Here is a 54,428-nt window from a genome sequence, read left to right as displayed (position 1 = left end):
CAATGACCTCAAAGCAAAAACAGGAACCAACTTCAGCCTCAATAAGGCTGTGGCGAAGGCGGACGCGTAATGGCCTTCACCGAAGTTCCGGGCGCGAGCCTCTACTGGAAACGCGATGGGCGCGACAATGCGCCCGCACTGGTGCTGCTCAATTCGATCGGCACTGACATGGATTTGTGGGATCCGGTTCTGCCTCTTCTGCGTGACAGCTTTGCATTGCTGCGCATTGACACACGCGGCCACGGCGCCTCTCGCGCGGAACCGGGCGACTGGTCATTGTCTCTTCTTGCCGCTGATGTTTTAGCGGTTACCGAAGCCGCTGGTTTTGAGCGATTTTCGCTGGCCGGTGTCTCCCTCGGAGGCATGATCGGCATGGAGCTGGCGTTGCAACAGCCCCGCCGACTTGAGCAACTGGCGCTTATCTGCACTTCGGCAACGATGGATCCCGCGGCGTGGAACGACCGCGTTGTCATAGTGCGATCCGAGGGCATGGCAGCGATCGCAGACCTTGCCATGGGACGCTTCCTCTCCGAAGCTTTCGGGACGGCTAATCCGGGCGTCTACGAAACCGTGCGCCGGCACCTCTTGGCCATGGATGCCGAAGGATATGCCGGTTGCGGTGCGGCCATCCGAGATATGAATCTTGCCGATCGCCTTGGTGCAATCGCCTGCCCGACGGTGATCGTCACTGGCACGCGCGATACCTCAACCCCATTTGAAGGCCATGGAGAGCATCTGGTCGCGCGCATTCCCGGTGCTGTTCACTGCCCGCTCGGCACTGCCCATCTTGCCCCACTCGAAGCTCCCGAAGCGCTGGCTGGCGTACTCACGTCCCTTCTTAAAGACTGATCTGGCGGGAGACATCCGAACTGCATGAAGGGGATCGGCCAGGCACCCTGATCCAATCCCCTTCATGCGGATTAAAACCCCGTCGGCACCTTGAAGCCGCCAATCTCCTGCTCCACAAGCGAAGCAAAACGAATGGGGGTACGATCCTCCATAGCAGGTCCGATAAGCTGCACGCCTACCGGCATGCCGTCCACAAAACGGCCGGTGGGAGCAACGGTGGCCGGCAGATCAGCGACAGTGGCGACTGATGGCCATTGAATGTTGTCCATGTAAGGCCGTGCAGTTCCATTCACGATCATCTCACGGTGCTCATAAGCAAGGATGGGATCAGGAATTTCATTACCCCGGGTGTCATGCGGATAAGCGACGGTCGGGAAGGCCGGGCAGATCAACAAGTCATAGTCGTTGAAGAATGCGGCCCAAGACCGCATCAGCGCCCGGCGGCGATCCGTCAGATGCACATATTCGTAGTGCCGCATCTGCATTGCCCGCAATACATAGGCGGGATAGCCCTTATCTTCAGGCGAAAGAGCGGCAGCCTGCCGAAGATGTTGCTCCATTGCTTCCAGAGGCTGAGTGGCGGCCAGCAGCTGGAATAACGTGAGCAGGTAGATCTCAAAGGACTCCTGCCAATTCACCTGGGGACGAGCCGTTTCGACTTTCACTCCCAATTGGCGAATATCGTTAACCCATTCTTCGAGCGCGGCCAGATACCGTCGGTCTGCTCCATAGGCGTCATCATCAAGCCAGACGGCTACCCGGAAAGAAGACAGCTTTTCATGTCTCGCGGGCGGCATCGCCGCAGACCATAGACCGGCAAAGCGATCTTCGGGACCGACCAGGATGTCCATCGCAAGTTCCAGATCAGCCGCGCTCCTCGCGAGTGGACCGGCGACACCGAGATCCACCGGTATGTCCTGACCGGGGGCTGGCGGCACATGGCCCTGCAATGACACGATGCCCCAACTCGCCTTGTGGCCATAGACGCCGCAGCAATGCGCCGGGACACGCACGGAACCGCCGATGTCACTGCCCAACTCAAGCGAAGTGAAGCCCGCCGCGACCGCCGCCGCCGAGCCGCCCGAAGAGCCGCCGGGTGTACGCGTCACGTCCCATGGATTGACGGTGCGTCCATAAAGCGGATTGTCTGATTGCCAATCGAAGGCGCCCGGTGGGAGATTCGATTTACCATAAATGACGGCCCCAGCCCTCTTCAACCTGGCGACCACTTCCGCGTCACGCGCGGCCTTGTTGTCTGCAAAAACCGGCAGGCCGCACGTGGTGGGAAGATTCGCAATGCCGAAACATTCCTTCACCGTCATGGGCAGGCCCAAAAGCGGCTTGTCATCCGTGCGCGTCTCATTGTCGGCCACGCGCGCCGCTGCGTAAGCAGCGTCCAAATCGCGAACGACGATAGCATTGATCTTATCATTATACCGATTCAGCTGCTCCAGATGTAGATCAAGCAGCTCAACCGCGCCAATTCTTCCCGATCTTAGTAGAGAAATCCAATCCTTGGCGGAGCGATGGACAAGGTTTGCAACGTTATCACTACCATTTCCCATGATAAAATTCCTCTACTTTAATTACTTCTCTAATTTTTATAACATTCATAGGAAATACCAAATTTTTCAGAAATACAACGAATTTGACTTTCTCGACCACCATCATCTACCGCCGGCGGTTGACACAATAGCTCGCCAGGCAAATCCCATGCAAATTTCCATGTTCATAGACTGCTTGGTCGGATAATTATTGGCAAGCGAAAAATTGAAAACCGCCGTCCTTCGGCTTGAGGGCATCTCAGGCTCCCAGATGCGCAGCCAACCCTTTCACCCCGTGCACGAAGGCGCGTGACAAGCCTGCTTCATCGATGAAGGTCAGCGCGCGATTCTCAACCAGAATCCGTCCATCGACCGCCACCAAATCAACATCGCTGCTGCCGCCCATAATCAGGAAGGTATCCAGTGGCCGCCGCATCCCATCAAAGCGCCAATCGTCGAGCCGGACGGTAAAGAAATCAGCCTTCATACCCGGCGCGAGCATTCCCAGGTCCGATGCCCAATTCAGCGAACTAGCGGGCATACGCGTTGCCATCGACAGGGTCTTCATCGGTGTAAGCAGTGAGCGATCACCGGCCAATTCATTGCATTGAAGCCAACCCATCCGCATGGCTTCGGGCATATGCCCCATCGGTCTGATATCGCCATCCGAGCTGAAAGTGACTGGAGCTTGGGCTTTCAAGAAGTCCAGGATCAAACCGGTGGAAATGATCGGCGCCTCGCCGCTGGCTCCATATTTTTGCGGCGAATAGGTGAGATGTACGCCGGCTTGAATGAGCCAATCAAACTCGTCCGGATTGGCATACGCGGTATGTACGGAGATCAGGCGGCCCGACAAGAGGCCGAGCCGGTGCATGCGTTCTATCGCCCGTACGCCGAAGCACCGTTGCGTTTCTTTCGCTTCATTGCCGAAGCCGGCAAGATGGGAACCCCACGGCACATCAAAACGGCGAGCAAGCCCCTCGACCCCGATCAGCAGTTCGTCGCTGGCGGTAAGCTGCCAAAGCGCGCTTGGCATAGCGCGCAATCTCCCGGACTCGTGCTGCCCGTAACGAGACAGCATCGCCTCCATCTCGGCAAGCAGATTGTCAGTATCCCGCGACCGCACGAAGCCGGTCTCATTCGCTGAACCATCGACCCCATACTGGGTTACGACCCCCCGTATACCCGTGGCCAATATAGCTCGCGCCAGCTCGTCCGGCCGATTGGCCGACCCGAAATCGGCAACGCAGGTGGTGCCTGATCGCAATTGCACCGCGTAAGATCTGAGAGCGAAAAGATAAGCCAGTTCCGGTGGCAAGCCCTCCAGGAGATCGAACAATTGAAGGAAATGCCCGGACGCAGCGCAGACGTCCGCTCCGTCGGACATGCCTCCCGAGGTGGTGTCGCTGTCGTCCGGGTTCTCATTGACTGTCCCCAGCGCCATCAGGGCGCTGCTTTCATGCCAATGGTTGTTCACCAAGCCGGGCAGGATCATGCTGTTAGTGGCGTCGATGCGCCGCGTCAGACCTGCGGCGGGAGGCAGCCCGGCGTTGTAGGCATCGACTTGATCGCGGGAGCCGACCGCAACGATGCGGTCTTGCACGACCAGCAACGATCCGTCGGTTATGACCGGCTGTTCAGGATCGGCTGTGTACAGAAACGCCCCGTCGATTCGCAGGCGCTCGTAGCGATCCGGCAAAGGCGCAACGAGGGAATCAATTGTAAGTGAGGTCATCAGATCGCACTCGAAATCTGACGCATGCGCGTCGTGAGCGTTCATCGGGGCGACGGCACGCAATCCGACCAGGCGAATGAATCATGCCGATCTTCTTGCGGCCCGTCCTCCGAAGGAGCCAAAGTCGTTTCCGTCCTTTTTACAGTGCGGACCATTGGGATGGAATCGATCGGGTCACGCGGGCATGCAGGCCCGTGGCAACGACGCGCAGCGCGCCGGCGAGTACCGCCGGCCGGGCCACGGCTTCCAGGTGGATCCCCGGAAACTCTGCCCACTCCGCGCCGATTTCATTGGCGATGACAGCCGCAGAACGGGCGAAATAGCAGCCACGGTCAGCAGAACCGGCAGCCATGACGATGGGAAATGCTACGGACTTGAGCGCAGCGAGATCGGGCTGATATGCGGCGATGCTTTTCCACTCGGTCTCGAAGAGGAAGTCGATATTGCCGCCGAAGCGCTCCTCAAGAGGAGCCGGCCAGTGATAAGTGCCTTCTCCGGGAAATGAGGACGCGAACTTCATCCCGGCCGCATAAGGGCCTTCCTGAAGATACGTCGTGTAGATCGATTCCAGATAAGCCAGTTGATCGTCGACATCGGGAAGGACTCTTACGGCCGGTGGCTCATGCGCGATCAAAGCTTCGACGGCGTGCGGATGCCGCGCTGCCACGTCAAGGGCGATCAGGGCGCCCAGGCTGCTGCCATAGACCAGCGCCCGCCCACCGGCCAGGCCATCGATGATCGCCTTGCCATCGTCTGCCTGCTCTTCGAACTGCATCGGCTTATCGGTCCGACCGGTGCTTCGGGAATTGCCGCGCCGATCATAAGTGATGACGGTAAAGGCATCCGCCAACTCCTCCGCGGCGCCCTCATAAAAGCCAGCGTCACCGCCCGCTCCGACCACCATCACCAAAGGGGGACCGCTTCCCCGCACTTCATAGTAAAGTTCAGCACCTTCGACTTTCAGGAAACCCGTCCGCATAATTCTCTCCACCTGCATTGTCGTCAACGTGGCAGGCTAAACCGCTGCTGCGGGGTGAGGTATCCAATCTTGGCAAATATTCAGGCAGCGGCGCGGCACCGCCGCAACGTTTCGGAGGGCAACTCTTCGAACATCTGCTTATATTCGCAACTGAAACGGCTGGGATGCCAGAATCCCCAGCGATCAATCACATCCTTGACCTGCAAGGATCTTTCCGTCCTGACCAAGTCGCGACGGGCTCGATTGAGGCGCAGAATCCGCAAGAAGGCAACGGGATTTAGGCCAAGCACGTCCTGAAAGCTATATTGCAGCGCACGACGGGAAACACCCAATTCCCGGCAGATTTCGCTGATCTGCAAAGGCTCGTCGATACGATCGAGAATGTATTCACGCGTCCGTCGCACAATTTGATACCGATTGGATAAATGGTGATCCCTTTCCGCCTCAACGTCGATAAGGATCGGCACCAGTATATCGAGTACTGAGAACGCGAGCGCCTGCCGCCCCTCGCCTTCCCCAGTTGCGAACGGATCGTCGTAATAGCTCGTCATCAATGCCTTTATCATCCGCCCCGCGCGCCGGGTCGCTTCGCTATTACCGACGAAGTGAACACCGTCATCCATCCAGCCCGGCGCCACCAACCCTTCCGCGCTTTCCAGATACCCATCCAACAAATCGCGAGCGATCGTCATGCCGACCATGTCCATCGGCGGTGAGACGACTTCGAACGGCTGAGCGCCGCACACCGCCACCAATCCTTCATCCAATCGTTTGCCGTTCAGCTTTCCTTCGCCCCGCAGATTGGACAGGAAGACAAAAATATGCCTTTCGCGCTCGCCGCAGCCTGACATGCTCAGCCTGGTTTCAAAGCTGCTGCTGCGAAGCAGAAGGCCCGGCAGGTTAATGTCTCGGCACTCTCCCTGCCCGGCCGCTGGCGTTAGTTGCGTATATTCCATCGCCCATCCGGGAGGCGGGGGGACCAATCCGGAATGACTGAGCCTCTCTACACGATCTAATTCCGACGATGTGCGGTCGGTCCACATCGCCCGCCTCCTTTCAGCCTCAACATTTGCCAAAAACGGATAACGCATCGCCCAATCATATCTTATGCACATACCGGTCGGCAAGTGCCCGAAAGAGGCCGCTCGTCAGACATTGAGAAATTATGCCGCACCGCCTTTTTGAACCGTGATTCACGGAGTGCACGCGGTCGCAAATCGAGCAAAATTCCTTGTGGGGAGGAAAAATGATTACAGACATAGTTGACGCCGCTAAAGAAATAACTTTTCGATCAACGGCAAAAAACGGCGTTTCCATATTCGCAATTACTGCATTTATCTTATTTTTTCCGAGCGAAGAAGCTTTAGCTCAAGACGCCGCAGCGCAACCAGCGACAGAAGTCAGTCCATCTTCCGGCATGGCTGATATCGTGGTCGTTGCGCAAAAGCGCGCAGAGAACGTGCAGGATGTTCCCATCGCCATCACCGCGGTGACAGCTGAGCAACTTGGCGCCGCCGGCGTAGCCAATACTTCGGACCTGACGATGGTGGCGCCCAGTCTCAACGTGGGCTCGAACGCCGGCTATTTCCTGCCGCGCCTGCGCGGGGTCGGTAACCCGACTTTCGGTCCGGGCATCGAAAATGCTGTCGCCACATTTGTTGACGGCGTTTATGTCGCCGCGGTTCCGGGAACGCTGCTTTCGCTCAACAGCATCGAGCGTGTCGAAATCCTGAAAGGCCCTCAGGGAACCCTGTTCGGACGCAACGCGACCGGCGGTGTTATCAACATCATCTCCAAAGAGCCCAAGGCCGGCTTCAGCGGCAATGGCGACGTATCCTATGCCAATTATAACACTTGGACAGGCAACTTTTACGTCACCGGCGGATCTGACGTTTTCGCCGCCGATCTTGCCGTGCGCGCCTCGACGCAGGGCGATGGTTACGGCAGAATGCTGCCAAGCGGCGGGCAAGTAAACAAGTTGGATTCCGACGTTGCTGCCCGGGCGAGCTTCGTCTTCAAACCAGGCGACACCACTACCATCCATTTCGCGGCCGATTATGCCGACCGTCGCGGCGATCTTCCTACGTTTCGGCAAGTTGCTGACGAACTGCCGTTGTTTGGGCCTCCCCCTTCCGGAGGTCCTTGGGACACGAACAACAGCTTTCGATCCCGGCTGAACCTCAAAAACTCCTATGGCCTGACATTCCGGGTCAATCAGGAACTGGGCAACATCGATTTCGTGAGCATCACGGGCTATCGTAAAGTCAAATTCGACATCAATTTCGATTACGACCTAACTCCTACTCCGGCCCTGGATTTAACGGCCAATCTCAACGACAAGTCATTCAGCCAAGAATTTCAATTTATTTCGAATAATCACAGCCCTCTTCGCTGGGTCGCCGGCCTTTATTATTTCTGGGACAAATCGGGATGGTTTTCCGAAATCGTCCAACAAGGCCCTGCGATTCAGCCGCCTTTCTTCACCACCAACGTCATCACCAATTCATTTCAGAAAACACGGTCAGTCGCGGCATTTGGCCAGGCCACGTATGATTTCGGGCAGGGAACCAGCCTGACGCTGGGCCTTCGCTACACGAAGGATCGTCGATCGGTTAAAGGCGATACATCGGCCATCGTGGTAGGAGGTATTCCTATTGGCGTGATCCAGGCGGGCGATGCCAGCAAGACATTCAGCAAGCTGACCTGGCGCATGTCGCTCGATCACCAGTTTTCGCGCGATATCATGGCTTACGCCTCATACAATCGAGGGTTCAAGAGTGGCGGTTTCAACGCAACTTTATTGACCGATCCGCCATATGACCCGGAAGTGCTCGATGCCTATGAAGTCGGTTTGAAGAGCGAACTGTTCGATCGGCACCTTCGGATGAATCTGGCTGCGTTCTATTACGATTATTCCAACATTCAGGTTCGCTATTTCCCGCCGAGCGGGCAGATCGGCGTCAAGAACGGGGCTGCGGCTAAGATATACGGTCTGGAACTGGATGCTACGGCGCTTCTTACCAATCGCTTCCGGATCACTGGCGGTTTGACCTGGCTTGATCCTCATTTCGGCGCTTTCCCCAATGCCGATTCCTTCGTGCCGACCGGCACTGGCGGCAATGCGCAAATCAAAGTCGATGCGACTGGCAATCAAATCCCTTTCGCCAGCAAGTTCACCGCGACTTTGGGCGGTCAATATCGCGCACCGTTCCTGGGTGGCGAAGTGACGGCAGACGTCAATGCGCTCTACAATGACGGCTTCTTCACGGAAGTCGATGATCGGCGTAGGCAGGGCGATTACCTGCTGTTGAACGCCGGCCTCAGTTGGGTTGCGCATAATGAAGCCTATTCCGTCAGCATATGGGGTAAGAATCTCACAAACGAGGCCGTGCTTCTCGGCCTGGATGGTGCGGTTCACGGCACCGCGGCATCTTACCAGCCGCCGCGGACCTATGGCGTCACCCTCGGTTTCAAATTTTGATTTGTACCGTGGCAGCAACCGGGCCTCTTGCGTCGATTGTGATCGACGAAACCAAGCGATGGCTGATGTAGCGGCTGTTATGGACTGATAAGGCCGAATGGATTCGAAGGCTTGGACGAAGAACCGTCGCAAGCCTTATCCATCTGCCGTATGCGATGCGGATATTGCACGCTCGACACTGTAAAGTGGCGAGCGCGCCGGTTATCGCGGCACCAAGTGCAAGACGAAGTTGAGCATTCACGGAGACAATCCTGGCCATCACCGACGAAGTGAAATAGCTCGAACAAGTCATTGCGCGAACGCTGATCGGGTCACCGTTGGGTTTCGTAGTCAGCTTTCGTCGATGCCCCCGTCAGCATCATCCATAGCGACTGGGCACTTCAGGCAAACCCAGGTTGCCGCGCAGCGTGTTTGCCACGTAATCTTCACGGAAAAGTCCGCGCTTCCTCAGGATCGGCAACACATGTTCAATCACATCCGACAGGCTGTCGTTATTACCGACGTTCAGAATAAACCCGTCAGCCGCACCGTCGGTGAACCAGCGTTCGAACTCATCGGCCACCTTTTCTGGACTGCCTATGAAGCCGGTTCGCGGAATAGCCTGATCCATTGCTACCTGTCGTAATGTCATGCCGTTGTGCGCGGCTTTCTCCTTGATCTGGTTGGTTCGGCTCTGCCAGCCGCTGGCGCCGGCTTCACCCAGATCGGGAAACGGGGCGTCGGGATCATACTGCGAGAAGTCATGGCCCAGGAACAGGTCCTTTAGCGTTACCAACGCCTCATCGAGGTGGACGAGTTGCTTAAGCTCTACGAAGCGCCTCTCTGCCTCTTCAACGGTCGACCCGATGATCGGGGCGACGCCAGGCATCATCACGATCGCGTCTGGCGATCGGCCCGCCTCTTCAACCGCAGCCTTGGTCGCACGATACTGCTTTGAAGCGATCTCGAACGATCGCGCACCGCCGAAGATCACTTCCGCATTGCGCGCAGCGAATGCGATTCCCGCGGGCGACGCGCCCGCCTGCGCTATTACGGGATGCCCCTGCGGCGGCCGCTCGATGCAAAGCGGACCCGCGACGGAGAAGTACTTGCCCACGTGGTCGAGCGGATGAAGCTTGGCCGGATCAAAGAACCGCCGGCTTTCGCGATCGCGCACGAACGCCCCTGCCTCCCAGCTATCCCACAAACCACGGACGACCTCGAGATACTCGGCCGCGCGGGCATAGCGTTCGTCGTGATCGAGCAGCGTGTCCTGGCTGAAGTTCCTGGCTGCGTCCGGATGCGCGGTCGTCACGATGTTCCAACCCGCGCGGCCTCCGCTCAAATGGTCGAGCGAGGCAAGCTGGCGCGCGACGTTGTAAGGTTCACTGAAGGTCGTGCTGATCGACGAGATCAGGCCAATGCGAGAAGTCACGGATGAAAGCGCCGACAACAGCGTCACCGGCTCGAAGCGGTTGAGCAGGCCCGGCCAGGAGGTGGGGTTACAATAAGGCGCGTCGCCCACAAAGACGAAGTCAAGACACGCCGCCTCAGCCTCCTGCACGATCCGTCGCTGATAATCGAGGTTGATGTCGCCATCGAGCTTGGCGCGCGGGTCGAGCCAGCTCGACTGTGTTTGTCCAGTCGCGTAGACTACGGTGCCAAGCCTCAGACCCGAATGTCGCGCCATCTCGTTCTCCGATCTTATTGTTGATGCACGCAACCGTCGTCACGCGCGGGTTGACTGAAAACGCTCTTGTCCGGTTCGGCCTCCGATGGACAGACGCTGGTCTTGGACGCCGACGCCCTTCGCGCTGGCGGCACCGGATAGGGGTATGCCTTCAGCAGGGCGAACAGCACGATCGACACCAGCAAACATGCCTCCAGCACCGCCAGTGCCGAAATATATGAGCGGCTGGCGTCAAACAGCGCCCCGATAACGATTGGCGCGGGCGCGCTGAACAGCAACAGGACCGGCATGAGCGATCCGTAGATCTTGCTGAAGTTGCGGACCCCGAAATACCGCGTGATGAAGTATGAAGTCATGCTGATCTGGCCACCGATGCCCACGCCGTACAGGAAGACGCTGGCGATCACCGGCACCGTGCCGCGACTGGAGAAGAGCAAACCAAGGCCCAGCGCCGAGGACGCGGCGAAGGGGACAATGACCCTTGGCGTATCGAACCGATCAAGCAGGAGACCAGTGGCCATCTGCGCGAGAACCCCTCCCAACGCGACAACCGAGACGCCGAACGTGGCCGTTGCGGCGTCGATTCCCCGTTCGGACATGATGCCGATAGCGTGCGTGCCGAAGCCGAAATACACGAACATGCCAGTGATCTGCGTACCTAGAACCAACCAATAGGATTTGCTTCTCACTGCATTAAGAATGCCGATCGGCGGTGCTCCGTCCGGATGCACCTCATTGCTGATCGTGCCTTCATCTGTCCGGGAAACCGGCCGCTCGCGAAAAAAGAGGAGCAGCACTGGGAACGCGATGAACAATTCGCCCAGTCCGAACCCGAGATAAGCGCTGCGCCAACCGAAACGTTCGAGGAGAAGCCGCGCAAGAGGGGGGACGATGACCGAGCCGAGCAACGATCCCGCGCCGAGAGCAGTCAGCGCGATTCCGCGCCGCCGAAAAAACCAGGTGGAGATGAGCTTGCTGTAAGCAACCGCACCCGGAGTAGCCATGCCCAGCAGGAAATGCACCGCATAGAAAAGGGGCAACGACGGCCCGATCAGCGACAAGCTGCTGAGCAGCAGGCCCGACGTTATTGCCAATGGCAGCACCACACGGCGCGCTCCCACCCGGTCCACCACGGGGCCGAACAGTGGTGCGCCGACGCCGACACCGATGAACAGCGCGGTTACCGCCGCACCGATTTCCGCGTGAGACCACCCGTAATCGCCGGCAATCACCCCGATGAAGATGGTGATGGCAGTATTTGCCACGATCAGGCCGGCGAGCGTCGAAGCGACCAGCGCAGCAAAGATCACGGCCACCGAACGCCGCGAAAACTCGGAAGGCGAGACGGGTTTTCGGCGCAGCGAGAAGCCATCAGCTTCAGCTGCGCCGTTGACGGGAGCCGTCACCGGAAGTGGGCCGAGACGCGCGCGTAATAACGCCCGCCGTCGGCTTCGTAAGGACGGAATGCAGGATAACGGAAGCCCAGGAAGGATAGACCACCCTTGTAGCTGTCGGGATAATTGTTGAAGATGTTCTCCGCGCCGAGCGTCACTCGGACTTCTTCGGTCACGGCGTAGGAGACGGACGCGTCAAAGAAGGTTTCCGGTCCGAATCTCTGGTTAAACTGGGGCGGGAAGAACGGCAGCGCATCCGTAAAGGCGGCGTAGTAGCGCCCTCGCACCGACAGCCCCACCCGGCCGATCTGATAATCGGCCCCGACATTCGCAGTATGATGCGGCAAGCGATGCTCAATGTCCTGCACGAGGTTCCCGTCCACGATCTTGGGATCCCCGCCACTCACCCGTGACTGGTTGTAATTGTAGGCAGCGGTGAGCGATAGCTGCCCATTGCCCGCGCGCGTCGAATAGACGGCCACGACGTCGAGACCATTAGTACGGGTGTCATATCCATTGATAAAGAAACGGAACGTCGAAAGCTGCGCCGCTTGGCTGACTCCCTGAGCGATAAGCACAGCTCGCTGTTCCGGCGTAAGGGTTAACACCGAGGTAAGGCCCAGCCGATTACGAATGTTGATATGGTAGTAATCGGCCGACAGCGTCAGCCCTTCGATGGGCATCAAGACGAAACCCGCGCTGTAGTTGGTCGCCCGTTCCGGAACCAGGGGCTTTCCGCCGGCGAGACGGGCGATCGGGTTAGTCGATGGGATGAGGCCGTTGGTCAGGATAACCTGAGGGGCCGGAGGTGGATTGTTGGGGTCCGGGTTCTGAGTGGTGTTGGTCAGGTTCTGCTGACCGATCGTTGGGGCGTGGAACCCCGTGCTGACGGCGGCGCGCAGATTGAGCCACGGCGTCAGCTTGTAACGGCTGGAGAACTTATAGTTCCAGGTGGAGCCAAAATCGTCGAAGTTCTCGAACCTCAGCGCGCCGCCCAGGTTGAATCGCTTGTCTAGATCGATATCAATGTCAACGTAAGCTGCGCGGCTATCGCGTTTCCAGGATCCTGCCTGATCGGGAGTCGGCGATGGAAAGCCGTTGGCGCCCGGCGGCAAGTCGCTGAGCGGACCGACCGCATATGCCGCGACGTCGCCCACATTGATCTGATAGCGCTCACGCCGCCACTCACCCCCGAAGGAGATGCTGATCGGCCGATAAAGCCCGACTTCCGCAAGCCAGGTGAAGTCGGCATTGGCGGCATACTCTGTCTGGATCTGGCTGCCCGTGTTGAAAGACGTCGGCGATTGCGGACCGAGCGACGCATTGATCGAGTTCGACAGGCTGTAGCCTATTCTGTTGCGGCCATACCGGCCACTGACATCCCAGCGCAAATTGTTGGTAATCTCACCCCGCAACCCGGCGACGATGCTGGTATCCTTGGAATCGGAGCCGAAACGCGGGCTGAACCCGTTGGGATAGACGCTGGTGAGGTTCCAGGTCGGGAAAATGAACGGCGGATTGTCCTGGAAAAACGACCGGGCGTAAACCGCATTACCCGTGTCCCGATTGAGGAAAGGCGCGCGACTCTTCGTCCAGTTGTAATTGCCGAACGCATAAGCTTCCACCCCGTCCGACAGCGCGTACTTGGTGTTCACGAATATTTTCCAGCTCTGCACGAAAGGCTGGCCTATCTTGGTGACGGCAGTGCCGCGATCCGTCTCGCCCTGTGACGAGAACTCGCCCGCAACGCTCAGAACTCCGCGATCACCAAGGGCGAGACCCGCCCTTCCCGCCGCAAGATAACCTTCGCCATCGCCTTTGTAATACTGACCTGCCTGCGCATCCAAGTCGAACCCAACCCGATCTTCAAGAATCAGATTGATGACGCCCGCTATGGCGTCCGACCCATATTGCGCTGAAGCGCCGTCACGCAGCACCTCTATCCGCGAGAGCGCAATCTGCGGGATTTGCGCAAGGTCGACCGCTTGCTCTCCACGCTGCGGCGTGCTGATGAACGCTGAACGATGCCGACGCTTGCCGTTGACCAGAACGAGCGTCTGATCCGGCGAAAGACCGCGCAGCGTCGCCGGGCGAACGAAGGAGGCCCCGTCGAACGTCGGCAACCGCTGCACATTGAAAGAGGGAATGAGGCGCGCAAGCTTGTCGTTGAGGTCAGGCGACGGCGTAGATGACGCCAAGTCGTGCGCGCTGACCACGTCAACCGGAACGCTGGATTCCGTCGCGGTACGCTCAGTCCGGCGAGTGCCGGTCACAATGATAAGATCGCTCTGATCCGCCCCTTCGGGCGCGGTCGTTTCAGCGGCAAGGGCCGCATCCCCCGCTGTCAACAGCGCCGTGGTGCCAATCGTTGCAAGAAGGCGGACAATTGTCTTCCGGAAGGAAATCGAGCCTCGATTCATGTGCAGATAATTCATGCTTCCCCCTGTTTTTTACGTTTGGGTCAGGCAACCTCGCGACACTGGAGGGCCCCGAGCACGGCGTGCCCCCCTGCATTATCCGGGGCGTGCCGATGAACAACAAACTTATGGTGTGCCTTGCATGACCTAAACTTTTTGCCGAGCGGGGCAGTGTGTTCACGAGCCTCGCCACGAATTTTCGTTTTCAACCAATCAGAAGTGCTCCTCCCACCGCGGCGCCGAACACAAGCAGCGTAGCGAAGAAAATGATGATAAGCGGCCGCGGCCCCGCTGCGACAAGTCGGGTAATCGGGGCTCGAATGCCCGTCGCCGTCACCGCCGCCGCTAGCAGGGCGACCGCGATGACATTCGCACTGTCTGAGGCGCGGGCCGGTATCCAGCCCAGCGAGTTGACGCCTGCCACCGCAAAGAACCCCGCGACGAACCAGGGCACCGTGGGGCCCCGCGCTCCGGTAGAGCCGCGGGGCAGCGAGGCGGCGACAATTGCCAGCACAGGCGCGAGCAGCGCGACGCGGGTAAGTTTTACGATTGCCGCTATCTCGCCAGCCCTCGGCGAATAAGAATATCCCGCACCCACCGCCTGGGCGACGTCGTGTATTGAGGCGCCGAGAAGGAAACCAGCCTGCAGGTCCGTGAAGTTCAGCGCGTGGGCAACCAGCGGATAGATCGCCATCGCTCCCGCACTCATGGCCGAGATGCCGACCAGCACCAGCGTCAGTTGCCCGTCGTTCGCGCGCCGAGCGCCCAGCGTTGTCGCGAGCGCCATTGCCGCACTGGCTCCGCAAATGCCCACCGCTGCCCCGGCCAACGCGCCGAAAGCGATTGTTTCTCCAAGGACACGAGCCGCGATGATCCCGGCGGAGATGGCAAGCGCGACGACGCCGAGGATCGCCACCATGGCGACCGGGCCTAGGGCAATCATCTGATCGATGTGCACGCGCGCACCGATCAGCACGATGCCAAACCGAAGCAGGGAGCTTGACGCGAAATCGACGCCTGGGGCGGATTTCCGGTCGGCCCCAAGGAAGTTGAGGGAAAGTCCGACCAGCAAAGCCATAAGTGTGAGAGGCGCGCCGTAACGATCAGACAGGAAACCCGCCGCAAGCGTGCCCAACGTAACCACGGTCAAACCCGGCGCGAGATGGCGCCACGTCAAACGAGCGGATGGCTCGATGTCACAGAACAGGTCAGCGCCGCGGATGGTCGACACCTTGCAAGAGGCGGCCCGTTCCATCTCGTCAGCGCAGTTTGCCATGCGGATCAGCCCCGCCGTGCCGGCGGGGCGGCTCGGCCCGAGGAAGAAACCGTGCGATTTGCAACCATGCGGTCGTGGAGACGCATGACGGTCTTGCTGGCCGTCCGAACGAAGAGGCTGGGGATGACTGCATGGACGAGGCAAGCTGCCCCGGCGACCAACATCGTACCCGCAAACCCGCTCGCCTTGCGCAAATGCTCGAAATAGGTCTCGCCCACGCTTCGGGGATGGTCTCGGAACAGGCGATCGAACATCCGGCTCTCCTTCTGGGGAGGAATGCTAGATTAGGATTCGCGAAAATGGCTTCTTTTATTTTAGCTCTAGTAGCGAATATGTAGGATACATATCCCCATATTACCCATTTTTGGAGAATATAATGCTGGACACCACGGATCGACGGATCCTTGCGCTGCTGCAGGAGGATGCCACCATCGCGATCGCGGATATCGCCGAACGCGTGGGTCTTTCAGCCACTCCCTGCTGGAAGCGGATTAAACGTCTGGAGCAAGCCGGAATCATTGATCGCCGCGTTGCGATCCTGAATCGCGCCCGGCTGGGGCTTGGGGTGACAGTGATCGTCGCAGTGCGGACGGCCCGCCACAGCGAGGATTGGTTGCAGACCTTCGCGGAAGGTGTAGCCAGAATACCCGAGGTGCTAGAGTTCTACAGGATGAGCGGAGAGATCGACTATCTCCTGAAAATCGTGGCGCACGACATTGCAGATTACGATCGCATTTATCGCAAGCTAACGAAGGTGGCCGATCTGCGCGATGTCAGCTCATCCTTCGCGATGCAGGAGATCAAGTCCACGACATCGCTTCCTCTCTTCGAGTGACGGAGTAACCGGACAGCATGGCATGGCTCTTCTCTTGCGATCGGTGAAAAGCTTCGGATAACTATTGTGCCCGTCGAGAGTTGGTCGATCTGCATGGGCCGATCGCGCTAGGCCAAGGAAGGTCAAATCGATGAATCTGCCCATTCAGCAGATCGCCAAACCCTTGCCATCCGCCTTCATTGAAGGGCTTGAGCAGATTTTTGCGGAGCGAGCTATCCTGGCGCTTCCTGCCCGAAAGCACCACGGAGCAAGCGAAAGCCACTATCCTAATCTGCCGCCCGACGCAGTCGTTTTCCCTTTTTCGACGGAAGAAGTCATCGAACTGGTGAAGCTCTGCAATCGCTTAGACGTACCGTTGATCCCCTATGGCGCAGGCACTTGCATGGAAGGGCAAACCACGGCTCTCTTTGGCGGCGTCTGTGTCGATATGTCTCGGATGGACAAGGTGATCGCCGTCAACCACGAGGATTTTGACTGCGTCGTCCAAGCCGGCGTCCGGCGCGAACAACTCAACGACCATTTGCGAGACAAGGGCCTTTTCTTTCCAGTCGACCCCGGCGCCAATGCGACGATAGGCGGGATGGCATCAACGCGGGCCTCGGGCACAAATGCTGTCCGCTACGGGACGATGCGCGAGGCGATCCTGTCTCTGCGCGTCGTCACTCCTGATGGAAGAGACATCAGAACCGCACGGCGCGCGCGCAAATCGGCCGCAGGCTACGATTTGACGCACCTGTTTATCGGGGCGGAAGGAACGCTAGGCATCATCACCGAGATCGCGCTACGTCTACATCCTATCCCGGAAGCGATTTCCGCAGCCACGTGCGGGTTTGGAACCCTGGAAGGCGCAGTTGCTACTGTGGTGCAGGCGATACAAGTGGGAGTGCCTTTGGCCCGCGTGGAATTGCTGGACGAAGTTCAGATACGAGCAGTCAATTTGCGTTCAAAGCTAGCGGAGGCAGAGCTTCCTACTCTTTTCTTCGAATTTCATGGCAGCATCAGTGGTGTCCAGGAACAGATTACACTGGTCGAGGAACTGGCGATGGCAAATGGAGGGCACGCCTTTCGCTGGGCACTGAGGCCCGAGGAGCGATCGAAACTGTGGCGCGCCAGGCATGAGGCATATTACGCTGCGGTCAATCTCAGGAGCGGATGCGTCGGCTGGACGACAGACGTCTGCGTACCCATCAGCCGCCTTGCCGAATGCATATTGGAAACCAAGGCGGATTTGCGTGCATCCACCCTACCTGCTCCCATTGTAGGCCATGTGGGCGATGGCAACTTCCACGTGATTTTCGTGCTGGACCCCAACAGCGAGACCGAGCGGGCAGAAGCGGAACGCCTCAACGCGAACATCATAGAACGCGCCTTGTCGATGGAGGGAACCTGCACTGGGGAGCACGGGATCGGGATCGGAAAGCAGGAATGGCTGGTCAAGGAATTGGGCGAAACAGTCGAGCTGATGAAAGTTCTCAAGACCTCCCTCGATCCCAAAAACCTCTTTAACCCCGGAAAGATTTTTCAGTAAGTGCCGGTGATCGGCGGCCGTTCTTAGTCCGTGTCCACATCGAGGTGTTCCTCCAGATGAAGGAGTATTTTCTCAAGGATATGCAGCGCGGTTTGTCGTTCCTCGGCGGTAAGCGCGGAGTGGGGGACGACGGAGGAATCGGCCAGAGCGGTAAGGGCGTTGTCCGCAGCGGCAAAGCCCTTGTCAGTCAGGCGGATGAGGGAGCCGCCGCTTTTCTCCGGCCCCGGCTGGCGATCGACGTAGCCGGCAAGAACAAGCCGATCGACTTGCTTGGTGATCGCGCCGGAGGTGACGAGCAGCGAACGGAACAACTCGGTCGGGCGCAACGCATAAGGTGACCCGGCACGGCGAAGCGCGAAAAGCACCCGCATTTCCGCGCTGCTGATGCCAAAGTCCTTGCGACAATGCTTGTCATGCACGGCATCAATGATCCGCCCCACGCGCTGCGCATAAAGCAAATATAGATAATCCACCTGATCCAGGTCCGGTCGTTCACGCCTCAGCGACGCGGCAATGTGGCCGGCATGTATCTTGGAATAGGCCACTTTCGGCCGAGGCATCGATAACCCTTTCCAACAACGACGATCACCCTGCTTGAAGGAAGACGAACAGACAGGTCAAGACCTATCGCAATCTGCCGCAGCGTCGGCCAGCGGAAGATCAAAAGGCGCCCCATTTAGACGCAGATGTCGAATAACCGCTTCCCTGGCCTCTGAGAGAACCGCAACTATCTTGCCCCTCTTGAGCTGGACGATATCGATCAGGGCCGGCTTTCGCTCCCTGGCAGGAACGTTGGCCCATTTGTTTCCATGGAAACTTTATATTGCGATCCCGTCTTCTTGATCCTATCAGGAAGACCTCCAATGGCGGCATTTCATCTACAACCGGATTTTGACCCCCATATAATATTGATAGGCCGAGGATGACCGAACCACTGTTTCCTGCCCGTATTGTCGCGATCGAACTCGCGGCTGAGGATATCCTCTCATTCACGCTGCATCCGTTGGACGCTGCATTGCCGGACGGGATCGATCCGGGGAGCCATATCGACGTTCATCTGCCCAACGGCATGATGCGCAGCTATTCCCTGTCGAACGGGTACGATCAAAGACTGGGCTTCCGGCTGACCGTGGCTCGCGATGCCAACAGTCGCGGCGGCTCCACTTACATGCATGACAAGCTGCGCGTCGGCCAGATCATCGACATCAGCAAACCGCGCAATAATTTCAAACTGGCGGAAGATGCCGCGATGTCGGTGTTCTTCGCTGGAGGGATCGGTGTCACCCCATTTCTCCCCATGATAGCCAGGCTCAATCAGGTCGGCAAACCGTGGCGCCTCTATTACTGCACGCGAAATGAGGAACGCGCCGCACTGGTGAATGAGATCAGGCAATTGGAAGCGGACGGCGTCGGCCAGTTCATTTCACACTACGACGACCGGGACGGTCTTTTCGATCTGAAGGGAACGCTTGCCGCGCTGAGCGGCGATACCCACGTCTATTGCTGTGGCCCGAAAGGCATGCTGGACGCATTTCGCGCGGGCGCACAAGTCAGCGGCCTCGGCAGCGATCGTGTTCATTTCGAATATTTCAACGCCGATGTGGAGAGCGCAACCGAAGGCGGTTTTGTCGTGGTTCTCAACCAGTCAGGAGCCGAAATCAGGATCAATCCTGGCCAGACTATTTTGCAAGCGCTCACCGAGCATGGCGTCAATGTGCCCTTTTCCTGTGAAGAGGGCATCTGCGGCGCCTGTGAAACGCGGGTTATCGAAGGCGTTCCGGATCACCGGGATATGATCCTCAGCGATGAGGAAAAGCGGCAGAGCAAGACCATGATGGTGTGCTGCTCGGGCTCCAAGTCAGACCGGCTGGTGCTCGATCTATAATCGCTGTTCGATCGCCAGGGCCCCAATGGACCCGGGCGCCTGCACACCCGCGACTCTTTCGCTCGCCAGAACGCCTCATTCCAAATGCACGTCTAGTTCGCGCTCATTAGCGTGTGGACCAGGAACGTCATTCGATCGGCCATCAGATCGGGACGGCTGAGCGGGTCACTGACGCCGTGACCGCCTTCCTGATCTTCAAGGTAGTAAACGGCAGCCCCCGCTTCTTCCAGCTTGGCGGCCAGTTTGCGGGCATGACCGGGACCAACCCGATTATCAGATGTGGCCACTGAAAGCATGAAGGGCGGGTATTTCTTGCCCTTCACCACGTTCTGATACGGCGAATAGTGGGTAATAGCGGCCAGCATTTCCGGATCCTTGGCATCACCGTACTCGTTGGTCCAGGCCGCGCCCATACCCATGTACGAAAGACGGACAAGATCAGTAAGCGGAACGTCGCTGACAATGGCGCCATAGATATCCGGTCGGCGAGTGCCCATCACGGCGGAAAGCAGCCCACCGTTGGACATTCCGAACACACCGATGCGATCGGGCGTGGTGAAGCCGCTGGCGATGATCGCCTCCGTGACGGCGGCGAAATCGTCATAACTGTTCTCGCGCTTTTCACGGATAGCGGCCAGATGCCAGGCTTCGCCGCGTTCACCGCCGCCACGGATCAGCGGCACCGCGAGCGCGCCTCCGCGATTGAGCCAGATTACGAGCGATTTGCCGCCCACGCCATGGTCGAGATACTCTGGCGTCGTGCTAATACCGAAGGCGCCGTAGCCGGTCATCAGCATGGGGGTGGACTTGGCCGCCGCTTTGGGGCGAAGCAGATAATAATCGACCTGTGTTCCATCCCTGGACGTAGCGCTCTTGAGATCGACCACGAACTTGTCGGCGGCGAACGCCGCTTTCTCACTGAACAGCGTGGTGGTCTTTCCCGCGCTTACCAATTCGACGCGGTTCGGGACGAGATAGCCGGCGCGCTTCAAGACCACGGCATCGCCAGCCGGATCCACCGTATCGAAGCCAATGTTGGTGCCGATCGGTTCCGGCTTGCCGCGCGCCACCACCCAGCCGTCAGTGCCTGCCTTCAAGTCGGTCAGCTGTTGAACGCCTCGTTTGTTGAGAACGATCTTCAGGCCGCTTCTTGTCGGCGCCATGCCCATAAAAGCATCAGTGACGAACTCATCCTTCTCGGGTCTATACGCAACGGACAGCCGCTTGTCCGGCGCCACCGAGGGATTGAAATCGTAAGCGACGATGCTTTCGGCGGGCGCGACCTTGCCTTGGACCGTGGCTTCCTTCCCGAGTTGCGCGAAGACTCTGCCGCCATTGGCGACGGGATATCCCATCTTCAGATTACGTGGCAGCGGCAGTGCCTGCGTGCTGCCGTCCAACCGAACACTGAAATATTCGAATGTGGAATAATCAATCGCTTTCATGATGATGCCAACCCGATCCGCGCCTTTTCCAGTCGCGGCAAGCAACATCAGTGAATCGGTCGGTTCCGCCGTGTAAACGATTTTCGCAGACGACAGCGGAGTTCCCCGCTTCCAGAGGTAGACCGCCCTCGCCCAGCCCGAAGGCAAAGTTGCCGCACCTTCGGCAGTATGCTGCAGCAACAGGGTATTTGAATCGAGCCAGACCGCAAAAGCCCGGCTCGCGGGCGTGCGGAAGCCATCGGGCACGAACTGTCCGCTGGCCAGATCAAATTCCCGCAGCTCCACATCATCGGCTCCAGCGGGGGAAAGCTGGAGAATGCACCGGTTGTAAGCAACCGGATCGCAATCGAGCGACATCGCACCGAACCGAAGTTCGTAAGACTTGCCCTCCGCCGCATTCAGGGCATCCACATCGAGGACATCCCGCCACGCACCCGGCGTTCCGTCCGGACCGCGGCGACTGACCGACAACACACCATGCGGGTGAGCCACCGAACGCTGGAGCTTCAGCGCATATGGTCCCGCCAGCATGAAGTTGGGCGCCGAGTCCGATGCGGCCAGCGCGGATTTCAGTTCAGCGCTGATCCGGGCATGTTCAGGCATCGCCGCGATCTTCGCCTTTGCCTCCTGGGTCTGCTTGCGGGCCCAATCGAGCGCACGTGCGTCCGTGGGAGTCTCCAACCACTGATAAGGGTCCTGGGCTTCTGCCTCCTGCATCACCGCGTTGCTGCCCTCAGCCGTCTCCGCATATGCTGGCTGAATGGCGATCAGCGCCAGCGCCAGCGCCAGCGCAAGACTACCGCGCATTGTTTGTCCCTTTCAGATACTTATCGAACCAGGCCACGGTCCTTTCGGCGGCATCGATCTGATTTTCGCGCCGCATAAAGCCATGCCCCTCCTCCGCATAAACCTTCGAGTCCACCGTCTTGCCCGCTTCCTTGAGGATGTTGACGATCTGCTCAGCCTCGTACGCGGGCACCCGGATGTCGTTCGCCCCCTGAAGCACAAGAAGCGGCGCCTTGGTGTTCCGCAAGTATGTGAGCGGACTGACCCGTGCGTACACATCCTTGTCTTTCACTGGATCGCCGATCAGGCCGCGCTGATACTCGCGCAGAGCCGGCGAACCGCGCTCCCACATCGTGTTCCAGTTGACTATCCCATATTGCTCGACGCCCGCGGCCCAGAACTCTGGCATGCGGGCCACGGCCATGACAGTCATGAAGCCGCCGTAGGAACCGCCGGTTATGCCGATCTTTTTCGGATCTGCGTAACCGGAAGCCACGAGGAACTTGGCGGCCCAAGCCTCGTCTTCCAGGTCACGGCCGCCAAGATCCCCTCGGTTCGCCGCCTCGAAGGCGCGTCCATAGCCGGTCGAGCCGCGAACGTTTGGCGCAATGACCATGTAGCCTCTGCTTGCGAGGGCGATCGCGGTTCGCTCAAACTCGTCATAAGTCTGCGCGGTTGGGCCACCGTGAGCCAGCACGACCACCGGCGCAGACCCATCTCTCTTGAGGTTCCACGGCATCCAAAGGACGGCGCTCACCACCGTCCCGTCCGCGCTCTTGTAACGCACGATGCTGGTTCGCGGCAGAGCATCGGCATTGATGCTGGCAAGGCCGAGATTCGTCAGCCGCTTGGCGCTGCCGCCGGCGAGGTCGAAGACCCAATAATCGAACGGAGAGCTACCCGAGGAATGGGGGAAAAGCAGAGCCTTACCATCGGGCGAGAATGCGGGCATCGTACCGAAGTAGTCGCTGGCCCTCCCCTCCGGCAAAGGCAGTCGGCGAGCAGTCTCACCGGCAAGGTCGAATAGATGGATTTCATCGCGGCCATCGGCGTTCGTTATGACGAGCGCTGTCTTACCGTCGGGAGAAAAAGCACCCCCCTCCTGCGGCCAGCCGCCGGGCTGCATGAAAGTTCGTGCACCGCTCAGAAGGTCAAGCATCACCGCCTGGCGCAATCCGGCGGCGTTTTCACTCGTTAGCGTGAGCATCTTTCCGTCAGGAGACAATGCTCCAGCGGATTCATAAGGATGCCCCTTATCTCCAGCGACCTTGGCGGCCACTCCGCTGGCCACATCAATCCGCCAGACGCTGCTTTCGGTTTGCCCGGCATTCGTCCTGTTCGCGTAAACGAAGCGGCCGTCGGGGCTAAAGGCGCGGGCGTACCAGTAAGTGCCGGGCACTTTCTCTTGAGTGAGCAGGCGGACTTTCTTGTCTTCGAGAGACATCACCGCGACGTTTGTGCTGGGCTCGCTCGCGACACGGCGGTTGAAGGCCAGAAACCGTGAATCCCGACTTATCGCGAACGGTCCCGTCTCTGAGACGTCGACCGATGCGGTGAGGTTGACGGGCGCTCCACCGTTCGCTGGAATAGAGTAGATGTCGTAGATCTCGCGCCCGTCCACATCGCTGGCATAAAGGATCGCCTTTCCGTCCGGCGTTGCCGCAGGATAGAAGGTCTTATTCTCCGATTGCTGAAGTTGAAGCGGGAAACTTCCGCTTCCGGCAACGCGCCAGAGATTTATGCGCCCCGTGATATCCGTTGACAGAACCACTTGCCCGTCCGGTGTCCAGGTCGCGAAATAGCTGGAGCGGGTGAAGAACAGGTCCGGGATCGGCACCGGGCCTGCATCTTCCCTCGCCGGCGAAACGAGACTGCGCGGATCGGTCAAAGGCCGATCCGGCGCACCACGCAGCACCGGGGTTCCGGGACGACCGGGATCGAGCGCGGTCTCCTGGGCAGCGCTGCCTCCCGCGGTCGCGAGAAGCAGCGCTGCAAGCAGTGTCTTGTGCATTATCCGCAAACTCCTTAACGGGCGGGACCGCCGAACGTGGCGCTCAACTCGATCCCGAAAGTCCTGGGCCGCAGGCGAGGAGAGGTGATGTCGAGATCGCCAGGACCGAGCGGCTGAACGCTGCGGAAGCTCGTCGCGCCATTGTCATTGGTCAAGTTGTCGGCGAATACCGCGAGGGAAATCCCCGCCATCTCCACGCCGGCCCGCGCGTCCACTCGGTTGATGTTGTCACCAGGCAGATATCCCGGAAAAGAGTTGAAGCGGCGGGGGCTGCTGTGCTCCCACCCGACCCGACCGAACCCGGTGACCTTCTCGGAAATCGGCGCGCGATAATCGGCGGAAGCGTTAGCTGTGAACTTGGAAATGTCGTCCACCGCCGCGCCATCAACGATGCCCGTTCCCGGCACCGAGCCGGAATAAGTCGCATCGACATAGGAGCCGTTCGCCATGAGTGTCAGACCGTCCACGGGACGAAGGGTGGCGCTTAGCTCGACACCCTTCGTGTGAGTCCCCTTCGAGTTGATGAGACCGTTAAATCCGGTGGCCCCGATCGGAATGCGGACGGTCACGTCCTTCCAGTCGCTGTAATAAAGTGAGCCTTCCAGCGTAAGCAGGCGGCCGAACAATTGCGCTTTACCGCCCAGTTCGTACGTCCAGATGGAATCCTGCGCGAGTGCGGGCGGAAGCGGGATGCCGAATTGCTGACCGAGCGCGACAGCGATGGTCGGTTGCAGCTGACCGGCGCGAAAGCCCTTGGCCGCGCTGACATAGATCGTGGAATTTCGTTCGGGATGCCAAGCGATCGAAAAGCGGGGGTTCCAACTCTTGTAAATGTCGCCCGGCTGATTGGTCACGACGCCGGAATTGGTTTCAAAACCGTAGAGGTGCTCGTGATAATAACGCAGCCCTGCCGTGACATCGATCGGGGCAAACGGCAGCGTATATGTGGCCTCACCGAAAAGCGCGCGCGCCTTGCTGGTCACTTGGCTGGTATTGTTGATCCCGAATAGAGCGAAAACGAAACCGTCGTCGCGTTTGGCGTCCCGAAGGTAACCGCCGATCGTCCACTGGAGAGGACCGGTGCCCTTCGACGCCAATCGCGCCTCGTGCGCATCAACCTTGATGTCGATGGTGGCATTCAGGATACCGCCCAACAACGGCCCCGCTTCGGGCAAGCCGAACTTGCTATGCGAATAACCATAGAACGCTTCCGCGCCGCCGAGATCGTAACGCGCCGTTATCCCATAAAGGCGGTATTTGACGCTGTTGGAAAGAACCGAACTGCGCGACTGCTGGCCATCGTCCGTCGCGGCGGAGCCGCCACCGGGGAAATTGCCTTTATAGAACCAGTAGCTGCCATTGATGGACAGCCGCTCCGTGGGGTCGAAGCGGGCTTTCGCCCGGAAAGTCGTGTAAGTCTGGCTGTTGAGATTGTGCTCACCGGCCGCATCGTTATCGACCCAGCCCGGCAAGTGCTCGCCCGTGCCCGCTACGCGAACGCCGAGGACTCCCGGTACGATCGGCGCATTGAACGCGCCCTTGATCCCCTCGTTAGTGCCGCCGCCCTCGGTTCCGGACAGATAGGCCGAACCCTTCGCTTCCCAATCGTCAAGATCGACGGCCTTGGTAAGGATGCGCACCGTACCACCCATGGACCCCTCACCGAACAGCGTCCCCTGCGGGCCGCGCAGGATTTCCACGCGGTCGAGATCCCAGGCCCTGACATCGGGAGACAGCGGAACCGTTACGCCCGTGAAAGGCAGATCGTCGAGATAATAGCCGTTCTCATTCGCGCCCAGCGACGTCGAAATACCGCGGATCGTTATCTTCGAAATACCATTGCCTTGATCGTAGATGCCCACGCCCGGCGCTTCCTGAAGGAAGTCCGCCAGATTTTGCGCGCCTCGCTTTTCCAGCGTATCGCCGCTGACCGCGGAAATGGCGATCGGCACATCGATGGCGCGTTCTTCACGCTTGCGGGCTGTGACGAGAATTTCATCCGGGTTCGAAACGGCGGGACCTGCTGCGCTATCCTGAGCAAGAACCACCCCCGGCATGAGCCCGGCCAAAATCGCCATCACCGAGCAGGTGTAATTGATAAGCCTCATGGTAATGCCTCCCTTTATGCTTGAGAGGCATGACGCGCGTGAGCACCCGAGGGACAGTTCACGTTACAAAAAAATTTCAATCCGAGGACATTTCCGTGGCATTGCGGCGCCTTCATCGATCGCCGGGCACGAGGAAACTGAGCTCGATACCCAGGGTGCGCGGGCGCGGGCGATTTGCCACTACGTCGAGTTCATTCGGCGCGATCTGTTGAACCGTTCGAAAGCTCTCGGCCCCGTGTTCGTTCGTGACGTTGTCGGCGAAGAGGGAAATTGAATATCGCTCCGCCTCGATACCGAACCGCACATCAATGCGATCAATCCGATCGCCCGGCCGATAACCGGCAAACGAAGCGAAGCGACGCGGACTGCTGTGCTGCCAACTTACGCGGGCGACCCCTGATAGTGTTTCATTGACGGCTTTTCGATACTCGGCTGACGCGCCGGCCGTGAATTTTGCTACGTCTTCCACCGCTGTGCCGGCTCGAATGCCAGTCCCAGGCACGGGCGCGGCATACGTGGCGTCGGTATAAGAACCGCTCGCCATGAACGAGAGTGCCGGAATGGGCCGACTTGCAATACTCAGTTCAACGCCCTTCATGCGCGTGCCCTTGGAATTGACGAGGCCGTTATATCCCGTGTCACCCAGAGGGAGCCGCACGGCCACATTCTTCCAATCACTGTAATAGGCGGCGGCCTCCAACGTCAGGCGTTTGTCGAGCAACTCGGCTTTCCCGCCGATCTCGTAGGTCCAGATGGAATCCTGAGCGAGGATATCGGGCAAGGCGATGCCGAATGGCCGGGCCAGCGCCACAGCCACGGTGGGCTGCAATTGCCCTCCCCGGAAGCCCTTTGCTGCACTGACATAGACAGTGGAGTCCTTCCGAGGATGCCACGCCACGGAAAATCGGGGATTCCAACTGTGGTAATTTCCATCCGGCTGAACGGTCATCACACCGGTATTGGTTTCAATGCCGCGAAGATGTTCATGATAATACCGCAGACCCACCGTGAGGCCGACCGGCGCAAATGGGATAGTGTAAGTCATCTCCCCGAACACCGCGCGTGCCTTGCTCGTCACCGCGCTCGTGTTGTCGACGTCGAATAGCGGAAACTGAAGACTGTCATCGCGACTGGCATCCCGCAGATATGCGCCGAAGGTCCACTGCAATGGCTGGATGTTGGTGGACGCCAGCCGCGCCTCATGCGCATCGACCGTGATACCCGTCCTAGTGTCAAGGTGCCCGCCAGCGGCGGGGCCGGATTGCGGCAAGTCGAACCGACTGTGAGAATAACCGTAAAAGGCGCGGGCGCTGCCGAAATCGTATAGAGCGCTGAGGCCCGCAAGGCCGTATTTCACGCTAGACGCCAGCACGGTTGCCCGAGACTGCTGCCCCGCATCCGTGGCGGTGGAATCGCCGCCAGGGAATGTTCCCTTGTAAAACCAGTAGCTCCCGTTGATGATCAACCGCTCCGTGGGATTGAACCGAGCCTTCGCGCGGTAGGTCTTGAAGGTCTGATCGTTGAGATTGTGTCCACCGGTCGCATCGTTATCAACCCATCCCGGCAAATGCTCGTCCGTTCCGGCAACGCGCACAGCGAGCATCCCCGGCACGATCGGCGCGTTGAAGGCTCCCTTGATACCCCGGTTCGTGCCGCCTCCATCCGTTGTCGAGAGGTAGGCATCGCCTTTGCTCTCCCAAATGTCGAGATCGGCGTCCTTGGTGAGAATCCGCACCGTACCGCCAAGCGATCCCTCTCCGAATAGAGTTCCTTGCGGACCGCGCAGAACCTCTATGCGATCAAGGTCCCACGCCCTGACATCAGGGGATAGCGGAACCGTCACGCCCGTGAACGGCATGTCGTCGAGATAATAACCGTTCTCATTGGCGCCGAGGGAGGTTGAAACACCGCGAATCGTCAACTTCAGCAAGCCGCTGCCGCGATCGTAACTTCCCACGCCGGGAAATTCCTGAAGGAAATCGGTTACTGCGCGGGCGCCACGCTGTTCCAGCTGTCGTCCGCGCACCGCCGACAGAGCGACGGGAACATCGACCGCCCGCTCCTCTCGCTTGCGCGCAGTGACTATAATTTCCGAAGGCCGCTCCACCTCCACCGCCACTTGGACAGCCTGCGGGGTCGGGGGTGATTTTGCGCGGCTGGGCAAGAGTTTTATAATGAAAACATCGGCGCTTGAGCGGACGAAACCCAAGCCCGTACCGAAAAGCAACTTCTCCAAGGCCACCTCGGGCGGAAACGATCCGACGAGGCGATGCGATTTGCGGCCGCGCACGCTCGCGGCATCGAATGCGACCTGTGACCGCGAGACGCGGGCAAAAGCGCGCAAGGCGGCTCCCAGGTCCTGGGCCGGTATTTGGAACGCGAATGCTGCCGTCTGGCAATCCGCCGAAAAAGACACACACGCCGCCGGAAGACATATCGCAGCGGCAAAAGCACCCCGCGCAGTCAGCACCTTTCTTCCATCCAACGAAGAAAAACGCTCGCTTCCCTCATGGCTTACTCAACAATATCCTTCCACCCTGCCGCTGCGCGCGAACGCCACTCAACTGGCGCAATGCATCTATAAAGCCCGCCGGGTCATTGTCTTCGAAGACGCCTGTTACGCGAACCGAAGCGGCCCCGGTGTCCGCCACTTCAAGCGGTTCGGGCAGATAGCGGTTCATGCGTTCCACCGCCAGCGGAAGCGGCTCGTCATCAAAGCTGACTTGTCCCTGCCTCCAACTCGTCGACAAATCGACCTGCCCGACATGAGCCGCGCCACGGCCAACAGCGGGAAGTGTCAATTCACTTCCTGGCTTAAGCATATCATCGATCGGTCGTTGCTGGCGGCCTGATCCAACGGCGCGGCCGTCGCCATCAAGAATCGCGACATGTCCTTCAAACAAGATCACGTGCACTTCACCGCCCAACTTCTCGACACTGAACGAGGTTCCCGTTGCAACGACAACCTTGTCCCCCACCGACACGGAGAAAGGCCGAAGCGGATTATGCACCACATCAAATTTGGCGCGCCCCTTGTTCAGGACCAGGGACCGCCGCCTGGAGTCGAAACTGGCCTTCACTTCCGTATCGGCGTCCAGCGAAAGGCGGGAACCGTCTTCCAGCAGGGCCACCTGCGTCTTGCCTATCCCTGTTCGGTAAGCGTCTGCAGCCGGGTTCATGAGCCAGACGACCAGAAATACCGCCGCGACCGCGGCGGCGGCAGCGAAGGTCCAGAAGCCGCGACCCCAGCGACCGTTCCCCTGTTTTCTCCAACGCGCGGCGCTCGCCACACGGTAGGCTTCCAGCGCTTGCGCGCGCATGCGGACGACCTCGGGAGTGCTGCCTATCGCCTCGGTAATGTCCCAAACTTCTGCCGCTCGCTGGAAGGATTGGTAATTTTCCGGGTCCTGTATCCAAAGGTCCAGTTCGACACGGCGCTCCGCAGGCAGCTCACCATCGGCCAGCTCAAGACACCACGCCGCGGCTTCCTCATCGCGGTCGGGGCGTGCCTGATCCTCGACGGCGGTCATTGCTCTTCCTTCAGGGCACGCGCGATAGTCGCCATTGCTTTCGCAACCTGCTGTTTGACGGCGCTGGCGGATATCCCATAGGCCATCGCGATATCGCCCTGACTGATCTTCTCGAACCGGTAAAGAATGAAGATCGCCCGCGTGCGTTCCGGCAAAGCCGCCAGCGCCGCCATGGCGATCGTCAACTGCTCCTGCTCCTGAAGGATCCTGTGCGCGTCCAGCGGATCGCGATGGCGATCCTGCTCTGCGATAGTTGCCGCGCGATAGCGATCGCGAACCGCACTTCTGCGCTGACGATCGATCAGGAGATTCTGCGCGATCTGGAACACATAGCTGTCCCCCCGCCCCGTTCCTTGTTCAAGAACGCGTATCAGGACCTCCTGCGTCAGGTCTTCCGCTTCCGAACGATTTTGCAGCCGGCGCAGGAAAAACGCCTTGAGCGCAGGCCGCCACCTGCGCACCAGCTTGTCCGAAGATTGGTCATCTTCCTCAATCACGGGAGGAGTGTTGTAACTCATGCAAGGGTAATACGCACGAAGATGACATCGGGATAGGCGATCTCCTCGCGCCGTCTCCAGTGCGATTAATCTTACCGATACGCCGGGAAACCTTTAGCGCGCACGCCTGAAGCGCGCTAAGCGCCCGCTCAAGCTCCAATACGGAGTCGGTCATGGAAAGAGAAATGGCCGCCACAACGCTTTCGCCCCGGAACGCAGGCACCGCCACACACACGAGATCATCGGCAATTTCCCGATCATCGATAGCATAGCCACGCTCGCGCGTCTCAGCCAACAACTCGCGGATCGACTGAGGATCAATCACGGTTCGCCTTGTCAGAGGCACGAAAGGACCGGCAGTCAGATAGGCTTCCCGTTCGGCGTCAGCCATATGCGCCAGGAGCACGCGCCCGATGGCAGAGCAATAAGCCTCAAGCTGACCACCCTCCGCGGTGAACAGCGGCGTCCCTCCTCCGTGCTCCTTAATGACGTAAGTAATCATGTCGCCATCCATGACACCCAGATGCACGGTCGCCCGGCATTCGCGAGCAAGGCGCCTGAGCAGCGGCCGCGCGCAAGCGGCCAACGACGCGCTGGCATCGCAGTGAGTCCCGAAATCGCTCAACGTCAGACCGGCCACGTAATGCCCGCGCTCTGCGGGCGCGAGAAATCCGTGATTGCGAAGGGTCTGGACCATTCGATACGCGGTTGAAGAGGGAATGCCCAACGCCGCAGCATGTTCGTTCAGAGGATTCTTCCCCTCATCCCGGACCATTCTGTCAAGCAGTCGAAGCAAGCGATCCGCCACCTTGTTCTCTTCCATACAGCAATCATATTCCCGTCATATGAGAAAATGCAAGTCTCCAGAATTGCGCCCGCGGCTTCGAAGACCTATCCGTTGAGACATCGCGAAATTTGGGAGATTGTATGAGTTCGCACGGCTTCGAGGCTGCGGCCGCCGACTTGCGCAAGGCTTACCGGGAAGGCCCGATTGCGCCGATGCGCAACGTTCTGGAGCCCGGCAACGGTGATGACGCCTACCGGGTGCAGGAAATCAACACGCGCTTATGGGAAGCGGAAGGGCGGCGGATCGTCGGCCGCAAGATCGGCCTTACGGCGAAGGCGGTGCAAGTTCAACTTGGAGTGGACCAGCCGGATTACGGCGTGCTTTTCGATGACATGCAGATCGCGAACGGCGGTGAACTTCGCGCTTCCCGCGTGCTTCAACCGAAAGCCGAAGCCGAGATTGCCTTGGTCATGGCGCGCGACGTCAATGATCCGTCAATTGACGCCAGGGGCCTGGCCGCCGCCGTAGCATTCGCGGCGCCGGCCATCGAAATCGTCGACAGCCGCATCGCCGATTGGAAAATCACTTTCGCTGACACTGTCGCTGACAATGGGTCATCCGCATTTTTCGTGCTGGGCGATGAGCGTCGTCCCCTGGACGATCTCGACCTTTATACCTGCGGCATGGTTCTGGAAGTCAACGGAGAAATAAGTTCGTTGGGAGCCGGTGCGGCGTGTCTTGGCCATCCCTTCAACGCGGCGGCGTGGCTTGCCCAAACACTGGCCGAGCGCGGCGAACCTCTGCGCGAGGGGGACGTCCTGCTGACAGGAGCGCTGGGCCCGATGGTTGCCATTAAACCTGGCGATCAGGTCCGGACGGCGATCGGCGGGATAGGTTCCTGCGGCTTCACATTTATCGAGGATCGCAAATGACTGGAAAAGTGAAAGTCGCGATCATAGGCTCGGGCAATATCGGCACCGACCTGATGATTAAGATCATGCGTACATCCGATATTCTGGAAATGGCGGCGTTCGTCGGCATCGACCCCGAATCCGATGGGCTTAAACGTGCCGAGCGCATGGGCATCGCCACTACGGCGGGTGGCATCGATGGGTTGGTCGCCCTGCCCGTCTGGCCGGAAATAGGCATCGTCTTCGACGCCACTTCCGCGGGCGCTCACCATCGTCATAGCGAGGTCGTGACCGCTGCGGGCAAGATCATGATCGACCTGACCCCGGCGGCTATCGGTCCTTACGTTATTCCGGTGGTCAACGGCGAGGAACATCTCGACGCTCCCAACGTCAACATGGTGACGTGCGGCGGACAAGCGACCATTCCGATCGTCGCCGCTGTCTCATCCATCGCGACCGTCCATTATGCGGAGATCGTCGCCTCCATCTCCTCTAAATCCGCGGGACCGGGCACGCGCGCCAATATCGACGAGTTCACGGAGACCACTTCCAAGGGCATCGAAACGGTCGGAGGAGCCGCGAAGGGAAAAGCGATCATCGTCCTCAATCCGGCTGAGCCTCCGATGATTATGCGGGACACGGTGTTCACGCTGTCGTCAGGCGCTGAGGAAGCGGAAATCGAAACCGCGATCGAGGCGATGGTATCCAAGGTCAATGCCTATGTGCCGGGCTATAGGCTGAAGCAGAAAGTGCAGTTCGAACGGTTCGGATCGAACAACCCGGTGCGGATTCCGGGCCTGGGCGCCTTCGAAGGTATCAAGACCAGTGTGTTCCTGGAAGTCGAGGGCGCGGCGCATTATCTGCCCGCGTACGCTGGCAACCTGGACATCATGACTTCAGCGGGCCTCAAGACGGCGGAGAAAATCGCCGCCCGCAAGCTTCAGAGGGAGGCCGCGTGATGCCTTTCGATCCCACGACCACCAAACTCTACATTCAGGACGTGACGCTTCGCGACGGCATGCACGCCATCCGTCATCAATATGGTCTCGACCATGTCCGCAAGATCGCCAAGGCACTGGACGAGGCAAAGGTCGACGCCATCGAAGTGGCGCATGGCGACGGGCTTAACGGCTCCTCGTTCAACTACGGGTTCGGCGCGCACACCGACTGGGAATGGATCGAAGCCGTTGCCGACGTGGTGACGCATGCCAGGCTCACCACGCTGCTCCTCCCCGGCATCGGCACAATCGAGGAACTGAAGCACGCCTATTCGCTCGGCGTGCGATCCGTCCGTATCGCAACGCATTGCACAGAAGCCGACATCTCGAAACAGCATATCGAGGCCGCACGCACGCTTGGCATGGACACGATCGGCTTCCTCATGATGAGCCATATGATCGAGCCCGAAGCACTCGCCCGGCAGGCGAAACTGATGGAAAGCTACGGCGCCACTTGCGTCTATGTCACAGACAGCGGTGGCGCGCTCGACATGGACGGCTATCGTGATCGGCTGGAAGCATATGACCGCGTCCTGAATCCGGAAACCGAGCGCGGCATTCATGCGCATCACAATCTATCGCTCGGTGTGGCCAACTCGATCGTCGGCGTCCAGGGCGGCGCAATCCGCATTGACGCCAGCCTGGCCGGCATGGGGGCCGGGGCCGGCAATGCGCCGCTGGAAGTCTTCATCGCGGCCGCAGACCGCAAAGGGTGGAAGCACGGGTGCGATCTCTATAAGCTGATGGATGCGGCTGAGGATCTGGTGCGCCCGCTCCAGGACCGGCCCGTGCGGGTCGATCGCGAGACCTTGAGCCTGGGCTATGCCGGCGTTTACTCCTCCTTTCTGCGGCACGCGGAAAAGGCGAGCGCCGATTACGGCATCGACACGCGCGAGATCCTCGTCGAACTCGGACGGCGGCGCATGGTCGGCGGTCAGGAGGACATGATCGTCGACGTCGCGCTCGATCTGAGCCGATAACTCACCTGCGTCGGGGCGAAGCGGATCACCGCCGCCCCTACGATCGTGGTGATCTTGCCACGGCAGTTCAGCAGAAAGGGATGTATGAAGGCTCTTTTGAGTGTCGCGGCTGGAGGCCCGGATAACCTCGTCATCGGCGACGCCCCCGAACCCATCGCCGGCGCCGGGCAGGTGGTGATTAAGGTCCGTGCCTGCGGGGTGAACTATCCCGATGCGCTCATCATCTCCGACCAATACCAGTACAAACCGCAGCGCCCTTTCTCTCCGGGCGCCGAGGTGGCGGGAGAAGTGGTCGAGGTGGGCTCTGGCGTCGCCGATCTTGTAATAGGCGACCGGGTCATCGCGATGCTCAAATGGGGCGGCATGGCCGAACTGGCGGTCGCCGAAGCGACGCATTGCATCAGGATGGCAGAGAACATGCCGTTCGAGGAAGGCGCCGCCTTCATCATGGGGTACGGCACCTCCTATTACGCACTGAAGCAGCGCGCGATGGTCAAACCCGGCAACACAATGTTGATCCTGGGCGCTTCGGGAGGCGTAGGGCTTGCAGCGGTAGAACTGGGTAAAGCAATGGGCGCGCGCGTCATCGCCGCCGCGTCCAGCGATGAAAAAGTTCAGATCGCGTTGGAGCATGGCGCAGACCAGGGGGTGGTCTATCCGCGCAATGAGATCGATCCGAAGGCGTTGGCGGCGACTTTGAAAGCAGCATGCGGACCTGGCGGCGCGGATATCGTTTATGACGCGGTGGGCGGCCCTTATTCGGAAGCGGCCCTGCGCTGCATGGCATGGAACGGGCGCTTTCTTGTCGTCGGTTTCCCCGCCGGCGTTGCACGCATTCCGTTGAACCTCCCTCTGCTGAAGGGTTGCTCCGTAGTCGGGGTGTTCTACGGCAGCTTCGCGGAACGCGAAGTGGAGGAAAGCCGGCGGAATAACGAAGAACTCATGGCGCTGTATCGCCAAGGGCTTATCCGGCCGCAAATCCATGCGCGCCTGCCTCTCGACAAGGCGGGAGACGCGATCGAAGCGCTTATGTCGCGCAGCGTGAGCGGCAAGATCGTCGTCGTGGTTTCAGAGCCTCAGCTACAATAGGCTTCCTCGATGGGAGAGTGACAGTGCTTCCAGTTGCGATCGGCGATGTCACCACATTTTCGAAAACGGTCAGCGAAAGCGACGTTTATCTGTTCGCCGGCATATCGGGTGATTTCGCCCCAAATCACGTCGACGAAGAATATATGGCCGGAACCTCGTTCAAGCGGCGGATCGCGCATGGGGCGCTCCTGGTGGGTTTCATGTCGGCCTGTTCGACCAAGCTTTCGGATATGGTGAGAGCACGCGGCTCCATCGCGATCCCGCTTTCCCTCGGTTATGATCGCATCCGTTTTCTGGCGCCGGTCTATCTCGGCGATACGGTCAGGCTGACTTACACCGTCGCGGCTCTTGACGTCGAACGGGATCGCAGTTCGGCCACGATAGAAGTGCACAATCAGCATGGCACGTTCGTTGCCGCCGCCACGCATCTGATGAAATGGGCCGCGCCGGGGCCGCACGACTGATCGGCGGCGAAGTCCCTCTTGGCTGCACAACCACTGCATCGGCTGCGGCAATCGGATAGCAGCAGCCGAGGGCGCTTTACTATCCCTCGACCATAAGCTCGCACGAGCGAAAAAATGGCCGATCGAGGGGATGTTGATGCAGCAATTGGCCTATTGCGGCTTGGGTGTCAGTGATGTCGAGGCGTGGACCCGCTTCGGGATCGAAGCGCTGGGGCTTGGCCTGGCCGACGATCCGCACATCCGCCGTCTGAGAATGGATGATCTATCATGGCGGTTCGCTCTGCATGAAGCAGCCGACGACGACATCCTTTACGCGGGATTCGAACTGGGTTGCGCCGCGGAGCTGTCGACGCTGCGCAACCGTCTCGAGGCCGCGGGTCTCGCCTGGACCGCCATGACCGAAGCCGAATGCCGGGATCGGCAGGTCGGCGAAGGTCTTTGGCTGCGCGATCCGGACGGCTTGCGCCTTGAGTTCGTAAGGGACCACGCCCTTGCGTCCACCCCGTTCGCATCTTCTCTGACCGAAGGTTTTTTGACCGGACCGGAGGGCCTGGGACATATGGTGCTTTCGGTTAGCGATCTTGAACGGGGGACAGCCTTTTACGAGACGCTGGGGTTGGCCGTCAGCGACTATATCACCGCCCCCGTAGGTCCGGGTCTCATGCTCAGGATCGCCTTCCTACACTGCAATGAGCGCCACCACTCGGTGGCCATCGCCCCCCTGCCCGGCGCGAAGCGGCTAAACCACATCATGATCGAACTTCGCGAGGTCGACGATGTGCTTCGCGGCTATCAGCGCTGCGCGGATCTGGGATATCGCAGCGGAAGGATCGGTCGGCACCCGAACGATCTCATGCTGTCCTTCTACATCACCACGCCGGCGGGTTTCGACGTAGAATACGGATGGGGAGGAAGACAGGTCGGCGCCAACTGGGCCATTGCCGAATATGACCGAATTAGTCTGTGGGGGCACGAACGGGCGGAATAGCCGGCGTTCTTCGCGACTGGGAGATTTGGCAAAAGGCTGACGGAGCCACCCTCTCCTAACCTGCCCTGTAACGTAGATACTTGCGCTCTTGGTTCATCTCTTTCCGCCGGACGATAGGCACTCATCCCGGGGCTGCCTACTCCTTCACCAGAAGCCAACGTACTGGAACTTGGAACCGATTTCATGGCCACACAGTCGAAAGAACGCGCCGGAACGCCATTGCGGTGGCCCAGTGCGGACGGAGTGAATGTCCCGTACCGGGTCTTCACTGAACAGGAGGTATTCGAACGCGAGCAGGACCGCATTTACCGCGGACGCACGTGGTCGTTTCTCGGGCTCGAGGCGGAAATCCCGAATGCGGGCGATTACAAGTCCACTTATATCGGCGACACGCCGGTCGTCCTCGTACGCGGCAGTAACGGGAAAGCATCCGCCTGGGTAAACAGGTGCATTCACCGCGGCGCCAAGGTGTGCCGCCACGCGCGCGGCAATGTGCGCAACTTCACCTGCGTCTATCACCAATGGCAATACGGCCTCGACGGCAGGCTGCTGGGTGTGCCCTTCCGCAAGGGGCTGAAGGGGATGGCCGGCATGCCGTCCGACTTCAACATGAGCGAACATGGGCTGGAGACGGTGCGGGTCGAAGGCTACAAGGGACTCTTGTTCGGCACATTCGACGCCGGAACGGAGCCGCTTTTCGATTACCTTGGGGCTGAAATGCGGCCGTGGATCGACCGCTTGTTCGAAAAGCCCATCGTCTTCCTCGGCACCCTGCGCCAGCGCATGAAGTCGAACTGGAAGCTTTATTTTGAGAACGTCAAAGACCCCTATCACGGCCACTTGCTGCATCTGTTTCACAACAGCTTCAACATCGGCCGTCCGAACATGGACGTCGCGAGCGCTCTGGATTCCCGCCACGGGCTTCATTCGGCGATCATCGCGGTCAAGAACGAGGGGAGCAAGGACACCTCGATCTACAACGAGAACGTCGTCACCACGTTCAGGGACGACGCCACGCTGCAGGACCCTCAGATCATCCGGATGCGGGAAGAGTTCGAGCTGCCGGTGACCAATCACATCCAGTCGATTTTCCCGTCGCTAGTGGTGCAACAGATCCACAACACACTGGCCGCGCGGCAGATCATCCCAAAGGCGCCGAACGAGTTCGAGCTGGTCTTTCATCTGTTCGGCTATGAGGACGATGATGAGGAACTGCGCGAGATGCGCCTTCTTCAGGCCAATCTCGTCGGTCCGGCGGGCTATATCTCGATGGAAGACGGCGAAGCGACCGAACTGGTGCAGGCCGCAGTGTCGCCAGCGGGCAGCAGGGACGCCTCGACCATGCTGATGGGCTACGGCGCCCCGGAAGGCCATTCATCACTGATTACCGAAGAACTCCTGCGGGCGTTCTGGCGCGGCTATCGCGCGATCATGGAGGACTGATGCGGTGGCGACGATGCTTTCGGAAAACTATCTCGACCGGCTTCGCCTTGAAGAGTTTTTCGCCGAATATGTGGCCTGCCTGGACGAAGTTCGCCTGGAAGACTGGCCGGAATTTTTCACGGAAGACGGCACATACGGATTGTGGGCCCGCGAAAATTCCGAAGCCGGTCTTCCGGCGCCGATGTTCCTGTGCCGCAACAAGCGCCAGATGAAGGACCGCGTCACCTCCTATCGCGAGGCCAATATCTATCCCGATCATTGGAACAGGCACCTCGTAAGCGCGACACGCATCACCCGTTCAGACCGGAACGAGATTTCGGCGCAGAGCAATTATCTGGTCGTGCAAACACGTCTGGACGGCGAGACCTTCATTTATCAGGCGGGAAGATGCGCCGACCGCTTCGCACGCGACGAGGGCAGGCTGCTGCTGCGCGAGAGACGGATAATCTACGACACGTTGGCGGTTCGAACGCTGTTCGTGCTCCCGGTCTGAACTGCGACGACACCATCGCATTCGGATCGAACGAAAATGGAGAAGAAATATGAATCAAGTCACTGAAGCTTCCACCGAGAAGTTCATCCAGCTGCCCAAATGGCGCATTCGATATCACGACGCGGGCCAGGGGGCGCCCGTCATTCTGCTGCACGGTTCCGGCCCCGGCGCCAGCGCATGGAGCAATTTCAGCCAGAATATAGAGGCATTAGCGAAGAAATATCGCGTGATCGCCCTCGACTTTCCGGGCTGGGGCCAGTCCGACGAGTTCAACCCTGAAACCGGGAAACGCTTCGCCGTGAACGCCGAAGTCGTCATCGGCCTCATGGACGGTTTGGGTATCGAACGCGCAGCGGTGGTCGGCAATTCAATGGGCGGGATCGCGTCACAGATGGTGACGGCCCTTCATCCGGGGCGCGTTACTCACTGCGTGACGATGGGCGCCCCAGCGCCGGGCGGGCCACAGCCTTTCTACCAGCCAAGCGGATTGACTGAGGGCCTCAAGATCCTGTTCGAGGCTTATCGAACGCCCACTGAAGACAACGTTCGGCGACTGGTCGAGATCATGGTGTATGACAGTTCGTTCGCAAGCGACGCTCTTATAAGACAACGCACCGAAAATGCCTTGGCCAACAAGAACCATCTGACCAATTTCCTGAAGGGCCTGGCCACGATGCACATCGACGCGGTCGGCCAGGACGACATGGTTCATGCGCTGGAGAAGTCCTCGGTTCCTGCGCTCATCATGCATGGGCGCGACGATCGTGTGGTGCCGGTCGAACATAGCCTGCGTACAGCGGCGCTGATGCCGAACGCCTCGCTCCTGGTGTTCAATCGCTGCGGCCATTGGGCCCAACTCGAACATGCCGCAAAATTCAACGCCCTGCTTGATGGATTTTTGTCAGGTACAACGGCTTAGAGCTTTGCCCCGCGAATGAAGGAGACTTTCGTGCCTTGCTCTTGCGGGCGGCCTGGGTGAGAACCCGGAACGGCCCCCCGCACCGGGTGGGCAGGATGAGGAGACGGGGAATGGCGCTCACAAGCCGCCAATGGTTGCTTCGCAAAAGACCGGAAGGGCTGTTTCGCCTCGACGATGTCGAACTGGTCGAGGGCGACCAGGCCACACGCGCACTGCGGCAGGGTGAGATCCGTGTTCGCAACCTCCTTATCCTTTTCGCACCCACCACGCGCAACTGGATGGAAGCGCCCGGCAACAGTCTCTATCCCTCGATCCCACTGGATACTCCCGTGCGTGCCCTTGCTGCCAGCCGCGTGGTGGAATCGCAGGATTCGCGATACCCGGTCGGATCGAGGATCGTCGGCATGAGTTGCTGGAGCGAATACGACATCCTCGATCCGTCGCAGTCCCCACCGCAGCATATTCCGGAGGGATTGACGGCGATTGAGGTCGTCGGGATGGCCGGGCTCAACAGCTTGACGGCCTATTTCGGACTACTGCGCGTCGGCCAACCGCGCGCTGGAGAAACGCTGGTCGTGTCGGCCGCCGCCGGCTCCACGGGCTCAGTCGCCGCGCAGCTTGGCCGGGTCAAGGGCTGCCGAGTGATCGGCATCGCCGGCGGCGCGCAGAAATGCGCATGGCTTGTTGAAAGCTGCCGCCTTGACGCCGCGATCGACTATCAGACGGAAGACGTTTCCGCCGCCCTCAAGGCGCACTGTCCTGACGGCATAGACATTTACTACGACAACGTAGGCGGAACAATCCTGGAAGCGGCGGTCGAGAACATGGCGCGGTTTGGGCGCATCGTTCTTTGCGGGCAAATTGCGGGCTACAACGATGGTCAGCCCGCCCCTCACCTTAACATGATGAGGCTGATTTACGGCAGCATCCGGATGCAGGGCTTCCTCTGCAGCGATTATCGCAGCGAGATGCCGGCGGCGACGAGTGAACTCATTTCCCTGGTCCGCTCGGGAGAAATCGTATCCCGACAAGACATTCGGTCTGGTTTCGAGAATGTGCCGCGTCATTTCAACGCGCTATTCGACGGCGGTAATCAGGGAACCCTTCTCGGCCTGATCGACGATGACGCTTATAGCGCCGCGTGAAGGGACTGCACGCCGCCGTAAAACCCTCGACGCCCATGTTCCGACCCCCCTCGGCCGCCAGGAAAGACCGCGCCATGAATGATCTCGTACTTTGCGAATTGAGCGAAGGGATATGCACGCTCACCTTGAACCGGCCCGAGAAGTTGAACGCCCTTAGCGTCGAAAGCTTTCGGCAGATTGCCGCTCATCTGGACCGGGTGGAGATGCGCGATCTGGGGTGTGTCGTCCTCAAGGGTGCCGGCCGCAGCTTCTGCGCGGGCCATGATCTTGACGATCTGGCCAGCGGCGCGGAAGCGGGCGCGGTGGAGCGCTTCGAGGCCGGAGTTATCGAGCGGCTGGCCAACTTGCCGCTTCCCGTCATCGCGGTGGTCCAGGGCCATTGCTATACTGGCGGGCTCGAGCTTGTGTTGGCCGCGGATATCATCATCGCCTCAACCGATGCACGGTTTGCCGATACGCATGCGAAGTGGGATCTGGTGCCGGTCTGGGGGCTGACGCAGCGGCTGCAGCGAAGGGTCGGCCGCTCCAAGGCCATGGAAATGATGTTCGCATCGCGAACGTATAGCGGCGAAGAGGCGCGGGAGGTGGGGCTTGCCAACATCTGCGTGCCTCCCGATCGGCTTGAAACGGAAACCTCGCGGTTCTGCGGTGATATCCTCGCAAACAGCAGCCGCTCGACGCGCGCGATGAAGAAGATGCTCGCGGATACGGACGGACTGCCTCTCGCCGCCGGGCTCGCCTGGGAGTTGTATCACAGCGAAGGGCATGGACCCGCGATGCAGGCACGCATCACCGCCGCGCGGGAACAACGGTAGCCAAGGTCATGATGCGATTCCTCAGACTTTTTTGATAGGTGACAGCCATGCAAGGATATAGCTTCGATCTTTCAGGTCGGACCGCCCTGGTCACCGGCGCCTCATCCGGCATCGGGCTTCACTTCGCGCGAGCGTTGGCCCGTTCGGGCGCCCGAGTGGTGCTGGTGGCCCGCCGGATCGAACGCCTCGAAGAATTACGGTCCGCCATCGAGGCCGAAGGCGGACGAGCGTTCAGCGTGGCCATGGACGTTTCGGATGAGGCATCGATTGTCGCGGGGTTCAACGCGGCGGAGGAGGCATTCGGACCGATCGACACGGTCGTCGCCAACGCCGGTCTGGCGCGTCCGGGCAGTGCGCTTGATCTGTCCGTCGATGACTTCGATGCCACTATGGCCACCAACCAGAGGGGGGTCTTCCTGACCGCGCGCGAAGGGGCCCGGCGCATGATCGAAAACGGCGCCCCGACGCGTGGGCACGGCCGAATCGTGCTGATCTCCTCCATCACCGCCTTTCATGTGACGAGATACATGTCCGCTTATTCGGCAAGCAAGGCGGCCGTCCTGCAGATGGGGCGCGTGCTGGCGAAGGAGTGGGCGACGCAAGGCGTGAACGTCAATGTCATTGCGCCGGGCTACATGGCCACGGAAATGACCGAGGAGGTTTGGCAGCAGGAAGCGGGCAAACAGCTCCTCTCCAGCTTTCCCCGCAAACGGATCATGAGCGTAGACGCTCTTTCACCTCTGCTTCTCTATCTCTGTTCCGACGCCAGCCTTGAAGTCACCGGATCGGTATTTTCGATCGAGGACGGCCAGACGCTTTGAAGATCAGCGGCCTGCGCTCGCGGCCAGCCTTCACTTTATCGCGTCGACGCTTTCGCACGCCAGCCGGGCCAGCCGGGGAAAAACCTTTGCCCTCTCCCGGGCATGAGCCGAAGCGGCCGTGCCGCGAATGACCCGCCCTTTTATGCCATGAAATATGGCGGCCAGCCGGAAAAAATTGAAAGCGATGTAGAAACCGTAATCCGGGATCGAGACTCGATCGGTGCGGGCGCAATAAGCAGCGATATATTCGGCCTCGGACGGAATGTTAAGCGCCGCGAGGTCCGCCCCAGCGAGCCCGGCGACGATTTCCGGCGGCATCCGGTACATCATCGCATGGTTCGCAAAATCGGCGAGAGGATGTCCCAGCGTGGACAATTCCCAATCCAAGACAGCCGCCACTCTTGGCTCCGTGGGATGAAAAATCATGTTGTCGCAGCGAAAGTCTCCGTGAACGATCGCCGTCTCGTCATCATCGGGGATATTGGCGGGCAGCCATTCGATCAGGCGATCCATGTCGGGATCGCGGCCCGCCTCTACATCCTCAAGATATTGCTTTGACCAGCGCCGGATCTGGCGACCGAAATAATTGCCGGACCGGCCATAGTCCCCCAGCCCGACGGCGTTGAAATCCACCTTGTGAAGCCGCGCTATGGTCTCATTCATGGCATCGAAGTGGCGGGGCCGATTTTCCCGGCTCACCTCGGGGAAAGTGGCATCCCAGAAATTGCGGCCTTCCACCATCTCCATCACGAAGAACCAGGTGCCGATCACGGCATCGTCCGTGCACAGCCCGTGGACGTAAGGGACCGGCACGCCGGTATCCGCCAGGGCGGAAAGCACTCGCGCCTCCCGCTCCACCGCGTGTGCGCCTTGCAGGATATGGCCTGGCGGTTTTCGCCGCAGGACGTAACTGGCACGGGGCGTTATCAATTTGTATGTCGGGTTGGACTGACCGCCCCTGAATTGCTCGACCGTCAGCGGGCCGGAATAGCCGGCGACGTTTGCCTCCATCCAACGCGCGAGCGCCGCGTCGTCGAAAACATGCCCCTCCCGAACGGCGGTAGTGCCGGCGCTGGATGCCTGCGATGGAGCTGTCATGGATGTGCAGCCTTCCAATCGCGCTTGATCTTCTTCGCCAGCGACCATTTATGCACCTCGGTCGGCCCGTCATAGATGCGGAACGCGCGGATTTCGCGGAAGACCTGCTCCACGATCGTATCATCCGTCACGCCCGTGCCGCCCATGACCTGCACGCAGCGGTCGGCCACGCGCATCAAAGCTTCTGACACCGCGACTTTCGCCATCGAGCTTTCGGCAGTGCCGAGCGAGCCGGAATCAAGCACGTCCGCGCACCAGTCGATCATGAGTTCGGACTGCTTGAGATCGAGCAGATTGTCAGCCAGCATAAAGCCGACCCCTTCGTGATCGATAAGCGGCTTGCCGAAGGCGTGACGCCGGTTGGCGTAATCCGTGGCGATCTCGTGCGCCCGCTGGCAAGCCCCAAGCCAGCGCATGCAGTGCGAAAGACGTGCGGGGCTGAGCCGCACCTGGGCGTAAGTGAAGCCCTCCCCGCTGCGGCCCAGCATCTGGTCGGACGGAACCCGCAGGTTATCAATCGTGATGACCGCGTGCCCGCCCGGCATCGAATTGTCGATCGTGTTCGGCACCCGCTCGATCCGGATCGCCGGATCAGGCAGGTCGACCAGGAACATGCAGGCGCCGTCTTCCGATTTGGCCATGACGATGCCGATGGCGGCGCCGTGCGCGCCGGTTATGAATGCCTTGCGCCCATTGATGACCCAATGACTCCCGTCACGAGCGGCCGTGGTCCTCATCATCGACGGGTCGGACCCGGCGCCGTTTTCCTCCGCCGGCTCAGTCATGAAGAAGGCCGAACGCGCTTTCCCCGCGACAAGGGGTTTCAGGAAACGCTCCTTGATCTCCGGACTGCCCACGCGGCCGAGCAGGAACATGTTGCCCTCATCCGGCGCATTGGTGTTGCAAGCGAGAGGCCCCAGGGGCGAGAGACCGGTCATGCGCAGAACGATAGCGGTCTCCCGCTGGGACAAGTGCCGCCCATCGGGCAGGATGTGCGGAGTCAGTACGCCTGCCGCTCGCGCCTTGTCCCTCAACTCCTGAATTAGTTCGTCGGTCGGCGCGTTATGGTGATCGCGCCTGGCGTCCTTCTCATAAGGCACGACAATATCGCGGACGAACTTTTCAACCCGAGAAGCTATCTCGGCTGCGGCGGCCTCTCCCACGCCGATCATTGCGCCCTCTCTCCTGCCCGACGCACCCCGACGAAAAGCCGCTTTGGCGAAATCGATGACATTTCCCGCTCCCTTTTGCGGCCGGCCATGCCCCGCAGGGCTATGCAGGCGGCGATCCTATCCTGTTCGATCAGATAAAGCGGAAGGCTAGCCCTGGCGAGCGCGGTAGCGCAAGCCTTGGAACAATGCCGCAAGTGAAGCCGGAAAAGTCGCGATCAGTTGGTAAGCAGCATCGTGGCTGACGGACTCTGTCCGAAGCGTTCCTTATAATCCTTCGAAAATCGGCTGAGATGATCGTAACCAACCCCCAAAGCGATGCGAGTGACATTGTTACCGGTGTCCCGCGCTCGTTTCAGTTCCTCATGCGCCACGTTCAGACGGACCTGGCGCAGGTAGTTCATCGGCGTCGTGCCGCGCCAACGCCGAAATCCGTAATAAAGAGATCGTGAACTCACCCCCGCGACCGCGACGAGATCTTCGATTTCGATTCTGCCGCGCAGGTTCGCGCGGATGAAGTCTTCTGCCCGCTTGACGTAATAAGGCGCAGCTGGCGTGGCGGGAGAGTTCAGTTCCTCGCTATAATTGTGTCGCAGAGCGCCCAGGAACGCCACTAGGAGGTTGCGTTCGAAGGAGCGGACGATGCGCCATTGATCGAGCGCCGCATTCTGCATGAAATCGCGCCAGACCGATTGGGTGACGGCGCTGAGCGCCTGCGCGACCGCATTATCTTGAACGGATGACTCGAACACCAGCGGTTCTCCGCATTCATGGCCGAGTTCCGCGGCGAGGACGCGTTCGAGCGTGCCCCGATCCGCCTGCAACATAACTTGCGAACAGTGCCCGCTCCAACGCTTCAAGGCTCGCTGCCGCGGATTCAGGACGAATAATTGTCCCGGTGCGGCAATCGCCGTCAAACCTTTATCTTCGATGCTGCAGACCCCGCTGAGCGGAAACTGGAACATGTAACTGTCGACGTCGCTTTTCCGATCGATCCAGAACTCGCTGCCGCAAGTGAAGCTCACAAGATCGATATTGGTCTGCTGGAGAGAGCATCGCCAGACGGCCATATCCACTTCCGGATTGGCCTTGAGCGGGCGAAGCGTGTGAAAGCTTCCGACCGTGCAGTAATGCGCACTCTCATCGAGATCACAGGTAACAAACGTCGCCTGTCGCGGAGGCGGCAAGAAGTTCATCATCATGAGCGATTGTTCGCCCATTGCACTCTCCTCTGGCACTTGTTTAAGCAGCACGCGCCCCAGCGGGGGCTGGCGCATCGCATTTGCACATCATGCCTCCACTTCAGCGCAGCGTTTAACTCATTTTTGCAATGATCGCACTAATACTGCAAATTATTTGCATCGGTGGGGACTGTGCCTCCACTGCGCTAACCACCAAGCCACCTGCGGATATCGGATGAAAGCGCTGTCTGCGCCGAACCGCACCTTTATTGCGCTCTCGAGCGACAGGCTGCGCGGATCGTGTAGAGATCGCCTGAGGAAAATGGTTTCTGATTTTGCAGTCATACGTCGCGAGGGAAAAGCCGGCGGTTGGCAAAGGGGAAGAAGTTATGACACTGTTTTCCAAAAGAAGCGTTATACATATTCTGCTCGCCGGATCGGCTTTAGGTTTCACAAGCGCCCAAGCTGCGGCGCAGGATCAGGCGGCCTCGAATGTTTCAACTGGAACCGCTGGCGGAGGCGAGATCATTGTCACCGCGCAGAAGCGCTCAGAGCGGCTTCTGGACGTCCCGCTATCGGTTACGGCCGCTTCGGGTAGCCAGTTGCTCAAGCAAGGTATCTCACAGACCTCTCAGCTAACGAAAGTGGTGCCGGGTTTCACCTACCAGGAGTCCAACTACGGCACCCCCGTCTTCACGATCCGCGGCGTGGGATTTCAGGACGGCTCTTTCGGTGCTGGCCCCACGGTCACCACCTACATCGATCAAGTGCCCTTGCCTTATCCGATACTTACACGCGGCGCGGCGCTCGACCTTGAGCGGGTTGAGGTGCTGAAAGGCCCGCAAGGCACGCTCTTTGGCCAAAACTCGACCGGCGGCGCGATCAACTATGTTGCTGCCAAGCCGACCCAGGATTTGTCCGCCGGGGCCAGCGTGAGCTACGGGCGATTCAATAGTGTGGACGCCGAGGGCTTTATAAGCGGCCCAATCACAAGCACGTTGCGCGCCCGCGTCGCCGTGCGCGGCGAATTTGCGGACGGCTGGCAACAAAGCGTCACCCGTCCGAACGATCGCTTCGGCAAGAAAGAGTTCTACAATGCGCGTCTGTTGCTTGATTGGACGCCGACCGACACCTTGAGCTTCGTTCTGAACGTCAGCGGCTGGCAGGACAATTCCGAGGTTCAGGCCGGGCAATTCCAGCAGTTCGCACCACTCGCACCGGCGAACCCTTTCACCCAGTTCATCTACGACGCGCTATCCACGGCCCCTACGACCTTGCGCAATGCTCGCGAGGCAGACTGGACGCCGGGCACCGGGCATCAGGACAACACCTTCTATCTGATCTCGCTGCGCGGCGATTGGCGCATCTCGGATGCTGTAACGCTTACGTCAGTGACGGCTTACTCCAAGCTCGTGGCGCATTCGCCGTTCGACCCGGACGGGGTCGCCTTCACCAACTTCGAAAACGTCGTGCGCGACGCCCTGCTCACCTCTTTCTCTCAGGAACTTCGTCTGGCCGGCACGGCGGGGCCGTTGAAATGGATGTTGGGCGGGAACTATCAACGCGACATCGCAAACCAATTCCCGACGGTTTTGGTCAACGATGCCACGAACGGCGTTCTGCCGACGCCCACCGGGCCCGTCTATCAGGACGAGTCCACTTATATCTTCAATCAACAGCCGACGTTCAAGGCCGTATTCGGAAGCCTTGACTACAATATCACCGACCAGCTCACGCTGCAGGGGTCGATCCGCTACACTCACCACGACCGCCATTTCGTGGGCTGCATCATGGATGCGCCGGTCGGTCCTAACGGAACAGGCACTGTCGGACAGGGCTTCCTCGGACTTTCGGAGCTGCTGTCGGGCAGTCCGTCGACGGTCGGGCCGGATGGGTGTCTGACCATGAACGACACCACCTTCAAACCCGAGAAGGTGCTCAAGCGCCTTAAGGAAAACAACGTTGCCTGGCGCGTCAGTCTGAACTGGAAACCGGACCCGGACACCCTCCTCTACGCCAGCGCCGTAAAAGGCTACAAGGCCGGCAATTTCGCGACTGCTCCCGGCGTGCTCGCCTCTGAATTTGACCCAATAAAGCAAGAATCTATCATGTCGTACGAGGTGGGCATCAAACACTCGTTCGACCGTGTCGTCGACATTTCCGCGGCTGCCTATTATTACGATTACAAGGACAAGCAGCTTCTCGGCGTCGCTAATTACCCGGTTTTCCAGAACCTGCCGAAATTGGTGAATATTCCCAAGTCGCGCGTGTGGGGCGGCGAAATCGAGATGACGGCGAGGCCGATTGAAGGTCTGCGCATTCAAGCCGGCGTCAGCTACGTCAATTCGCGGGTTCAGAAAGATCCGGCGATCCCGCTCGACCCCTACGGAAACGTGGTAACCTTCGTCGGAGAACCCTTTCCGAACACGCCCAAATGGCAAATCGTAAGCGACGCCGAGTATGATTTCCCGGTTTCCGCTACGACGAAGGCATTCGTTGGCGGATCGGTAAGCTATCGCGGCAAAAGCAATGCCGCGTTCGGTGAACGTCCGGAATTTGCCCTTCCCGCCTATACTTTGATCGATCTGCGGGCCGGTATCGAGTGGGATAAATGGCAGGCGCAGATCTGGGGACGGAACATCACCAATAAATATTATTGGGTGAACGTCTCTCATATCCTGGACACCGTCGCGCGGACGGCCGGCATGCCGGTAACTTATGGCGTGACGCTCGGATATCGCTTCTGAAGAAGGATGGGCGAGTGGCAATTCGCATGGAAGGTTTCTCCGGCAAAGTAGCGATCGTCAGCGGCGCCAGCGAAGGGATCGGTTATGCGATAGCGGCAGCCTTGGTCGAAAACGGCGCCAAGGTCTTGTTGGTGGCCCGCCGCGAAGCTTTGCTTCGGCGGGCCGCCGAAACCCTGGGGCCGAACACCGCGTGGATTTCGATCGACCTTACCGCAGAAGGTGCCGCACAGGAGATCGTCGAGCGCGCGGTTTCGACCTTCGGCGGCATCGACTTTCTTGTTAACAATGCCGGTGTAAACCTTCTGGGTACGCTGGAAAGCACATCGCTGACGGATATGCGGCGAATGGCGGAATTGAATCTTTTCACCCCATGGTTGCTGGCGCAGGCTGCTCTCCCTCACCTTTCGCAAAGACCGGGAGCAGCCGTTCTGAACGTGTCGACTGCAGGCAGCCGCAAGGCCACTTTGGGCGAAGGGTTTTACGGCGCGACGAAGGCCGGCCTCAATTATCTGACGAAGCTATGGGCGCTTGAACTGGCCGGATGCGGCATTCGCGTCAACGCCATTTCACCTGGCGGAACAGACACACCGCAATTTAACAAGGCAGCCGCCATGATCGAAGGGGCTCGCGAAATGGTGATGGAGGCGCATCTCATAAAGCGCATCGCGGCGCCGGAAGAGTTGTTGGGCGCCGCTCTCCTGTTACTGTCACCTGTGGCGGGCAGCTTCATGACCGGATCTCTTATCGATGTCGATGGGGGATACCACGTGACCTGATGGGGCATTCGCATGCCCTCTCCAATATTCGCCGGAGGCTTGGCGCAAAGGTCCCCCGCGAGAATGCAGACCAGAAAAACGCGCGATTGTCGGAGTCCAGAAATGCAAGCAGTACAAGCGCTGAATGTAGAGAACCAGCCTCATGGTGGTATCGACTGGGGGAAGAATCCCTTGCTGGAGGGGCTGGATGACAGAGCCCTGGAGATGGTCGCAGCCGCCGAGGCGCTCGTGCCGCTGCTGGAGGCTCGTGCCGACGAGGTGGACCGCACCGGCCACGTCTTACCCGACACGTTTGACCGCCTCGTTGACGCGGGCTTTATCCGGCTGCTCGTGCCCAAACGCTATGGGGGCGAGGAACAATCGCTACAGGCACAGCTGGCGATCGGCGCGGCGCTGGGGCGCGGCTGCGGATCGACGGCCTGGATGAACCAGATCGTTTCGGGATCGTCCATGATGCTGAGCCTGTTCAGCGAACAGGCTCAGAAAGAGGCTTGGGGCGATAACCCGAACGTCGGAGCATGTGCTTCGCAAAGCAGGGCCAGCAAGGTCGAACGGTCCGGCGGCGGATATCGCCTGACAGGCAGCTGGAGTTACCTTTCAGGCGTGGAACATGCCGGCTGGGCGATGCTGCACTTCATGGCGAACCCCTCGGCTCCCGTGGTCAGGCTGGCCCTGGTGCCCGTTCGGGACGGAAGGCTTGAGCAGACCTGGAATGTCGTGGGCATGCGGGGAACCGCGAGCAATACCTTGCACCTGGAAGACTATTTCGTCCCCGATCACCGCGTCCTGTCCATCGAGGAAGCGCTGACGGGCAATCCGGCCACACCTTTTCGAAATGACCGGCTATCGAAAGTCACTTATGGCCCCGCTGTCGAGATAGGTCTTCTGGCAACCTCGCTGGGGGTCACGCAGGCGGCGCTGGACTATGTGTTGAGCAAAGCGCCGAAGCGGTCGATCCAATACAGCATCTATAAGGCCCAAACCGACTCTCCGGGCTTTCAGATCCAGGTCGCCGAAGCTGCCATCAAGTTCACAACGGCCCGTCTCATCTCCGCCGACACGGTGCGGGAAGTGGATTATGCTGCCACGCAAGGTTATCAGATCGACTATACCAACCGGACGCGCCTGCGGGCGGCGATCGGTTATGCCGGTCTGCTGCTGCGAGAATCCGTGCATATCCTGACCCAGGCGCATGGTACGTCGACGTTTGCTCAGGTCAATCCGCTGCAGCGCATGTGGCGCGACGTGAATGTCGCCACCAGCCATGGCATGACCACCGAGATGTTCGGATATGAACTCTACGGCAAGGCCCTGGTCGGCAGCGAGGAGCGTCTCGCGCCGCTGGTGTGAGCCTCGTTATCATTCGCGCCGCGCCGCTTTCAAGGGCGGCCGGCGCCCTGACGCCATGCGAGCCGCCGCCACGTGAAAACAGGCCGGCGGTGCGATTGCACGGAGCGTTCAGCTTTGGCGCTCAGCGGGTTGCCGATCCGCGGCAGGCGTTATCTACTATAGTGGAAGGAGAACTACGATGCTTCCAAATCGTATCGAGGGCAAGTGGATCGAGACTTTCGTCAATCTTTTCAAAGCCAGCGAGATTTCTGCGGGTGAGTCCGTGGCGATCCTTTCAGAAACGTTGTCTCGCAAACAGAACGTGGAACTCGCGGAGCTAGCTCTGCATCAGATCGGTGCACGGCCATTCCATGTCATCATCCCCACGCCTCGCCAATCGGTGGACGTCGTCATCCGTTCAACCGGGGCGACGGATGCTCTGCGGGGGCAGGAGGCGGCCTTGCAGGCGCTTGCCAGCGCTGACGTGGTCATCGACATGACAATCGAAATGCTGCTCCATACGCCAGAGTTGCCCCGCATCCTCGCCGGCGGCGCCCGTCTTCTAAGCGTGAGCAATGAACATCCCGAAGTGTTCGAACGCATCCGCTATGACCCCCGTTGGCAGGCGCGGGTGATCGCAGGCGCGGAAATGCTTGCCCATGCAGACGTGATGCGGGTCACATCGGACGCAGGAACCGATCTTACCGTTCGCATCGACGGAGCACAGCCGATCGGCGGATGGGGAAATGCTGCGCCGCCTCACAACGTCGGCTCCGCGCCTGGCGCCTTAATCGCGTTCTATCCCAACTCCGGGACGGTGAACGGACGCGTCGTGCTCAACCGGGGCGACATCAACCTTACGTTCAAGAGATATCTGGAGAACCCTGTCAGCCTTACGGTCAAGGACGACTATATCATCGAGATCGAAGGGGACTCGATCGACGCCGAGCTGATGCGCTCCTATTTTTCCGCCTGGGGAGACCGCGAAGCTTATGCGATTTCGCACCTGGGCTGGGGCATGACCCCCGGCGCCCGATGGGACTCGCTCATCATGTATGACAGGGCTGATGTAAACGGCGCCGAACTGCGCGCCTTTGCCGGGAATTTCCTGCTGTCCACGGGGGCGAACGAAGCAGCGGGCCGTCACACGCTCGGCCATTTCGACATTCCGATGAGAGGCTGCACGATCACTCTCGACAATCGGACAGTGGTCGATCGTGGAGTGCTGCAGCCACCGCTCGCTTATTGAACAGGAACACCGCTCCGAGCTGGAGGAGACGATAAATGCCAACGCAGGACGCCCGCATCGGCCAGGCTGAAGACTACATGGGCTACAAGATCTCCGAGATCTGGGACGCGCTCGATCCGAAGATCACCATTCCGAACTGGATGGAGCTGGTGAGCGATTACGGCAAGCACAACGAAGCCGCGCGGCGGCATAACCCGCCCAAAACCTTCCGCTATGCCGATCATGATCGTGGCGAGCTGGACCTTTATGCCCAAGGGGTCCCCAACGGCGCTCCAGCCCTTGTCATGTTTCATGGTGGAGGCTTCAGTCTCCTCAGCAAGGAAGACATGGCCTTCGCCGCGCCGACGTTCAACGCGGCGGGCATCGCCTATATCTCGGTTGGTTATCCGCTCGCGCCCGGCGCACGGTTCTCGGAACTCCTGGCCGCCACGCAGAACGCGGCCAAATGGATATACGAGAACGCGCAGGAGCTGGGCATCGACCGGGAACGCATCTACGTCACAGGGGGGTCGGCAGGCGCCTATATCAGCGCTTATCTGCTGACGACCGACTGGCGGGACTTCGGCCTGCCGCGCAGCATCTTTGCCGGAGGGATGCTGCTGAATGGCGTGTTCGACGCAACGCCTTTATACCTTTCCGAAGGCTGGGATTACCTTGGCATCAAGGAAGAAGAGGTGGAGGCATTGTCCCCCATTTCGCGGACCGACGACCTTGTTGACCCGATCCTTCTGGCGCGTGGAGAGGACGAGCCGCCCCTGACGCACCTGGCCAATGAGCAATTGGCGGCGGCGGCGGCGGAACGCGGCCTGCTGGTGGAAAGCTATGTCGATCGGGGAAGCAATCACTTCTCGATGATCCTCGCCCTTATGGATCGGCAGTCGAACCTGTTTCGGAAGATGGAAGACATGATCGCGGGCGGAACCGAAGGGACGGCCGCCGTGGCCTGAACGGCCTGGGACCGCAGGCCGTTCAGCGGGATTTTCCGAGATAAATACAAAGTACCTGAGAGATCACAGGATGCCTGATAATTCTTCAGTTCGTATCGATGCTGTTGAGACGAACGAAAAAGGGATTGCGCATGCGCGGCTGCAATCCCTCTCCGCCATCCTGCGACGCTCCGCAAGGCGACACGGCGACAAAACGGCGATCATCTGCGGGGACGTCAAGTGGAGCTATGCGCAGTTCGATCAGATGGTTGATCGTCTGGCGGCCGGATTGAGGACTTCGGGAATAAGCCCCGGCGATCGCATCGCGCTTCTTGCCCGCAACAGCCACGCCTTCTTGGCGCTGCGTTTCGCGATCGCGCGGGCGGACGCAGTGCTCGTGCCGATAAACTTCATGCTGAACCCTTCTGACGTGCGCTATATCCTGGAACATTCCGGCGCGCGTTTCCTGTTCGTGGATCGATCCACGATCGATGTGGCGCGCAACGCGCTTTCGCCTTCGCTGGAACGGCTGCTGGGCATTCCCGGTGAAATTGACTCCCCGCCGGACGAGCTGCCGTCCTGGGCGACGTTCTTCTGCGACAGCGCTGCCGTGATGGAAACGCGTGGCGGTGATGATTTGCTGCAGATCATCTATACAAGCGGCACCGAATCCAGACCGAAGGGAGCAATGCTCTCCCACAATTCGGTTCTCTGGCAATATCAGAGCGTTATCGTCGATTGCGAATGGACGGTAGACACCGTGGCGCTTCATTCGATGCCGCTCTTCCACTGCGCTCAGCTTGATAACATGTTCGGCCCCGCCCTTCAGGTGGGCGCCACCAACATCATCACCGGCAGACCCAGCGCCGAAAACATCCTGAAGCTGCTCCGGCGGCATGACGCAACCTCCTTCTTCGCGCCGCCCACGGTGTGGATTTCGCTGTTGCGCGCGCCGGAACGAGCCGAGGGCGACCTCCCTCACCTCGCCAAAGGTTATTACGGCGCCTCCATCATGCCGGTGGAAATCCTGCGCGAGCTGCGCGCTTGGTTGCCCGCCCTTCGGCTTTGGAATCTCTACGGGCAAACGGAAATCGCCCCATTGGCGACCGTGCTGCTCCCGGAAGAACACGATCAACACCTCGGGTCGGCCGGGCGGCCCACACTGAATGTCGAGACGCGTATCGTCGACGATGAGATGAAGGACGTGCCGGCCGGCGAGACCGGAGAGATCGTGCATCGTTCGCCGCAATTGCTCATGGGCTATTGGAATGATCCCGAACGCACGGCGGAAGCGTTCGCGGGGGGCTGGTTCCACAGCGGCGACCTCGCCCGGATGGATGAAGACGGCTACATTACTGTCGTCGACCGCAAGAAGGACATGATAAAATCCGGCGGAGAAAACGTGTCGTCACGCGAAGTGGAAGAGGCGCTCTATCTTCACCCGGCAGTGTCGGAAGCCGCGGTGATCGGCGTGCCTGACCCGAAGTGGATTGAGGCAGTGACCGCGGTGATCGTGGTCAGGGATGGGTTCGACGTCAGCGAGACCGATATTCTGGCGCATTGTGCATGCCATCTGTCCGCCTTCAAGGCGCCCAAGAAGGTTCACTTCCAGAAAAGTCTGCCGCGAAATGCCAGCGGCAAGATTCTGAAGCGCGACTTGCGCGACAGGCTGGCGAGCGGCGAACGGACCGAGGATATCCGCTTCGCCGACTGATACTCTATAATCCGCGTCGCGAAAGAGCTTGCAGGTTCCATTTAATCAGTCTCGGCATAGGTCTTCTGACCGCAGCCCCTGCGAATCTGCGCGATGTCCGGAACAAAAAACGATTTTCGGGCATTTTGCTGATGCGTCCAGACAGGGGACGTGGACAGGAGAGCGTCATGCCCAACAAGAACAAACAGTCGGGCCGTCAACAGCGGAACGATATGGGACAACAATCCGGCAAGCAGGGACAAGGCCAGCAGCGCCAGCAGGAAGATCGCCAGCGCAATCCCGGCCAACAAACCGGAGGCAACCGCTCCGGCGGATCGGGAGGCCAACAAGGCGGCCAGCACTGAACAGGCCGCGCCGACGAGAAAACCCCTGGCCTTACTCCAGGGGTTTTCTCATTTTCAGGAACCGTGCTGACCG

General features: G+C 59.7%; 44 protein-coding genes. 23 read left to right on the top strand and 21 right to left on the bottom strand.

Features of this window, described 5'->3' with window-relative positions:
• Nucleotides 1–69: 69 nt before the first annotated feature.
• A complete protein-coding gene (locus V7D69_RS05610; protein WP_333605289.1) occupies nt 70–849 on the top strand; it encodes an alpha/beta fold hydrolase in 780 nt (259 codons plus the stop codon).
• A gap of 71 nt (nt 850–920) precedes the next feature.
• Here the strand turns inward: V7D69_RS05610 and V7D69_RS05605 are convergent, their stop codons facing one another.
• The 4 genes from V7D69_RS05605 to V7D69_RS05590 all read right to left on the bottom strand — a co-directional run bounded on the left by V7D69_RS05605 (nt 921) and on the right by V7D69_RS05590 (nt 6,063).
• Nucleotides 921–2,414, bottom strand: coding sequence for an amidase (locus V7D69_RS05605; protein WP_333605288.1), 1,494 nt, complete (start codon nt 2,412–2,414; stop codon nt 921–923).
• Nucleotides 2,415–2,652: 238 nt separating this feature from the next.
• Nucleotides 2,653–4,128 (bottom strand): amidohydrolase family protein, encoded by a 1,476-nt coding sequence (locus V7D69_RS05600; RefSeq protein WP_324063246.1) that lies wholly within the window; start codon nt 4,126–4,128, stop codon nt 2,653–2,655.
• A gap of 139 nt (nt 4,129–4,267) precedes the next feature.
• The gene (locus V7D69_RS05595) at nt 4,268–5,107 is read right to left on the bottom strand and encodes an alpha/beta fold hydrolase (protein WP_324063249.1); all 840 of its coding nucleotides are present in this window, start codon (nt 5,105–5,107) and stop codon (nt 4,268–4,270) included.
• Nucleotides 5,108–5,187: 80 nt separating this feature from the next.
• Complete coding sequence (locus V7D69_RS05590) at nt 5,188–6,063, bottom strand: helix-turn-helix domain-containing protein (RefSeq protein WP_333605287.1); 876 nt, start codon at nt 6,061–6,063, stop codon at nt 5,188–5,190.
• 473 nt (nt 6,064–6,536) lie between these two features.
• Here V7D69_RS05590 and V7D69_RS05585 point away from each other — a divergent pair, with 473 nt between their 5' ends.
• Nucleotides 6,537–8,588, top strand: a complete 2,052-nt coding sequence (locus V7D69_RS05585; protein ID WP_324063301.1) for a TonB-dependent receptor — start codon at nt 6,537–6,539, stop codon at nt 8,586–8,588.
• A 358-nt stretch (nt 8,589–8,946) separates the two neighbouring features.
• Here V7D69_RS05585 and V7D69_RS05580 read toward each other — a convergent pair whose 3' ends face one another.
• From V7D69_RS05580 to V7D69_RS05560, 5 genes are all read right to left on the bottom strand, one after another.
• On the bottom strand, nt 8,947–10,257 hold the full coding sequence (locus V7D69_RS05580) for an LLM class flavin-dependent oxidoreductase (protein ID WP_324063299.1): 1,311 nt from the start codon (nt 10,255–10,257) through the stop codon (nt 8,947–8,949).
• 14 nt (nt 10,258–10,271) lie between these two features.
• On the bottom strand, nt 10,272–11,663 hold the full coding sequence (locus tag V7D69_RS05575) for an MFS transporter (protein ID WP_333605286.1): 1,392 nt from the start codon (nt 11,661–11,663) through the stop codon (nt 10,272–10,274).
• Complete coding sequence (locus V7D69_RS05570; protein WP_324063295.1) at nt 11,660–14,086, bottom strand: TonB-dependent receptor plug domain-containing protein; 2,427 nt, start codon at nt 14,084–14,086, stop codon at nt 11,660–11,662. The genes V7D69_RS05575 and V7D69_RS05570 overlap by 4 nt, the downstream gene beginning before the upstream one ends.
• A gap of 187 nt (nt 14,087–14,273) precedes the next feature.
• Nucleotides 14,274–15,323, bottom strand: coding sequence for a YeiH family protein (locus V7D69_RS05565; RefSeq protein ID WP_333605291.1), 1,050 nt, complete (start codon nt 15,321–15,323; stop codon nt 14,274–14,276).
• A gap of 26 nt (nt 15,324–15,349) precedes the next feature.
• Nucleotides 15,350–15,598 (bottom strand): DUF6356 family protein, encoded by a 249-nt coding sequence (locus tag V7D69_RS05560; RefSeq protein ID WP_324063293.1) that lies wholly within the window; start codon nt 15,596–15,598, stop codon nt 15,350–15,352.
• Nucleotides 15,599–15,720: 122 nt separating this feature from the next.
• Here V7D69_RS05560 and V7D69_RS05555 point away from each other — a divergent pair, with 122 nt between their 5' ends.
• Entirely contained in the window at nt 15,721–16,179 is a 459-nt protein-coding gene (locus tag V7D69_RS05555) for an Lrp/AsnC family transcriptional regulator (protein ID WP_324063291.1), read from the top strand.
• 130 nt (nt 16,180–16,309) lie between these two features.
• The gene (locus tag V7D69_RS05550; protein ID WP_333605285.1) at nt 16,310–17,707 is read left to right on the top strand and encodes an FAD-linked oxidase C-terminal domain-containing protein; all 1,398 of its coding nucleotides are present in this window, start codon (nt 16,310–16,312) and stop codon (nt 17,705–17,707) included.
• Nucleotides 17,708–17,730: 23 nt separating this feature from the next.
• Here the strand turns inward: V7D69_RS05550 and V7D69_RS05545 are convergent, their stop codons facing one another.
• Nucleotides 17,731–18,267 carry a MarR family winged helix-turn-helix transcriptional regulator gene (locus V7D69_RS05545; protein WP_324063288.1) on the bottom strand — a complete coding sequence of 179 codons (537 nt, stop codon included), beginning with the start codon at nt 18,265–18,267 and terminating at the stop codon, nt 17,731–17,733.
• Nucleotides 18,268–18,629: 362 nt separating this feature from the next.
• Here V7D69_RS05545 and V7D69_RS05540 point away from each other — a divergent pair, with 362 nt between their 5' ends.
• Nucleotides 18,630–19,592 carry a PDR/VanB family oxidoreductase gene (locus V7D69_RS05540; protein WP_324063286.1) on the top strand — a complete coding sequence of 321 codons (963 nt, stop codon included), beginning with the start codon at nt 18,630–18,632 and terminating at the stop codon, nt 19,590–19,592.
• A gap of 92 nt (nt 19,593–19,684) precedes the next feature.
• Here V7D69_RS05540 and V7D69_RS05535 read toward each other — a convergent pair whose 3' ends face one another.
• The 7 genes from V7D69_RS05535 to V7D69_RS05505 all read right to left on the bottom strand — a co-directional run bounded on the left by V7D69_RS05535 (nt 19,685) and on the right by V7D69_RS05505 (nt 30,792).
• Nucleotides 19,685–21,844, bottom strand: coding sequence for a prolyl oligopeptidase family serine peptidase (locus V7D69_RS05535; RefSeq protein ID WP_333605284.1), 2,160 nt, complete (start codon nt 21,842–21,844; stop codon nt 19,685–19,687).
• Nucleotides 21,834–23,834 carry a S9 family peptidase gene (locus V7D69_RS05530; protein ID WP_333605283.1) on the bottom strand — a complete coding sequence of 667 codons (2,001 nt, stop codon included), beginning with the start codon at nt 23,832–23,834 and terminating at the stop codon, nt 21,834–21,836. Before V7D69_RS05530 ends, V7D69_RS05535 begins: the two co-directional genes overlap by 11 nt.
• Before the next feature lie 14 nt (nt 23,835–23,848).
• Entirely contained in the window at nt 23,849–25,942 is a 2,094-nt protein-coding gene (locus V7D69_RS05525) for a TonB-dependent receptor (RefSeq protein ID WP_333605282.1), read from the bottom strand.
• 112 nt (nt 25,943–26,054) lie between these two features.
• Nucleotides 26,055–28,286 (bottom strand): TonB-dependent receptor, encoded by a 2,232-nt coding sequence (locus tag V7D69_RS05520; RefSeq protein ID WP_333605281.1) that lies wholly within the window; start codon nt 28,284–28,286, stop codon nt 26,055–26,057.
• A gap of 163 nt (nt 28,287–28,449) precedes the next feature.
• Nucleotides 28,450–29,472 (bottom strand): FecR family protein, encoded by a 1,023-nt coding sequence (locus V7D69_RS05515; protein ID WP_333605280.1) that lies wholly within the window; start codon nt 29,470–29,472, stop codon nt 28,450–28,452.
• Nucleotides 29,469–29,990, bottom strand: coding sequence for an RNA polymerase sigma factor (locus V7D69_RS05510; RefSeq protein ID WP_324064050.1), 522 nt, complete (start codon nt 29,988–29,990; stop codon nt 29,469–29,471). Before V7D69_RS05510 ends, V7D69_RS05515 begins: the two co-directional genes overlap by 4 nt.
• The gene (locus tag V7D69_RS05505) at nt 29,962–30,792 is read right to left on the bottom strand and encodes an IclR family transcriptional regulator (protein WP_324064049.1); all 831 of its coding nucleotides are present in this window, start codon (nt 30,790–30,792) and stop codon (nt 29,962–29,964) included. The genes V7D69_RS05510 and V7D69_RS05505 overlap by 29 nt, the downstream gene beginning before the upstream one ends.
• A 104-nt stretch (nt 30,793–30,896) precedes the next feature.
• On the opposite strand from V7D69_RS05505, the gene V7D69_RS05500 reads away from it, so the two are divergent.
• The 12 genes from V7D69_RS05500 to V7D69_RS05445 all read left to right on the top strand — a co-directional run bounded on the left by V7D69_RS05500 (nt 30,897) and on the right by V7D69_RS05445 (nt 41,822).
• Nucleotides 30,897–31,688, top strand: coding sequence for a 2-keto-4-pentenoate hydratase (locus V7D69_RS05500; protein WP_333605279.1), 792 nt, complete (start codon nt 30,897–30,899; stop codon nt 31,686–31,688).
• A complete protein-coding gene (locus tag V7D69_RS05495; protein WP_324064047.1) occupies nt 31,685–32,626 on the top strand; it encodes an acetaldehyde dehydrogenase (acetylating) in 942 nt (313 codons plus the stop codon). The genes V7D69_RS05500 and V7D69_RS05495 overlap by 4 nt, the downstream gene beginning before the upstream one ends.
• Nucleotides 32,626–33,645: a 4-hydroxy-2-oxovalerate aldolase gene (dmpG, locus tag V7D69_RS05490; RefSeq protein ID WP_324064046.1), complete on the top strand. Its 1,020-nt coding sequence runs from the start codon at nt 32,626–32,628 to the stop codon at nt 33,643–33,645. Before V7D69_RS05495 ends, dmpG begins: the two co-directional genes overlap by 1 nt.
• Before the next feature lie 84 nt (nt 33,646–33,729).
• Complete coding sequence (locus tag V7D69_RS05485) at nt 33,730–34,734, top strand: NADPH:quinone oxidoreductase family protein (RefSeq protein ID WP_333605278.1); 1,005 nt, start codon at nt 33,730–33,732, stop codon at nt 34,732–34,734.
• A gap of 17 nt (nt 34,735–34,751) precedes the next feature.
• Complete coding sequence (locus V7D69_RS05480; RefSeq protein ID WP_324064044.1) at nt 34,752–35,198, top strand: MaoC family dehydratase; 447 nt, start codon at nt 34,752–34,754, stop codon at nt 35,196–35,198.
• A 136-nt stretch (nt 35,199–35,334) separates the two neighbouring features.
• Nucleotides 35,335–36,186 carry a VOC family protein gene (locus V7D69_RS05475; RefSeq protein WP_324064043.1) on the top strand — a complete coding sequence of 284 codons (852 nt, stop codon included), beginning with the start codon at nt 35,335–35,337 and terminating at the stop codon, nt 36,184–36,186.
• Between the two features lie 183 nt (nt 36,187–36,369).
• The gene (locus tag V7D69_RS05470) at nt 36,370–37,629 is read left to right on the top strand and encodes a Rieske 2Fe-2S domain-containing protein (RefSeq protein ID WP_324064042.1); all 1,260 of its coding nucleotides are present in this window, start codon (nt 36,370–36,372) and stop codon (nt 37,627–37,629) included.
• Nucleotides 37,630–37,642: 13 nt separating this feature from the next.
• On the top strand, nt 37,643–38,122 hold the full coding sequence (locus tag V7D69_RS05465; RefSeq protein ID WP_333605290.1) for an aromatic-ring-hydroxylating dioxygenase subunit beta: 480 nt from the start codon (nt 37,643–37,645) through the stop codon (nt 38,120–38,122).
• A gap of 49 nt (nt 38,123–38,171) precedes the next feature.
• Nucleotides 38,172–39,041: an alpha/beta fold hydrolase gene (locus V7D69_RS05460; protein WP_333605277.1), complete on the top strand. Its 870-nt coding sequence runs from the start codon at nt 38,172–38,174 to the stop codon at nt 39,039–39,041.
• A 110-nt stretch (nt 39,042–39,151) separates the two neighbouring features.
• Nucleotides 39,152–40,186, top strand: coding sequence for an NADP-dependent oxidoreductase (locus tag V7D69_RS05455; protein WP_333605276.1), 1,035 nt, complete (start codon nt 39,152–39,154; stop codon nt 40,184–40,186).
• Between the two features lie 74 nt (nt 40,187–40,260).
• A complete protein-coding gene (locus V7D69_RS05450) occupies nt 40,261–41,001 on the top strand; it encodes an enoyl-CoA hydratase/isomerase family protein (RefSeq protein WP_333605275.1) in 741 nt (246 codons plus the stop codon).
• A gap of 47 nt (nt 41,002–41,048) precedes the next feature.
• A complete protein-coding gene (locus tag V7D69_RS05445) occupies nt 41,049–41,822 on the top strand; it encodes an SDR family NAD(P)-dependent oxidoreductase (RefSeq protein ID WP_333605274.1) in 774 nt (257 codons plus the stop codon).
• 30 nt (nt 41,823–41,852) lie between these two features.
• Here V7D69_RS05445 and V7D69_RS05440 read toward each other — a convergent pair whose 3' ends face one another.
• The 3 genes from V7D69_RS05440 to V7D69_RS05430 form a co-directional block, all read right to left on the bottom strand.
• Entirely contained in the window at nt 41,853–42,920 is a 1,068-nt protein-coding gene (locus V7D69_RS05440) for a phosphotransferase (protein WP_333605273.1), read from the bottom strand.
• Nucleotides 42,917–44,092, bottom strand: coding sequence for an acyl-CoA dehydrogenase family protein (locus tag V7D69_RS05435; RefSeq protein WP_333605272.1), 1,176 nt, complete (start codon nt 44,090–44,092; stop codon nt 42,917–42,919). The genes V7D69_RS05440 and V7D69_RS05435 overlap by 4 nt, the downstream gene beginning before the upstream one ends.
• 215 nt (nt 44,093–44,307) lie before the next feature.
• On the bottom strand, nt 44,308–45,309 hold the full coding sequence (locus tag V7D69_RS05430; protein WP_324064748.1) for an AraC family transcriptional regulator: 1,002 nt from the start codon (nt 45,307–45,309) through the stop codon (nt 44,308–44,310).
• A gap of 350 nt (nt 45,310–45,659) precedes the next feature.
• On the opposite strand from V7D69_RS05430, the gene V7D69_RS05425 reads away from it, so the two are divergent.
• The 6 genes from V7D69_RS05425 (at nt 45,660) to V7D69_RS05400 (ending at nt 54,011) form a co-directional block, all read left to right on the top strand.
• The gene (locus V7D69_RS05425; RefSeq protein WP_333605271.1) at nt 45,660–48,017 is read left to right on the top strand and encodes a TonB-dependent receptor; all 2,358 of its coding nucleotides are present in this window, start codon (nt 45,660–45,662) and stop codon (nt 48,015–48,017) included.
• Between the two features lie 14 nt (nt 48,018–48,031).
• Entirely contained in the window at nt 48,032–48,793 is a 762-nt protein-coding gene (locus V7D69_RS05420; RefSeq protein ID WP_324064746.1) for an SDR family NAD(P)-dependent oxidoreductase, read from the top strand.
• 102 nt (nt 48,794–48,895) lie between these two features.
• Nucleotides 48,896–50,143: an acyl-CoA dehydrogenase family protein gene (locus V7D69_RS05415; protein WP_333605270.1), complete on the top strand. Its 1,248-nt coding sequence runs from the start codon at nt 48,896–48,898 to the stop codon at nt 50,141–50,143.
• Nucleotides 50,144–50,321: 178 nt separating this feature from the next.
• Nucleotides 50,322–51,371 (top strand): hypothetical protein, encoded by a 1,050-nt coding sequence (locus V7D69_RS05410; protein WP_333605269.1) that lies wholly within the window; start codon nt 50,322–50,324, stop codon nt 51,369–51,371.
• Between the two features lie 35 nt (nt 51,372–51,406).
• A complete protein-coding gene (locus tag V7D69_RS05405) occupies nt 51,407–52,318 on the top strand; it encodes an alpha/beta hydrolase (RefSeq protein ID WP_333605268.1) in 912 nt (303 codons plus the stop codon).
• Nucleotides 52,319–52,388: 70 nt separating this feature from the next.
• Nucleotides 52,389–54,011, top strand: coding sequence for a fatty acyl-CoA synthetase (locus V7D69_RS05400; RefSeq protein WP_333605267.1), 1,623 nt, complete (start codon nt 52,389–52,391; stop codon nt 54,009–54,011).
• A 41-nt stretch (nt 54,012–54,052) separates the two neighbouring features.
• On the opposite strand, the gene V7D69_RS05395 is transcribed toward V7D69_RS05400, so the two are convergent.
• A complete protein-coding gene (locus tag V7D69_RS05395; protein ID WP_333605266.1) occupies nt 54,053–54,352 on the bottom strand; it encodes a hypothetical protein in 300 nt (99 codons plus the stop codon).
• Nucleotides 54,353–54,428 lie beyond the last annotated feature (76 nt).

The sequence above is a fragment of the Novosphingobium sp. genome (assembly GCF_036733805.1).
In the GTDB taxonomy this organism is placed as follows: domain Bacteria; phylum Pseudomonadota; class Alphaproteobacteria; order Sphingomonadales; family Sphingomonadaceae; genus Novosphingobium.
This window is presented reverse-complemented; position numbering and strand designations above follow the sequence as displayed.

Bases quoted from the DNA above. Each gene is read 5' to 3' on its own strand.
- V7D69_RS05610 (WP_333605289.1), top strand. From the start codon at position 70: ATGGCCTTCACCGAAGTTCCGGGCGCGAGCCTCTACTGGAAACGCGAT.
- V7D69_RS05605 (WP_333605288.1), bottom strand. From the start codon at position 2,414: ATGGGAAATGGTAGTGATAACGTTGCAAACCTTGTCCATCGCTCCGCC.
- V7D69_RS05600 (WP_324063246.1), bottom strand. From the start codon at position 4,128: ATGACCTCACTTACAATTGATTCCCTCGTTGCGCCTTTGCCGGATCGC.
- V7D69_RS05595 (WP_324063249.1), bottom strand. From the start codon at position 5,107: ATGCGGACGGGTTTCCTGAAAGTCGAAGGTGCTGAACTTTACTATGAA.
- V7D69_RS05590 (WP_333605287.1), bottom strand. From the start codon at position 6,063: ATGGAATATACGCAACTAACGCCAGCGGCCGGGCAGGGAGAGTGCCGA.
- V7D69_RS05580 (WP_324063299.1), bottom strand. From the start codon at position 10,257: ATGGCGCGACATTCGGGTCTGAGGCTTGGCACCGTAGTCTACGCGACT.
- V7D69_RS05570 (WP_324063295.1), bottom strand. From the start codon at position 14,086: ATGAATTATCTGCACATGAATCGAGGCTCGATTTCCTTCCGGAAGACA.
- V7D69_RS05565 (WP_333605291.1), bottom strand. From the start codon at position 15,323: ATGGAACGGGCCGCCTCTTGCAAGGTGTCGACCATCCGCGGCGCTGAC.
- V7D69_RS05560 (WP_324063293.1), bottom strand. From the start codon at position 15,598: ATGTTCGATCGCCTGTTCCGAGACCATCCCCGAAGCGTGGGCGAGACC.
- V7D69_RS05555 (WP_324063291.1), top strand. From the start codon at position 15,721: ATGCTGGACACCACGGATCGACGGATCCTTGCGCTGCTGCAGGAGGAT.
- V7D69_RS05550 (WP_333605285.1), top strand. From the start codon at position 16,310: ATGAATCTGCCCATTCAGCAGATCGCCAAACCCTTGCCATCCGCCTTC.
- V7D69_RS05545 (WP_324063288.1), bottom strand. From the start codon at position 18,267: ATGCCTCGGCCGAAAGTGGCCTATTCCAAGATACATGCCGGCCACATT.
- V7D69_RS05540 (WP_324063286.1), top strand. From the start codon at position 18,630: ATGACCGAACCACTGTTTCCTGCCCGTATTGTCGCGATCGAACTCGCG.
- V7D69_RS05535 (WP_333605284.1), bottom strand. From the start codon at position 21,844: ATGCGCGGTAGTCTTGCGCTGGCGCTGGCGCTGGCGCTGATCGCCATT.
- V7D69_RS05530 (WP_333605283.1), bottom strand. From the start codon at position 23,834: ATGCACAAGACACTGCTTGCAGCGCTGCTTCTCGCGACCGCGGGAGGC.
- V7D69_RS05525 (WP_333605282.1), bottom strand. From the start codon at position 25,942: ATGAGGCTTATCAATTACACCTGCTCGGTGATGGCGATTTTGGCCGGG.
- V7D69_RS05515 (WP_333605280.1), bottom strand. From the start codon at position 29,472: ATGACCGCCGTCGAGGATCAGGCACGCCCCGACCGCGATGAGGAAGCC.
- V7D69_RS05510 (WP_324064050.1), bottom strand. From the start codon at position 29,990: ATGAGTTACAACACTCCTCCCGTGATTGAGGAAGATGACCAATCTTCG.
- V7D69_RS05505 (WP_324064049.1), bottom strand. From the start codon at position 30,792: ATGGAAGAGAACAAGGTGGCGGATCGCTTGCTTCGACTGCTTGACAGA.
- V7D69_RS05500 (WP_333605279.1), top strand. From the start codon at position 30,897: ATGAGTTCGCACGGCTTCGAGGCTGCGGCCGCCGACTTGCGCAAGGCT.
- V7D69_RS05495 (WP_324064047.1), top strand. From the start codon at position 31,685: ATGACTGGAAAAGTGAAAGTCGCGATCATAGGCTCGGGCAATATCGGC.
- dmpG (WP_324064046.1), top strand. From the start codon at position 32,626: ATGCCTTTCGATCCCACGACCACCAAACTCTACATTCAGGACGTGACG.
- V7D69_RS05485 (WP_333605278.1), top strand. From the start codon at position 33,730: ATGAAGGCTCTTTTGAGTGTCGCGGCTGGAGGCCCGGATAACCTCGTC.
- V7D69_RS05475 (WP_324064043.1), top strand. From the start codon at position 35,335: ATGCAGCAATTGGCCTATTGCGGCTTGGGTGTCAGTGATGTCGAGGCG.
- V7D69_RS05470 (WP_324064042.1), top strand. From the start codon at position 36,370: ATGGCCACACAGTCGAAAGAACGCGCCGGAACGCCATTGCGGTGGCCC.
- V7D69_RS05465 (WP_333605290.1), top strand. From the start codon at position 37,643: ATGCTTTCGGAAAACTATCTCGACCGGCTTCGCCTTGAAGAGTTTTTC.
- V7D69_RS05460 (WP_333605277.1), top strand. From the start codon at position 38,172: ATGAATCAAGTCACTGAAGCTTCCACCGAGAAGTTCATCCAGCTGCCC.
- V7D69_RS05455 (WP_333605276.1), top strand. From the start codon at position 39,152: ATGGCGCTCACAAGCCGCCAATGGTTGCTTCGCAAAAGACCGGAAGGG.
- V7D69_RS05450 (WP_333605275.1), top strand. From the start codon at position 40,261: ATGAATGATCTCGTACTTTGCGAATTGAGCGAAGGGATATGCACGCTC.
- V7D69_RS05445 (WP_333605274.1), top strand. From the start codon at position 41,049: ATGCAAGGATATAGCTTCGATCTTTCAGGTCGGACCGCCCTGGTCACC.
- V7D69_RS05440 (WP_333605273.1), bottom strand. From the start codon at position 42,920: ATGACAGCTCCATCGCAGGCATCCAGCGCCGGCACTACCGCCGTTCGG.
- V7D69_RS05435 (WP_333605272.1), bottom strand. From the start codon at position 44,092: ATGATCGGCGTGGGAGAGGCCGCCGCAGCCGAGATAGCTTCTCGGGTT.
- V7D69_RS05430 (WP_324064748.1), bottom strand. From the start codon at position 45,309: ATGGGCGAACAATCGCTCATGATGATGAACTTCTTGCCGCCTCCGCGA.
- V7D69_RS05425 (WP_333605271.1), top strand. From the start codon at position 45,660: ATGACACTGTTTTCCAAAAGAAGCGTTATACATATTCTGCTCGCCGGA.
- V7D69_RS05415 (WP_333605270.1), top strand. From the start codon at position 48,896: ATGCAAGCAGTACAAGCGCTGAATGTAGAGAACCAGCCTCATGGTGGT.
- V7D69_RS05410 (WP_333605269.1), top strand. From the start codon at position 50,322: ATGCTTCCAAATCGTATCGAGGGCAAGTGGATCGAGACTTTCGTCAAT.
- V7D69_RS05405 (WP_333605268.1), top strand. From the start codon at position 51,407: ATGCCAACGCAGGACGCCCGCATCGGCCAGGCTGAAGACTACATGGGC.
- V7D69_RS05400 (WP_333605267.1), top strand. From the start codon at position 52,389: ATGCCTGATAATTCTTCAGTTCGTATCGATGCTGTTGAGACGAACGAA.